Origin of the sequence: Nocardioides sp., from assembly GCF_044226305.1 — a bacterium.
Lineage (GTDB): Bacteria > Actinomycetota > Actinomycetes > Propionibacteriales > Nocardioidaceae > Nocardioides.
Window position 1 is genome coordinate 1 of sequence record NZ_JBGAHF010000009.1, and the last position, 56,795, is coordinate 56,795.

The 56,795-nt window shown below is 71.8% G+C and carries 53 protein-coding genes, 2 tRNA genes and 1 pseudogene (1 of these 56 running past the window's edge); 31 read left to right on the plus strand and 25 right to left on the minus strand.

From position 1 onward, the window contains the following. Positions 1 to 57 precede the first annotated feature (57 nt). From rplI to ACILQ5_RS11055, 5 genes are all read right to left on the minus strand, one after another. Positions 58 to 504, minus strand: a complete 447-nt coding sequence (rplI, locus tag ACILQ5_RS11035; RefSeq protein ID WP_395658053.1) for a 50S ribosomal protein L9 — start codon at positions 502 to 504, stop codon at positions 58 to 60. 14 nt (positions 505 to 518) lie between these two features. Further along, a complete protein-coding gene (rpsR, locus tag ACILQ5_RS11040; protein WP_011758085.1) occupies positions 519 to 755 on the minus strand; it encodes a 30S ribosomal protein S18 in 237 nt (78 codons plus the stop codon). Between the two features lie 83 nt (positions 756 to 838). Then, positions 839 to 1,414 (minus strand): single-stranded DNA-binding protein, encoded by a 576-nt coding sequence (locus ACILQ5_RS11045; RefSeq protein ID WP_395658054.1) that lies wholly within the window; start codon positions 1,412 to 1,414, stop codon positions 839 to 841. Positions 1,415 to 1,527: 113 nt separating this feature from the next. Continuing rightward, positions 1,528 to 1,818, minus strand: a complete 291-nt coding sequence (rpsF, locus tag ACILQ5_RS11050) for a 30S ribosomal protein S6 (RefSeq protein WP_395658055.1) — start codon at positions 1,816 to 1,818, stop codon at positions 1,528 to 1,530. A gap of 205 nt (positions 1,819 to 2,023) precedes the next feature. Then, positions 2,024 to 2,779, minus strand: coding sequence for a DeoR/GlpR family DNA-binding transcription regulator (locus ACILQ5_RS11055; protein ID WP_395658056.1), 756 nt, complete (start codon positions 2,777 to 2,779; stop codon positions 2,024 to 2,026). A 68-nt stretch (positions 2,780 to 2,847) separates the two neighbouring features. Here ACILQ5_RS11055 and ACILQ5_RS11060 point away from each other — a divergent pair, with 68 nt between their 5' ends. The 4 genes and pseudogenes from ACILQ5_RS11060 to ACILQ5_RS11075 all read left to right on the plus strand — a co-directional run bounded on the left by ACILQ5_RS11060 (position 2,848) and on the right by ACILQ5_RS11075 (position 7,481). Further along, positions 2,848 to 3,222 (plus strand): DUF4406 domain-containing protein, encoded by a 375-nt coding sequence (locus ACILQ5_RS11060; protein ID WP_395658057.1) that lies wholly within the window; start codon positions 2,848 to 2,850, stop codon positions 3,220 to 3,222. A 16-nt stretch (positions 3,223 to 3,238) separates the two neighbouring features. Continuing rightward, positions 3,239 to 4,029, plus strand: a pseudogene (locus tag ACILQ5_RS11065) (deoxyribonuclease IV). Between the two features lie 162 nt (positions 4,030 to 4,191). Beyond that, positions 4,192 to 6,246, plus strand: a complete 2,055-nt coding sequence (locus tag ACILQ5_RS11070) for an ArnT family glycosyltransferase (RefSeq protein WP_395658058.1) — start codon at positions 4,192 to 4,194, stop codon at positions 6,244 to 6,246. After that, positions 6,243 to 7,481, plus strand: coding sequence for a glycosyltransferase (locus tag ACILQ5_RS11075; RefSeq protein WP_395658059.1), 1,239 nt, complete (start codon positions 6,243 to 6,245; stop codon positions 7,479 to 7,481). The genes ACILQ5_RS11070 and ACILQ5_RS11075 overlap by 4 nt, the downstream gene beginning before the upstream one ends. Here ACILQ5_RS11075 and ACILQ5_RS11080 read toward each other — a convergent pair. The 5 genes from ACILQ5_RS11080 to ACILQ5_RS11100 are packed head-to-tail and all read right to left on the minus strand — an operon-like array spanning position 7,443 to position 12,972. Next, entirely contained in the window at positions 7,443 to 7,745 is a 303-nt protein-coding gene (locus tag ACILQ5_RS11080; RefSeq protein ID WP_395658060.1) for a hypothetical protein, read from the minus strand. The genes ACILQ5_RS11075 and ACILQ5_RS11080 overlap by 39 nt on opposite strands. A 34-nt stretch (positions 7,746 to 7,779) precedes the next feature. Beyond that, on the minus strand, positions 7,780 to 10,200 hold the full coding sequence (locus tag ACILQ5_RS11085; protein WP_395658061.1) for a CHAT domain-containing protein: 2,421 nt from the start codon (positions 10,198 to 10,200) through the stop codon (positions 7,780 to 7,782). 4 nt (positions 10,201 to 10,204) lie between these two features. After that, positions 10,205 to 11,770 carry a S8 family peptidase gene (locus ACILQ5_RS11090; protein WP_395658062.1) on the minus strand — a complete coding sequence of 522 codons (1,566 nt, stop codon included), beginning with the start codon at positions 11,768 to 11,770 and terminating at the stop codon, positions 10,205 to 10,207. Between the two features lie 7 nt (positions 11,771 to 11,777). Then, complete coding sequence (locus tag ACILQ5_RS11095) at positions 11,778 to 12,239, minus strand: hypothetical protein (protein WP_395658063.1); 462 nt, start codon at positions 12,237 to 12,239, stop codon at positions 11,778 to 11,780. 1 nt (position 12,240) lies between these two features. Next, the gene (locus ACILQ5_RS11100; protein ID WP_395658064.1) at positions 12,241 to 12,972 is read right to left on the minus strand and encodes an RNA polymerase sigma factor; all 732 of its coding nucleotides are present in this window, start codon (positions 12,970 to 12,972) and stop codon (positions 12,241 to 12,243) included. Between the two features lie 108 nt (positions 12,973 to 13,080). Here ACILQ5_RS11100 and ACILQ5_RS11105 point away from each other — a divergent pair, with 108 nt between their 5' ends. Beyond that, complete coding sequence (locus ACILQ5_RS11105) at positions 13,081 to 14,217, plus strand: lipid II:glycine glycyltransferase FemX (RefSeq protein ID WP_395658065.1); 1,137 nt, start codon at positions 13,081 to 13,083, stop codon at positions 14,215 to 14,217. Between the two features lie 7 nt (positions 14,218 to 14,224). Beyond that, positions 14,225 to 15,280: an alanine racemase gene (locus ACILQ5_RS11110; RefSeq protein WP_395658066.1), complete on the plus strand. Its 1,056-nt coding sequence runs from the start codon at positions 14,225 to 14,227 to the stop codon at positions 15,278 to 15,280. Here ACILQ5_RS11110 and ACILQ5_RS11115 read toward each other — a convergent pair. Together ACILQ5_RS11115 and ACILQ5_RS11120 are read right to left on the minus strand one after the other, a co-directional pair. After that, positions 15,241 to 16,686, minus strand: coding sequence for a glycosyltransferase family 87 protein (locus ACILQ5_RS11115; RefSeq protein ID WP_395658067.1), 1,446 nt, complete (start codon positions 16,684 to 16,686; stop codon positions 15,241 to 15,243). The two genes, ACILQ5_RS11110 and ACILQ5_RS11115, sit on opposite strands and share 40 nt — an antisense overlap. Next, a complete protein-coding gene (locus tag ACILQ5_RS11120; RefSeq protein ID WP_395658068.1) occupies positions 16,686 to 18,998 on the minus strand; it encodes a transglycosylase domain-containing protein in 2,313 nt (770 codons plus the stop codon). The genes ACILQ5_RS11115 and ACILQ5_RS11120 overlap by 1 nt, the downstream gene beginning before the upstream one ends. A 184-nt stretch (positions 18,999 to 19,182) precedes the next feature. Between ACILQ5_RS11120 and ACILQ5_RS11125 the strand changes: the two genes are divergently transcribed. Together ACILQ5_RS11125 and ACILQ5_RS11130 are read left to right on the plus strand one after the other, a co-directional pair. Next, positions 19,183 to 19,812, plus strand: coding sequence for a PadR family transcriptional regulator (locus ACILQ5_RS11125; protein ID WP_395658069.1), 630 nt, complete (start codon positions 19,183 to 19,185; stop codon positions 19,810 to 19,812). Between the two features lie 18 nt (positions 19,813 to 19,830). Next, on the plus strand, positions 19,831 to 20,916 hold the full coding sequence (locus tag ACILQ5_RS11130) for an inositol-3-phosphate synthase (protein WP_395658070.1): 1,086 nt from the start codon (positions 19,831 to 19,833) through the stop codon (positions 20,914 to 20,916). A 129-nt stretch (positions 20,917 to 21,045) separates the two neighbouring features. Here the strand turns inward: ACILQ5_RS11130 and ACILQ5_RS11135 are convergent, their stop codons facing one another. Both ACILQ5_RS11135 and ACILQ5_RS11140 read right to left on the minus strand, forming a co-directional pair. Beyond that, positions 21,046 to 21,993, minus strand: a complete 948-nt coding sequence (locus ACILQ5_RS11135) for a 1-aminocyclopropane-1-carboxylate deaminase/D-cysteine desulfhydrase (protein WP_395658071.1) — start codon at positions 21,991 to 21,993, stop codon at positions 21,046 to 21,048. After that, positions 21,990 to 23,417, minus strand: coding sequence for a CCA tRNA nucleotidyltransferase (locus tag ACILQ5_RS11140; RefSeq protein ID WP_395658253.1), 1,428 nt, complete (start codon positions 23,415 to 23,417; stop codon positions 21,990 to 21,992). The genes ACILQ5_RS11135 and ACILQ5_RS11140 overlap by 4 nt, the downstream gene beginning before the upstream one ends. Positions 23,418 to 23,518: 101 nt before the next feature. Between ACILQ5_RS11140 and ACILQ5_RS11145 the strand changes: the two genes are divergently transcribed. From ACILQ5_RS11145 to trxA, 7 genes are all read left to right on the plus strand, one after another. Further along, positions 23,519 to 25,645, plus strand: a complete 2,127-nt coding sequence (locus ACILQ5_RS11145) for a DUF6049 family protein (RefSeq protein WP_395658072.1) — start codon at positions 23,519 to 23,521, stop codon at positions 25,643 to 25,645. Continuing rightward, on the plus strand, positions 25,642 to 27,408 hold the full coding sequence (gene murJ / locus ACILQ5_RS11150) for a murein biosynthesis integral membrane protein MurJ (RefSeq protein ID WP_395658073.1): 1,767 nt from the start codon (positions 25,642 to 25,644) through the stop codon (positions 27,406 to 27,408). Before ACILQ5_RS11145 ends, murJ begins: the two co-directional genes overlap by 4 nt. Before the next feature lie 52 nt (positions 27,409 to 27,460). Beyond that, positions 27,461 to 29,473 carry a protein kinase family protein gene (locus ACILQ5_RS11155; RefSeq protein WP_395658074.1) on the plus strand — a complete coding sequence of 671 codons (2,013 nt, stop codon included), beginning with the start codon at positions 27,461 to 27,463 and terminating at the stop codon, positions 29,471 to 29,473. Continuing rightward, positions 29,470 to 30,165, plus strand: a complete 696-nt coding sequence (gene sigM, locus ACILQ5_RS11160) for an RNA polymerase sigma factor SigM (protein WP_395658075.1) — start codon at positions 29,470 to 29,472, stop codon at positions 30,163 to 30,165. Before ACILQ5_RS11155 ends, sigM begins: the two co-directional genes overlap by 4 nt. Positions 30,166 to 30,220: 55 nt before the next feature. After that, positions 30,221 to 30,886 carry a hypothetical protein gene (locus ACILQ5_RS11165; RefSeq protein ID WP_395658076.1) on the plus strand — a complete coding sequence of 222 codons (666 nt, stop codon included), beginning with the start codon at positions 30,221 to 30,223 and terminating at the stop codon, positions 30,884 to 30,886. Between the two features lie 114 nt (positions 30,887 to 31,000). Further along, positions 31,001 to 32,011: a thioredoxin-disulfide reductase gene (trxB, locus tag ACILQ5_RS11170; RefSeq protein WP_395658077.1), complete on the plus strand. Its 1,011-nt coding sequence runs from the start codon at positions 31,001 to 31,003 to the stop codon at positions 32,009 to 32,011. Between the two features lie 194 nt (positions 32,012 to 32,205). Further along, positions 32,206 to 32,532, plus strand: a complete 327-nt coding sequence (gene trxA / locus ACILQ5_RS11175; protein WP_395658078.1) for a thioredoxin — start codon at positions 32,206 to 32,208, stop codon at positions 32,530 to 32,532. A gap of 42 nt (positions 32,533 to 32,574) precedes the next feature. On the opposite strand, the gene ACILQ5_RS11180 is transcribed toward trxA, so the two are convergent. Next, positions 32,575 to 33,225 (minus strand): GNAT family N-acetyltransferase, encoded by a 651-nt coding sequence (locus tag ACILQ5_RS11180; RefSeq protein WP_395658079.1) that lies wholly within the window; start codon positions 33,223 to 33,225, stop codon positions 32,575 to 32,577. A gap of 60 nt (positions 33,226 to 33,285) precedes the next feature. Between ACILQ5_RS11180 and ACILQ5_RS11185 the strand changes: the two genes are divergently transcribed. Then, a complete protein-coding gene (locus ACILQ5_RS11185) occupies positions 33,286 to 34,500 on the plus strand; it encodes a pyridoxal phosphate-dependent aminotransferase (RefSeq protein ID WP_395658080.1) in 1,215 nt (404 codons plus the stop codon). 4 nt (positions 34,501 to 34,504) lie between these two features. After that, positions 34,505 to 35,275, plus strand: coding sequence for a lysophospholipid acyltransferase family protein (locus tag ACILQ5_RS11190; RefSeq protein ID WP_395658081.1), 771 nt, complete (start codon positions 34,505 to 34,507; stop codon positions 35,273 to 35,275). Between the two features lie 63 nt (positions 35,276 to 35,338). Here the strand turns inward: ACILQ5_RS11190 and ACILQ5_RS11195 are convergent, their stop codons facing one another. The 8 genes from ACILQ5_RS11195 to rpmH all read right to left on the minus strand — a co-directional run bounded on the left by ACILQ5_RS11195 (position 35,339) and on the right by rpmH (position 40,609). Further along, a complete protein-coding gene (locus ACILQ5_RS11195) occupies positions 35,339 to 36,304 on the minus strand; it encodes a ParB/RepB/Spo0J family partition protein (protein ID WP_395658082.1) in 966 nt (321 codons plus the stop codon). Beyond that, complete coding sequence (locus ACILQ5_RS11200; RefSeq protein ID WP_395658083.1) at positions 36,301 to 37,398, minus strand: ParA family protein; 1,098 nt, start codon at positions 37,396 to 37,398, stop codon at positions 36,301 to 36,303. The genes ACILQ5_RS11195 and ACILQ5_RS11200 overlap by 4 nt, the downstream gene beginning before the upstream one ends. Then, positions 37,395 to 38,120, minus strand: coding sequence for a 16S rRNA (guanine(527)-N(7))-methyltransferase RsmG (gene rsmG / locus ACILQ5_RS11205; RefSeq protein ID WP_395658084.1), 726 nt, complete (start codon positions 38,118 to 38,120; stop codon positions 37,395 to 37,397). The genes ACILQ5_RS11200 and rsmG overlap by 4 nt, the downstream gene beginning before the upstream one ends. 81 nt (positions 38,121 to 38,201) lie before the next feature. Beyond that, entirely contained in the window at positions 38,202 to 38,672 is a 471-nt protein-coding gene (locus ACILQ5_RS11210) for a protein jag (protein WP_395658254.1), read from the minus strand. Positions 38,673 to 38,758: 86 nt separating this feature from the next. Next, positions 38,759 to 39,748: a membrane protein insertase YidC gene (gene yidC / locus ACILQ5_RS11215; protein WP_395658255.1), complete on the minus strand. Its 990-nt coding sequence runs from the start codon at positions 39,746 to 39,748 to the stop codon at positions 38,759 to 38,761. 36 nt (positions 39,749 to 39,784) lie between these two features. Further along, complete coding sequence (yidD, locus tag ACILQ5_RS11220) at positions 39,785 to 40,075, minus strand: membrane protein insertion efficiency factor YidD (RefSeq protein WP_395658085.1); 291 nt, start codon at positions 40,073 to 40,075, stop codon at positions 39,785 to 39,787. Beyond that, positions 40,072 to 40,443, minus strand: coding sequence for a ribonuclease P protein component (gene rnpA / locus ACILQ5_RS11225; RefSeq protein ID WP_395658086.1), 372 nt, complete (start codon positions 40,441 to 40,443; stop codon positions 40,072 to 40,074). Before rnpA ends, yidD begins: the two co-directional genes overlap by 4 nt. 28 nt (positions 40,444 to 40,471) lie before the next feature. Continuing rightward, positions 40,472 to 40,609: a 50S ribosomal protein L34 gene (gene rpmH, locus ACILQ5_RS11230; RefSeq protein ID WP_056156542.1), complete on the minus strand. Its 138-nt coding sequence runs from the start codon at positions 40,607 to 40,609 to the stop codon at positions 40,472 to 40,474. A 534-nt stretch (positions 40,610 to 41,143) separates the two neighbouring features. Between rpmH and dnaA the strand changes: the two genes are divergently transcribed. From dnaA to ACILQ5_RS11290, 12 genes are all read left to right on the plus strand, one after another. Next, on the plus strand, positions 41,144 to 42,604 hold the full coding sequence (dnaA, locus tag ACILQ5_RS11235; protein ID WP_395658087.1) for a chromosomal replication initiator protein DnaA: 1,461 nt from the start codon (positions 41,144 to 41,146) through the stop codon (positions 42,602 to 42,604). Between the two features lie 375 nt (positions 42,605 to 42,979). Then, the gene (gene dnaN / locus ACILQ5_RS11240) at positions 42,980 to 44,116 is read left to right on the plus strand and encodes a DNA polymerase III subunit beta (protein ID WP_395658088.1); all 1,137 of its coding nucleotides are present in this window, start codon (positions 42,980 to 42,982) and stop codon (positions 44,114 to 44,116) included. A gap of 124 nt (positions 44,117 to 44,240) precedes the next feature. Then, on the plus strand, positions 44,241 to 45,143 hold the full coding sequence (gnd, locus tag ACILQ5_RS11245; protein WP_395658089.1) for a phosphogluconate dehydrogenase (NAD(+)-dependent, decarboxylating): 903 nt from the start codon (positions 44,241 to 44,243) through the stop codon (positions 45,141 to 45,143). Positions 45,144 to 45,157: 14 nt separating this feature from the next. Further along, positions 45,158 to 46,312, plus strand: coding sequence for a DNA replication/repair protein RecF (recF, locus tag ACILQ5_RS11250; protein ID WP_395658090.1), 1,155 nt, complete (start codon positions 45,158 to 45,160; stop codon positions 46,310 to 46,312). Continuing rightward, positions 46,302 to 46,874, plus strand: a complete 573-nt coding sequence (locus ACILQ5_RS11255) for a DUF721 domain-containing protein (protein ID WP_395658091.1) — start codon at positions 46,302 to 46,304, stop codon at positions 46,872 to 46,874. Before recF ends, ACILQ5_RS11255 begins: the two co-directional genes overlap by 11 nt. Positions 46,875 to 47,125: 251 nt before the next feature. Further along, on the plus strand, positions 47,126 to 49,234 hold the full coding sequence (gyrB, locus tag ACILQ5_RS11260) for a DNA topoisomerase (ATP-hydrolyzing) subunit B (protein ID WP_395658092.1): 2,109 nt from the start codon (positions 47,126 to 47,128) through the stop codon (positions 49,232 to 49,234). Between the two features lie 135 nt (positions 49,235 to 49,369). Beyond that, a complete protein-coding gene (gyrA, locus tag ACILQ5_RS11265) occupies positions 49,370 to 52,018 on the plus strand; it encodes a DNA gyrase subunit A (protein WP_395658256.1) in 2,649 nt (882 codons plus the stop codon). Then, a complete protein-coding gene (locus ACILQ5_RS11270; protein WP_395658093.1) occupies positions 52,018 to 52,536 on the plus strand; it encodes a DUF3566 domain-containing protein in 519 nt (172 codons plus the stop codon). The genes gyrA and ACILQ5_RS11270 overlap by 1 nt, the downstream gene beginning before the upstream one ends. Before the next feature lie 71 nt (positions 52,537 to 52,607). Continuing rightward, positions 52,608 to 52,681 (plus strand) — tRNA-Ile (locus tag ACILQ5_RS11275). A 59-nt stretch (positions 52,682 to 52,740) separates the two neighbouring features. Further along, positions 52,741 to 52,866, plus strand: a complete 126-nt coding sequence (locus ACILQ5_RS11280) for a DLW-39 family protein (protein WP_395658094.1) — start codon at positions 52,741 to 52,743, stop codon at positions 52,864 to 52,866. Between the two features lie 39 nt (positions 52,867 to 52,905). Next, positions 52,906 to 52,978 (plus strand) — tRNA-Ala (locus ACILQ5_RS11285). 183 nt (positions 52,979 to 53,161) lie between these two features. Further along, positions 53,162 to 53,359, plus strand: coding sequence for a hypothetical protein (locus tag ACILQ5_RS11290; protein ID WP_395658095.1), 198 nt, complete (start codon positions 53,162 to 53,164; stop codon positions 53,357 to 53,359). Between the two features lie 47 nt (positions 53,360 to 53,406). On the opposite strand, the gene ACILQ5_RS11295 is transcribed toward ACILQ5_RS11290, so the two are convergent. After that, positions 53,407 to 54,723: a hypothetical protein gene (locus ACILQ5_RS11295; RefSeq protein WP_395658096.1), complete on the minus strand. Its 1,317-nt coding sequence runs from the start codon at positions 54,721 to 54,723 to the stop codon at positions 53,407 to 53,409. 130 nt (positions 54,724 to 54,853) lie between these two features. Between ACILQ5_RS11295 and ACILQ5_RS11300 the strand changes: the two genes are divergently transcribed. Both ACILQ5_RS11300 and ACILQ5_RS11305 read left to right on the plus strand, forming a co-directional pair. Then, entirely contained in the window at positions 54,854 to 56,014 is a 1,161-nt protein-coding gene (locus tag ACILQ5_RS11300) for a DNA cytosine methyltransferase (RefSeq protein ID WP_395658097.1), read from the plus strand. A gap of 71 nt (positions 56,015 to 56,085) precedes the next feature. Continuing rightward, positions 56,086 to 56,628, plus strand: a complete 543-nt coding sequence (locus ACILQ5_RS11305; RefSeq protein WP_395658098.1) for a hypothetical protein — start codon at positions 56,086 to 56,088, stop codon at positions 56,626 to 56,628. A 151-nt stretch (positions 56,629 to 56,779) separates the two neighbouring features. Here the strand turns inward: ACILQ5_RS11305 and ACILQ5_RS11310 are convergent, their stop codons facing one another. Beyond that, positions 56,780 to 56,795, minus strand: partial view of a very short patch repair endonuclease gene (locus tag ACILQ5_RS11310; RefSeq protein WP_395658099.1) — the final stretch only. The gene runs 452 nt beyond the window's last position; only the last 16 of its 468 coding nucleotides appear in the window; the start codon falls outside the window, past its right edge; the stop codon is at positions 56,780 to 56,782.

A 56,795-nucleotide genomic window follows, 5' to 3' on the forward strand; every position in this document is an offset into this window, starting at 1 on the left:
GACGGCCCGCCAGCGGGTGCTGGCGGGCCGTCGCGACGTTGCCGCTGCGCTGCTGGGTCAGGCCGGGATGACGTTGAGGGCCACCGTGGCCGACACGTCGTCGTGCAGCTTGACCGACACCTCGTGGGCGCCGAGCGACTTGATCGGGTTGGTCACCACGATCGTGCGCTTGTCGACCTGCTCACCGGAGGCCTCCGCGAGGGCTCCGGCGATCTCCGAGACGGTGACGGCGCCGAAGAGGCGACCGCCGGAACCGGCGCGCACCTTGACGCTGACCGGCTCGGCCTCGAGCTTGGACTTGATCTGGGCGGCGTGGTCGAGGTCGCGCACCGCACGCGTGGCGCGCGCGGCCTTGATCGACTCGACCGTCTTCTCCGCACCGCGCGTCCAGCGCAGCGCGAGGCCACGCGGGACGAGGTAGTTGCGGCCGTAGCCGTCCTTCACCTCGACGACGTCGCCGGGGGCACCGAGACCGGTGACTTCCTGGGTCAGGATGAGCTTCATCTGCGTGCCTCCTCTCAGCGACCGGTCGACGTGTAGGGCAGCAGAGCCACCTCACGGGCGTTCTTGACCGCGATGGCCACGTCGCGCTGGTGCTGGACGCAGTTGCCGGTCACCCGACGGGCACGGATCTTGCCGCGGTCGGAGATGAACTTGCGGAGCAGGGCGGTGTCCTTGTAGTCGACACCGGTCGCCTTCTCCTTGCAGAACTGGCAAACCTTCTTCTTGGGCTTGCGAATCACTGCCTTGGCCATTGTGGTGCTTCCTTCCTAGAAGCCCGGCCCCACGAGTGGGTTGAGTGCCGGAATGGTTGAGGGTGTTCGGGATTTCGGGTGGATCAGAACGGAGGCTCGTCGGAGCCGGCGCCGGGAGCACCCCACGGGTCGTTGGCCGGGGCGGACTGGCCGCCACCGCCGTACGAACCGCCCTGGGCAGGTGCGCCCTGGCCGCCCTGCGGCTGCGCCGGGGTGGCCCACGGGTCGTCCCCGCCGCCGCCCTGCTGGCCGCCGCCACCGCCGCCGCCGGAGTAGCCGCCCCCACCGCCCTGACGGGTGGTGCGGGTGACCTTCGCGGTGGCGTACTTCAGCGACGGGCCGACCTCCTCGACCTCGATCTCGAAGACGGTGCGCTTCTCGCCCTCGCGGGTCTCGTAGGTGCGGGACTTCAGGCGGCCCTGCACGACGACGCGCATGCCGCGCTGCAGGGACTCGGCGACGTTCTCCGCGGCCTGCCGCCAGACCGAGCAGGAGAGGAACAGCGCGTCCCCGTCCTTCCACTCGTTGGTCTGCCGGTCGAAGGTGCGCGGCGTCGACGCGATCCGGAAGTTCGCCACGGCCGCACCCGACGGGGTGAAGCGCAGCTCCGGGTCGTCGACGAGGTTGCCGACCACCGTGATGACGGTCTCGCCTGCCATGAAGGGCTCCCTAAGCGTTGGTTCTGATCAGAGTCGTCCGACCACGTCCGCACATCGTTGCGTCTCGCACCGACAGGCGGAAGTGGTGGTCCACAGGGCGCGTGGCCCGGTGGTCAGCGCGCGTCGGGTCGGATGACCTTGGTGCGCAGGATCGACTCGTTGAGGGTGAGCTGGCGGTCGAGCTCCTTGACCGTGGCCGGCTCGGCGTTCAGCGTGATGACGGCGTAGATGCCCTCGGCGTTCTTCTTGACCTCGTAGGCCAGGCGACGCCGGCCCCACACGTCGACGGACTCGACGCTGCCGCCGTCCTTGCGGACGACGTTGAGGTACTTGTCGAGCGACCCTTCGACGGTCCGCTCTTCGATGCTCGGGTCGAGGATGACCATCACTTCGTAGGCACGCACGGTGGTCCCCACCTCCTCTGGACTCAGGCGGCCACGGACTCTCCGTGGCAGGAGGGCGATGCGTTTCGCCGTCCGGCGGACCGGACGGGCTCCTCACGGGGCACCCGTCGGTGGGTGCCGGGCGCGAGGAACGCCTCAGGCTATCAGCGCCCCCGGAGCCGCGCCGAATCGCAGGGCGGACCCGTGGACGCCCCCGCGGTCGGGCCTACACCCCCAGGATCCGGACCCCGGCCGCGCGCAGCTCCGCCACCCCGCGCTCGGGGGCGCCGGCGTCGGTGATCACCGCCGTCACCCCGGCCAGCGGGACGACCTCGAACGCCGAGGCCGCACCGATCTTCTCGGCGCTGCCGAGGACGTAGGTCTCGGCGGACCGCTCGGTCCAGGCTCGCTTGATCGCGGCCTCGTCGGCGTCGCCGGTGGTCAGTCCCGCGGACGGGTGCACCCCGGTGACCCCGAGGAAGAACAGGTCGGCGCTGACCCGACCGATCGCCTCGTGCGCCAGCGCTCCCCCGGCGATCACCGAGTGCTTGAAGAGCCGTCCGCCCACGATGATCACCTCGACGGTCGGGTGCGTGGCGAGCTCGACCGCGATCGTCGGGCTGTGCGTGATCACGGTCGCCCGGAGGTCGCGCGGGAGCCGGCGGGCGAGCTCGCGGGCCGTCGTACCGCCGTCGATCGCGACCGTCTGCCCCGGCCGCACCAGGGCGGCCGCGGTGCGGGCGACCTCGGCCTTGGCGCCGGTGCCGATGGCGGTGCGCGCGGTGAAGTCGGCGACCGCCGGGGACGCCGGGAGCGCGCCTCCGTGCACGCGGTGGAGCAGCCCCTCCCCGGCGAGCTCTCGGAGGTCGCGGCGGATGGTGTCCTCGGAGAGGTCGAGCTCGGCGGCGAGGTCCTTGGCCACCACCCGGCCCTCGTCGCGGAGGGTGGCGAGGATCAGCTCCCGGCGTTGGGCGGCCAGCATGGCGTCACCCTAGCGGTTCTGCACGAATCGTCTTGATTCTGCACGAATCTGCACGCTACCGTCGTGGCATGACCAAGCCCCTGATGATCCTGATCGCCGGCCCCTACCGGTCCGGCACCGACGACGACCCCGACCGGATGGCGGCCAACCTGGCCGCGCTGGAGACCGCGGCCTGGCCGCTCTTCGCCGCCGGCCACGTCCCGATGATCGGCGAGTGGGTGGCGCTGCCCGTGCTGAGCAGCGCCGGCGCCAGCGGCCCGACCGACCCGCTCGCGGAGCAGGTGATGTACCCGACCGCCGAGCGGCTGCTCCAGCACTGCGACGGCGTGCTGCGGCTGCCCGGCGAGTCGACCGGCGCCGACCAGGACGTGCGCATCGCGGAGGAGCGTGGGCTGCCGGTCTGGCACCGCCTGGAGGACGTGCCGGGGTACGTCGGAGCGTGACCCTAGGGTGGATCCCATGATCGCGATCGGAGCCCACGTCGAGCAGACCGACCCGATCGCCGAGGCGCAGGCGCGCGGCTTCACCCACGTGCAGTTCTTCCTCGGCGACCCGCAGGGCTACCAGGGGCCGGAGGTCCGGTACGCCGGCGGCGCCGACGGCCTGCGCGCCGATGCCGAGGCCGCGGGCGTCGGGCTCTACGTGCACGCGCCGTACATCGTCAACGTCGCGACCACGAACAACCGGATCCGGATCCCGAGCCGCAAGCTGCTCAGCAGCACGTCGACGCCGCGGCCGCGATCGGGGCCCGCGGGCTGATCGTGCACGGCGGCCACGTCAACAAGGCCGACGACCCGGAGAAGGGCTTCGACAACTGGCGCAAGGCGGTCGAGGCGGTCGACCTGAAGCTGCCGCTGCTCATCGAGAACACCGCCGGCGGCGACAACGCGATGACGCGCTACCTCGACCGGATCGGCCGGGTGTGGGACGCGATCTCCTCCACCGAGCAGTTCGACCGGGTCGGCTTCTGCCTCGACACCTGCCACGCCCACGCCGGCGGCAACGCGCTCGAGACCGTCGTCGAGGACGTCCGGAAGATCACCGGCCGCATCGACCTGGTGCACTGCAACGACAGCCGCGACGAGTTCGACTCCGGCGCCGACCGGCACGCCAACCTCGGCGCCGGCAAGGTCGACCCCGACCTGCTGGCCGCGATCGTCCGCGACGCCGGCGCGCCCGTCGTCCTCGAGACCCCCGGCGGCGCCGCCGAGCACACCGCCGACGCCGACTGGCTGCGCGAGCGCCTCTAGTCCCCGCGGGTCGCGCGCGCAACGTCGTCCGGCCCGCCCGCAACGTCGTCCGAACCGGTCGCCCCGCCGCCACCTCGTATGACGTCCCGGGGCCTCGGCCCTCACAGGTGACCCACAGAGCGACCACACCGCGGAGCCAAGGGGCGGAGCGAGCGTGAGGTCATGACCACTGCGACCCTCACCGAGCGCCCAGCCCCCGCGCCACCCGCGACCCCGCCCCCGTCGGGCGCGGAGCGGTGGTACCGCCCGACCCTGGCGGCCCTGCTCGTCGGCACCGCCGTCCTCTACCTGTGGGGGCTCGGCGAGTCCGGGTGGGCGAACAGCTTCTACAGCGCCGCCGCCCAGGCCGGCTCGGAGTCGTGGAAGGCGTTCTTCTTCGGGTCCTCCGACGCCGCCAACAGCATCACCGTCGACAAGACGCCGCTGGCGCTGTGGCCGATGGCGCTCTCGGTGCGGGTCTTCGGGCTCTCGTCCTGGTCGATCCTCGCGCCGCAGGCGGTCGAGGGCGTGCTCGCGGTCTGGCTGCTGGTCGCGACCGTACGGCGCACGACCCGGTCGTCCGCGGCCGGGCTGCTCGCCGGAGCCGTCCTGGCGCTGACGCCGGTCGCCGTCCTCATGTTCCGGTTCGACAACCCCGACGCACTGCTCGTGCTGCTCCTGGTCGGCTCCGTCTACGCGACCCTGCGCGCGATCGAGTCCGGCGTCCGGCACCCTGCCCGGTGGCTCGCGCTGGCCGGCGCGCTGGTCGGGCTGGCCTTCCTCACCAAGATGCTCCAGGCGTTCCTAGTCCTCCCCGCGCTCGCGCTGGTCTACCTCCTCGCCGGCCAGCCCCGGGTGCTGAAGCGGATCGGCCACCTGCTGGTCGCCTTCGGCGCGATGCTCCTGGCCGGTGGCTGGTGGATCGCGATCGTGTCGCTCTGGCCGGCTGCGAGCCGCCCCTACATCGGCGGCTCCCAGGACAACTCGATCCTCGAGCTCACCCTCGGCTACAACGGCTTCGGCCGGCTGACCGGCGACGAGACCGGGTCGGTCGGCGGCGGTGGTCCGGCCGGCGGTGGCGCCGGCGGGTCGATGTGGGGCCAGACCGGCATCACCCGGCTGCTCGACGGTGAGGTCGGCGGCCAGGTCGCCTGGCTGCTGCCCTCCGCCCTGCTGCTCCTCGTCGCCGGCCTCTGGCTGACCCGCCGCGCACCGCGCACCGACCTCGCCCGCGCCGGGCTGGTCGTCTGGGGCGGCTGGCTGCTCGTCACCGGGCTGACCTTCAGCTTCATGGCCGGCATCTTCCACGCCTACTACACCGTCGCCCTGGCCCCCGCGATCGCGGCGCTCGTCGGCATCGGCGCGGCCCTCGTGTGGCAGCAGCGCCGCTCACCGGTCGCGGCCGGTGCCGCGCTCCTCGCCGTCGCCGCGGCCGCCGTCACCGGGTTCGTGCTGCTCAGCCGCAGCCCCGACTTCGTGCCCTGGCTGCGCTGGGTGGTCCTCGTCGCCGGCCTCGGCTCGGCCGTCGTCCTCGCCACCCTGCGGTGGCTGCCGCGCCGGGTCGCGCTCGCCGCGGCCGGGGTCGCGGTCCTCGCGGCGCTGGCCGGCCCCGCGGCGTACGCCGTGCAGACGGCCGCGACGCCGCACACCGGGTCGATCCCCACCGCCGGTCCCGCGGTCAGCTCCGCCACCGGCGGACCCGGTGGCGGACCCGGCGGCATGCCGGGCGGCGGACCGGGCGGCACCCCGCCGCAGGGCATGCCGGGCACGCCTCCGCAGGGGATGACGCCACCTCAGGGGACCACCACCCCGGGGATGCTCCCGGGTGGACCGCAGGGCATGACCGGTGGCATGACCGGTGGCATCGGCGGCCTGCTCCAGGGCAGCGAGCCGAGCGCGGAGCTCACCGCGCTGCTCGAGCAGGACGCGGGCTCCTACACCTGGGTCGCGGCGGCCGTGGGCTCCAACTCCGCGGCGGGCTACCAGCTCGCCACCGAGGACCCGGTGATGGCGATCGGCGGGTTCAACGGCTCCGACCCGAGCCCGACCCTGGCGCAGTTCCAGGAGTACGTCGCGGACGGGCAGATCCACTGGTTCATCGGCGGCGGCGGCTTCGGCCAGTCGATGGGCGGCAGCAGCGCCAGCAGCGCGATCGCGTCGTGGGTCGAGTCCACCTTCGAGGCCACCACGGTCGACGGCGTGACCGTCTACGACCTCTCGACGGGCGCCGCGTCGTGACCGCCGTCCAGCGCGCCGACACCGACGCCGACACCGCCGTGGTCACCCTCGACGTGGTCATCCCGGTCTACAACGAGGAGCGCGACCTGGCCGCGTCCGTCGACCGGGTGCTCGACCACCTCGCGACGATGCCGTGGACCTCCCGGGTCACGATCGCGGACAACGCGAGCACCGACGCCACCGCGATCATCGCCCGCCGGCTGGCGCACACCCGCGCGAACGTCGAGGTCGTGCACCTCGCCGAGAAGGGACGCGGGCGGGCGCTCAAGCGGGTGTGGACCGCGTCGGACGCCACGGTGCTCGTCTACATGGACGTCGACCTGTCGACCGACCTCAACGCGCTGCTCCCGCTGGTGGCGCCGCTGATCAGCGGCCACTCCGACCTGGCGATCGGCACCCGCCTCGGGCACGGGTCGCGGGTCCACCGCGGCCCCAAGCGCGAGCTGATCTCCCGCTGCTACAACCTGCTGCTCCGCGGCACGCTGCGCGCCCGGTTCTCCGACGCGCAGTGCGGATTCAAGGCGATCCGGGCCGACGTCGCCCAGGAGGTGCTCCCGCTCGTCGAGGACGACGCCTGGTTCTTCGACACCGAGCTGCTCGTGCTCGCCGAGCGCGCGGGGCTCCGGATCCACGAGGTGCCGGTGGACTGGGTCGACGACCCGGACAGCCGGGTCGACCTCGTCCGTACGGCGGTCGACGACCTGCGCGGCATCGCACGGCTCGGACGCGGGCTGCTGTCCGGCCGGATCCCGGTCAGCGACGTGGCGCAGCGGCTCGGTCGCGCGTCGGCGGACGCCGGGAGCGGCCGCCTCGGGATGCAGCTGGCGATGTTCGCGCTCGTCGGCATCGGCTCGACCCTCGCGTACGCCGTGCTCTACCTGCTGCTGCGCGGCCCGTTCCCGCCGTTCACGGCGAACCTGCTGGCCCTGCTGCTCACCGCGGTCGCGAACACCGCGGCCAACCGCCGGTTGACCTTCGGGCTGCGCGGCCGGGAGGGAGCCCTGCGGCACCAGCTGCGCGGACTGCTCGTGTTCGCGGTCGGCCTCGGCGTCACCAGCGGGTCGCTGTGGTTGGTGCAGGCCACGGGCTCGAGCACCCGCACCGTCGAGGTGGTGGTGCTGACGGTCGCCAACCTGGTCGTGACCGTGATGCGGTTCGTGGCGATGCGCAGCTGGGTCTTCGTCCGCCGACGGCGCTCAGCCGACCTGCACCAGCAGGTCGCGGACCTCGCCTGAGCCGGGCCGGTCGACTCGACTGCGCACCAGCCGCAACGGCTGCGGGTCGTCGGCAGCGCCGCGGAAGGCGAGGAAGTGGAAGCCGTGGTCGCCGACCTCGAGCGGCACCAGGTGGGCGGGCCGGAGCTCGACCTGCCACCGGCTGAGGCCGAGGCCCCGGCGGCGGAACCGCACCTCCAGCCGGCCGCCCGGCGGGATCCGGACGAGCTCGCCGGGCTTGGGGTCACGCAGGATGCGGTGGGGGGTCGCCGTGGTGGTCGCCATGCCCCCGAGGAGCAGCGTCCGGCGGGCCAGATACCTACCCGAAGCAGACCAGCGGCACGGGGGCGGTGCCGGCCGAGACCGCCGGCACCGCCGCGGCCAGCGCCGCGGCGGGACCGACCCCGGCGGCCAGCTGCTGGTGGACGGCCACGAGGACGTCGTACGCCGCGCGGTCGTTCACCGCGGCCGGCGACGCGATGACGCAGCGGGCACCGGCGTGCAGCCAGGCGGTCGTCATGCCGATCAGCTCGTCGCCCCAGCGCACGGTCGAGCGGCCGACCTCGCACGCCGAGAGCAGGACGACGTCCGGCACCTGCCGGAGCTGGTCGACGTCGTAGCCGAACCACGGGCCGTCGGCGAGCTGGAGGCCGGAGAACATCGCGTTCTCCGCGCTGTGTCGCCCGTGGGCCGCCACGTGCAGCACGTCGACCGAGCCCGCGAGCTCGGAGACCGCGGCGGCGGTCGCGTCGCCGCCGGTCAGCACCCGCGCGGCCGGCCACTCCTTCGCCGCAGCAGTCACCTCGTCCTCGGCGCGGGCGACGCGCGGACCGGCGACGAAGCCGGCGGTGGCCGAGCGCAGCGGCGTCGTCCGGCGGGCACGCCAGCTGGTCGCCGACTGCGCGACGGTGACCGGCCGGCCGGTGAACCCGGGCAGGAGGGTCCAGGGCACACCGGCCAGCACCCCCGACGGCGTGAGCACGACCGCCCGGTCGCCGACCGCGGCCAGGACCGGCGTCACGAGCACGTCCGCGATCGACGCGAGCCGGTCGGCCAGCTCCGCGCGCACGAACCCGGCCATCGGCTCGGCCAGGTCCGACGCGGCGACGTCGAGGTCCGGCAGCAGCCCACCGAGCAGGGCGTCGACCCGGGACCGCTCGCCGAGGTCGACCCAGGTCACGTCCTCGGCGGTGACGACGAGCGCCACCACGTGGCCGGCCGCGACGACGTACGCCGTCAGCGCGGTCCCGTCGTCGAGGGCGGACCGCAGCTCGGGGAGGGTGAGCGGGTCGGCGACCGCGCCGGAGCCGCGGTGCTGCCAGGCCCGCTCGCGCACCCGCTGCCGCAGCTCGGCCTCGCGCGCGGCGTCCCGCATCCCGTCACCGGTGGCCATCCCGCGCAGCTCGGTGAGGTCCGCGACGATCTGCGGGTCCTCCGGCGCCCGGACCGGCTGCACCCGGCTGGCCAGCATCCGGGCCCGCTCGGACCACTCGAACAGCACCTCGGGGTCTCGCGACCCCACGGCGAGCGCGAGACCCGAGGCGGCCAGACGCACCCCTTGGCCGGTGACGCCGGTCTGCAGGTCGAGGGAGCCGAAGGAGCTCTGCCAGGCGTGCAGGTCCGAGAGCCCCGACCGCAGCTCGTCGAGGGCGACGTCGGTCCGGCCCGCGACCGTGGCGACGTCGGCGCGGACGCCGTGGTCGAGCAGCCGGATCTCCAGGGGGGCGTCGGCCGCCACGCGGGGGCCGACCGGTCCGCCTCCCGCCCGGGCGGCGACCAACCGGGCCCCGGCCGCCGGCCAGTCCAGACCCTGCTTCTCCATCTCCTCGGCGAGCCGCTCGCTCTCCGCGCGCAGCCGTCGGGGAGACGCGGTGCCGAGCTCGGCCTCGGCCACGAGGGCGGCGACCTCGGCCCGGCGGCGCATCGCCTCGGCCCCTGCCCGGGCGAAGTGCCGCGCCGCCGACCGGGCCGAGCGGCGCGCCCCCGCCGGGTCGACGTGCAGGGTGGCCCGGGCCAGCGCGAGCTCGGCCTCGGCCTGGCGCCGGCGGAGCCGGCGGGCGCCGTAGGCGCGCGCCGCCCCGTCGAGCGCCTCCCTGCCCTCGCGCACGAGGCCGGCGGCCAGCAGCACCTCCGCCCGGTCCTGGTCGCAGGTGGCGGCGGAGACCGGGCTCAACGGCGCGAGGACCGGTCGAGCCGTGTCCATCAGCCGGAGCGCGTCCGGCAGGTCACCGGCGAGGAAGTGGGTGTAGCCGAGGTTGTGCTCCGCCATGGCCGCCTCGACCGGCAGCCCAGCACCCGCGAGGTGCCCCGCACCCACGGTGAAGTCGTCACGGGCCCGGCCCAGGTCACCGAGCTGGAGCCGCACGTTGCCCCGGTTGACGTGCGCCCTCCCGAGGACGACCGGAGAGCCTTGCAGCAGCCCGATCGCCGTGGCGAACTCGTCGAGCGCCTCGGCGGTCCGACCACCCAGCATCAGCAGCAGCGCGCGCTGGCCGTGGATCGTCCCCCGCGTCACCTCGTCGAGGCCCGGCCGGGCGAGTGCTCGTTGGCACAGCCGCATCGCCTCGTCCCGATCGCCGAGCTCGGCCTCGACGTAGGCCAGGCTCGCCTCGACCGAGCCGAGGAACGCCTCGTCGTCGGTGCGGTCCAGGGCACGTCGCAGCGGCTCGCGCGCCGCGGCCACCCTCCCGGCCTGCATCTGCGCGACCCCGCGCGCGTGGAGCTCCCGGGCAGTCAGCACGGCGTCAGTCTGGCCTGATGCCGGTGACCTTCTCCACCACCTGCCAGCAGCGGGCGACGGCCTGGGCCGGTTCCTCCCCGTCGATGCGCCCGAGCAGGCCGGCGGCGATCCGCCCCGCGACCACCGGGGCGGCGAAGGAGGTGCCGCTCCACACACCGAAGCCGCTGCGGAAGTCGTCCGGGTCGATCGACTCGCGGACCCGGTCGAAGGCCCGGGTCCGGGCGACCGGCTGCAGGCCACCTTGGAACTTCGGCATCGTGCTCACGAGCGCAGCTCCGGGGGCGAAGACCCGCACCCAGGGACCCGCGTTGCTGAACAGCGCGTCGGTCGACCCGTTGGGGTTCTGGGCGCCGACCGACACGATCGGCAGCCGGGCCGGGTCGGGCGGGATCGGACCGGTGCCGTCGGACCACGGGCCGAACGCCGCCGGGAAGCTGGGGCGGCTGGTCGCGTCGTTCCCGGCCGAGCAGACGACGACGGTGCCACCGGCCGTGAGGTCCTCGAGGATCGACGACATCGTCGGGTCGAAGAGGGCATCCTCCGGGGTCTCGTGGTAGTAACCGATCGACAGGCTCAGCACGTCGATGGCGCGGCCACCCTCCTCGCCGGCGCGGTGCCGCCGGGCGAGCTCGGCGACCTGGGCGAGCGCCGCCACGAGGTCGGACTCGACGATCGGCCCCTCGGAGGGGACGATCCGCCACACGAGCAGGTCGGCGTCCGGGCAGCCCTGGTGGACCAGGCCGGCGATGAAGGTGCCGTGGCCGGCCAACGGGTCGATGACGCCGTCGAGCTGGCCCTGCAGGTCGCCGCCGCGGACCTCGGCGTCCGTCAGGGGGTTGGTGTAGCCGATCGGCTCGCCGTCGAGGGTGACACCGGTGGTGACCGCACGGTCGAGCCAGGGGTGCCGTCCGCACCCGGTGTCCAGGATCGCCACGACCGGGCGGCGGCCCTCGACGGCGTCGTGCCGCACGGGCTCCGGACCGACGTACGCCACCGGCTGGCGACCACCGGAGCCCGGCGCCGCGTAGGTGGCGATCGGGGCCGAGGGGGCGCCGCCGGCGCCCGACGGGATGTGGAACGGGCTCGGGATGTGGAAGGGGCTCGGGATGTGGAACGGGTTCGGCTCGATGTCTCCCGGGAAGAGCACGTGGTCGAGACCGACCCCGCGGACCGCCTCGACCCCGAACTGCGCGCGGGTCTGCTGGAGGAGCGTCCAGGCGTCCGGGGCGATCGCGGCCCGGTCGGAGGCCACGCCGATGGTGACCGTGCGCAGGCCGAACCGCAGCCGGGCCGTGCGCCGGTCCTCGGGCTCCAGCGTCACCTTCCAGCCGAGCCGCTCGGCGACGAGACCGAGCACCTCGAGCGCCCCGGCGAGGTCCACGGACTTCGAGATCGTCAGCCGCGGCCCGACATAGACGGTCGGGCGGGGCACCACCCCGTCGACGACGAGCGCCGTCGCGGGGTCCAGCACCCGGCCCTGCACGGGGGCGATGCTGTCCCGCGGTGGCGGCGCTGGGTCCCGGTCGAGCGGCTTGCGGGTGGGGCGCTTCGGGTCGGGCTGCTCCTCCATGGGGACCTCAGATCTCGAAGGTCGGCGTCGCGAACGCCGGGCGGGTGGTGTCGTGGGGCTCGAGCCGCAGGCGCAGCAGCCCGAGCGGCAGGTCGGTGAGCTCGAAGCGGCCGGTGTCGGTCACCACGGCGGCGTACGGCGTGACGTCGTCGCCGGGCAGTGCCCGCACGGTCATCGGCTCGGGCGGCACCACCCAGCCGTCGACGCGGGAGCTGCTGCCGTCGACCGCGACCCGCAGCAGCAGGTCGGTGTCACCGTGCACGAAGCGCAGCGTGTACGACGTCGTGCCGCGCGCGCCGACGAGCGCGGTGGCCTGCTCGACCAGCTCCATCAGCTCGACATCGAGGTCGGAGGCGGCGGCCGCGGCGGCCGCCTGCATCGCGGCGACGAGGTGGTCCGGCACCGGGTCCTGGCGCTCCCACACGTCGCGGACGATGCCCAGGAGCGCGTCCCTGCTCAGCTCGCTCATCTCAGTGCTCCCCCCACTCAGCGGGACCGGTCTGCATCAGGGCGACGCGCAGCTTCGCCAGGCAGCGGCCCCGGGTGGGGCCGATGCTGCCGACCGGCATCCCGAGGTCGCTCGCGAGCTCACGGTAGTCCGGGCGGTTCTCGAAGGCGACGATCCGCAGCAGCCGGCGGCAGCGCTCGGGCAGCCCGTCGACCGCGGCCCACAGCCGGTCGTCCTGGTCGTGCTCCAGGGCGGCCTCCTCGGCCGAGTGCTCCGCCGGGATGCGGGGCTCGAGGTCCTCCACGGCGACCGGGAGCGCGCGGCCGTCGCCCTGCGCGACCCGCCAGGCCTCGCGGCGCGCCGTGGTCGTGAGCCACCCGCCGATGGCCACGGAGTCGAGGATGGCCGCGCGCCGGCGTACCAGCGCCAGCCAGGTGGTCTGGATGACGTCCTCGGCGGCCGACTCCGAGAGCCGGTAGGAGCGCACCACGTGCCACAGCACCGGGGTCATCACCGCCACCAGGTCGTCGAGCCCGGCAGGGTCGCCCGCGGCCCAGCGGTTGAAGCCGGCGGTGGCCTCCGCCCAGACCTCACCGGAGCGTGCCGTGACGCCGCCGGGGTGTCCTCCCCCGGACGGCCGTCCCGAGCCGTGCCCGCTCACTGGTCGCGCCGCTCCCCGGTGTCTCGTGTGTCGCTCGATCAGGATCACGTCCTGCAGGAGTTCGAGGATCGCACCCTGATACGCGACCGTCACGACTATTTCTCCCGCCATCGTCACCCGTCGCCCGCCCGCCGTCCTCGCCCGAGCCGGGTGAGCCCGGGTGACCCGAGCGCCCGTGGAACCGTTCGGTAGCCTCGGACGGTGCCCCCCACAGAGCTGATCGTCCGCGCGATCCCCGCTGACGACCACCTCGGGTTCATCCGCGGTCGCCGCTCGGTGAGCTTCCTGCAGACCCCGGCCTGGGGCCGGGTGAAGGCGGAGTGGCGCCACGAGTCGATCGGCTTCTTCCGCGGCGAGGAGCTCGTCGGTGCCGGGCTGGTCCTCTACCGCCAGCTGCCGCGCCTCAAGCGCTACCTCGCCTACCTGCCCGAGGGCCCCGACCTGGACTGGGCCGACGAGGACCTCGCGTCCTGGCTGACGCCGATGGCCGCCCACCTGCGCGAGCAGGGCGCGTTCGGGGTCCGGATGGGCCCGCCCGTCGTCACCCGGCGCTGGGACGCGGCCACCGTCAAGGCCGGCATCGCCGACGACGCGGTCCGCCGCCTCGGGGACCTCCCGCCCACCGAGCGCACCCACACCGGCGCGCGCGTCGTCTCGCAGCTGACCGAGCTCGGCTGGCGACCGCAGGCCGTCGAGGGCGGGTTCGCCGCCGGGCAGCCGCAGCACGTCTTCCAGGTCCCGCTCGCCGGCCGCACCGAGGACGAGGTGCTGGCCGGCATGAACCAGCTGTGGCGCCGCAACATCAAGAAGGCCGCCAAGGAGGGCGTCGAGACCGCGGCGTACGCCGGCGCGGCGATCGACCCCGAGCTGAAGTCCTTCCACGACCTCTACGTCCACACCGCCGAGCGCGACCACTTCACCCCGCGGCCGCTGTCGTACTTCACGACCATGGTCGACGCCCTCTCGGCCGAGGACCCCGACCGGATCCGGCTGCACACCGCGCGGCACGAGGGGACGCTGGTCGCGGCGACGATCGCGATCCGGGTCGGTGCCCACGCCTGGTACTCCTACGGCGCCTCGTCCACCGAGAAGCGCGAGGTGCGCGGGTCGAACGCCGTGCAGTGGGCGATGATCCGCGACGCGATCGCGGCCGGCGCCGACGTCTACGACCTGCGCGGGATCACCGAGACCCTCGCCTCCGACGACCCCCACCTCGGGCTGATCCAGTTCAAGGTCGGCACCGGCGGCGAGGCCGTCGAGTACGTCGGGGAGTGGGACCTGCCGCTGAGCAAGCCGCTCTACAAGGCCTTCGACGTCTACATGAAGCGGCGCGGGTGAGCGGTCGATGAGCCTCACCCTCACGGTCGACGGCGACCGCTGGCGGGCCCACCTGCGCGCCTTCACCGAGGTCACCCCGGGACTGGTCCCGGTCGCGAAGGGCAACGGCTACGGCTTCACGGTCGGCCGGCTGGCCCGCAAGACCCAGTGGCTGGGGCTCGACACCATCGCCGTCGGCACCTACGACGAGCTGCCCGCGGTCGCGAGCCGGTACGACGGCAGCCTGCTCGTCCTGACGCCGTGGCGGCCCTTCGGCGCCGCCCTCGAGGTCGACCCCGCGCTCGGGAAGCGGGTCGTCCACACCGTCAGCCGCACCGAGGACCTCACCGACCTGCTCGACCGGCAGCCGGACGCGCGGTTCGTGCTCGAGCGGGCGACCAGCATGCTGCGGCACGGGATGACCGCGCGCGGCCTGTGGGCGGCGGCGCGCGAGGTCGCGGCCCGGCCGGGTGCGCGGGTCGAGGGCGTGGCGCTGCACCTCCCGCTCGCCCACGGCGTGCACCTGACCGAGGTGCGCCGGCTCGTCAACGACGTCGTCGCCGCCGAGCTGGAGCTGGGCACGATCTGGGTCAGCCACCTCAGCGCGGACGAGCTGGCCGAGCTGCGCGCGTCGTACCCCGACCTGACCTTCCGGCCGCGGGTCGGCACCGACCTGTGGCTCGGCGACCGGGGCGCCCTGCACGTGACCTCCACGGTGCTCGACGTCCACGAGGTCGAGCGCGGCGACCTCTACGGATACCGGCACCGCACCGCCCCGAAGGCCGGGCACATCCTGGTCGTCAGCGGCGGGACCGCCCACGGCATCGGCCTCGAGGCGCCGACCGGTGACGCCTCGCTCCGGGCGCGGGCGGCGACGCTGGCCCGGGGCGGCCTCGACGCGGCCGGGTTCGTGCGCTCGCCGTTCTCGATCGACGGCAAGCAGCGGCTCTTCGCGGAGCCGCCGCACATGCAGGCGTCGATGCTCTTCCTGCCGCACGGCGCGCGGGTGCCCGACGTGGGCGAGCAGGTCGACGTCCGGGTGCGCTACACCGCGACGGCCTTCGACCGGATCGTCCTGAGCTGAGGTTCCAGCGCCGCGGCCCGCACCGGGTCGTGGCGCGGGAGCAGGATGTCGCGCACCACCATCGCGACCAGCCACAGCTCGGCGGCCATGCGCACCAGGATCGCGACCCAGTAGAAGCCCGAGTCGCCGCCACCGCCGGGGGCGAGGAAGTTGCCGAGGTACCACCAGACCGCGGCGAAGTAGAGGACCTCGCCGGCCTGCCAGATGACCAGGTCGCGCCAGCGGGGCCGGGCCAGCACCGCCAGCGGCAGCAGCCACAGGACGTACTGCGGCGAGTAGACCTTGTTGACGAGCAGGAACCCGGCCACGACCAGGAACCCGAGCTGCGCCAGGCGCGGCGTCGACGGCGAGGCCAGTCCGAGCAGCAGCACCCCCACGCACCACACCCCGAAGAACAGCCACGAGCCGACGTTGATCGTGTGGGGGGCGAACGAGAACGGGTCGCCGGTCCTCTCCAGCGCCTGCTGCACGACCAGCCACACCGACCCGAGGTCGGCGCCGCGCTCGGAGTTGAAGGTCCAGAACACCTTCCACTCCGCGGGTCCCGACAGGTACGCCGGCAGGTTGGCCAGCACCCACGCGCCGGCCGCCCCCAGGGTGACGAGCCCGAGGTCGCGCGGGCGGCGGCGGCGCAGGCAGATGATCAGCACGCCGCCCAGCAGGAAGAGGGGGTAGAGCTTCGCGGCCGTGCCGAGGCCGATCAGCACCCCCGTCAGCAGGGGCCGGCCGCGGGCCCACGCCCACAAGGCACCGGCCACGCAGACGACGGCCACCAGGTCCCAGTTCACCAGCCCGGTCAGCAACAGCGCCGGTGAGAGGGCGAAGGCCGCGGCGTCCCACGGCCGGCGTGGGTTCACCCCGCTGAGGAACCAGGCGGCGAGCAGCGCGAGCACGGCGAAGCCGATCGCGTTGACCGCCACGAAGATCCGCATCTCGCGGTGCACGCTGTCGGTCGCCGACATCTCGCCGACCGACTGGCCGTAGCGCGACTCGAGGTCCGGGGACCCGTTGAGCCAGTGGGTGACCCACGCGGCGCCGTACGCCCAGTAGGCGATGCCGACGGGGTACTCCATGACCTCGTAGCGCGCGCGGGTCTGCGCGTCGTCGCTGTAGGGCCAGCTCAGCTCGGCGAACCCGCGGCCGGTGTAGAGGTAGGGCAGGTCGGAGTAGCACATGTGGCTGTAGCGCGCGTCGCCGTCCTGCCAGGTGTCCTCGTAGCAGTTCGTCTTCTGCCACATGCCGAGCGAGAGGCAGATCGCGGTGAGCGCGAGGACCACGCGGACCGGGGTCCACCACGGGTGCCGGCCGGCGCGGGTGCCGACGGGTCCACCGACCCCCTCGCTGAGCGCGGTGACGACTGGGTCGTCGGTGGTGGGATCGACCCAGTCACCCCGCGCCGGGGGCATCAGGCCGCCCGCTGGCGCCGGCGGCCGCGCCCCTCGCCTCGGCCGCCCGGACCGCCCGGACCGCCGCTCTGGGCGGGCGGCGTGCTGGCCGTGTCGGACGGCGACGGGGTGTCGGAGGGGGTCCCGCAGCCGCCGAGCAGGGTGCAGGTCTCCGACGGCGTGGGCGTCGGGGTGGGCGTCGGGGTCGGCGTCTGGGTCTCCGACGGCGTCTCGGTGGGCGTCGCCGAGGGGGTCTTGCTCGGCTTGGGCGTGGAGGTGCTCGGCGGCGGGGTGTACGGGTCGTGGCCGGTCTCGGGCGCCTCGCCGTCGAGGTTGGCCGGCGGCGGGAACTCCTCGTCCGGCTCGCCCTCCAGCGCAGCGTTCATCACCGCGGTCCACGTGCGGGTCGGGTAGTCGGCACCGAAGTACGACGGCAGCCAGTCGTTGAGCGCGTCGTCGCCGTCACCGCGGACGTACATCACGGCGGTCGCCAGCTGCGGGGTGTAGCCGACGAACCAGGAGGACGAGACGTCGCCGTCGTCGTTGGTCGCGGTACCGGTCTTGCCGGCCGCGTGGCGGCCCAGCGCGAGCGCGTTCTGGCCGGTGCCGTTGAGGACGACCTGCTGCATCGCGTAGGAGGTGTCCGCGGCGATGTCCTCGTTGCGCTGGGAGTCCTCGTCGTCGAAGGCCGGCGTCGTGTGCTGTTTGTACTGGTAGTCGACGGTGCCGTCGGCCAGCGTGACCTTGTCGATGACGTGGACGTCGGCCCGCTCGCCGCCGTTGTCGACGGTGGCGTAGGCGTTGGCCATGTTGACCGCGCTGATCCGGGCCTTGCCGAGCGTCACGAGCGCGTCCGGCTCGAGGTCGCGGCTCGTCGAGGGGATGCCGGGGTACTTCGGGTCGGCCTTCGTCGGCGGGATGCCCGCCTTGTTGGCGGTCTCGACGATCTTCTCGGGGCCGCCCTCCATCGAGTTCGACAGGTCGACGAACGCGGTGTTGATCGACTGCTCGGTGGCGTAGGTGAGGCTGACCGCCGAGCCGTAGGAGATGCCGTCGCCGGGACCCTCGTTGTTGACGGTCAGGCCGTCGGGGAACTCGTAGGGCGAGTTGCCGTCGAAGGTGTCCTTGAGGGAGTAGCCGTTCTCGAGCGCGGTCGCCACGGTCAGCGGCTTGATGGTCGAGCCGACCATGCCGCCGGCGGTGGCCCAGTTGATCTGGGAGTCCAGGAAGTCCTGGCCGCCGTAGAAGCCGCGCAGCGCACCGGTGCCGGGCTCGACGCTGGCGACACCGATGTGCAGCTGCTTGTCCTTGAACCCCTCGGGGCGCTGGGACAGCACGCCCTCCTCGGCCGCCTTCATCACCTTCGGGTCGAAGGTGGTCGTGACCCGGAGGCCGCCGCCGTCGATCTCCTGGTCGCGGTAGTCGAGGGCGTGCAGCTCGTCGCGGACCAGGGTCAGCATGTGGCCGCGCTGGCCGCCGTACCGGCTCTCGGCCTTGATCTCGGGGAAGTCCGGGAGGTGCTTCTTGGCCTTGTCGGCCTCCTCCTGGGTGATGTTGCCCGCCGACGCCATCCCGTCGAGCACGTAGTCGTAGCGCTCGTGCAGGGCGCGCCGCGAGTCGGCACCGTTGGCCGGGTCGAAGTGCGTCGGGTTGTTGAGCACGCTGGCGAGGACCGCGGACTCCTGGAGCGTGAGGTCGGCCGCGTCCTTGTCGAAGAAGGCCTGGGCGGCGGCCTGGACGCCGTACGCACCGCGGCCGAAGTAGATGGTGTTGAGGTAGCCCTCGAGGATCTCGGACTTGCTCTGCGTGCGCTGGATCTTCAGCGACAGGATCGCTTCCTTCACCTTGCGCTGGTAGGAGCGCTCCTGGCTGAGGTAGAGGATCTTCACGTACTGCTGGGTGATCGTCGACGCACCCTGCGTGGCGTTGCCCGAGGCGTTGCTGAACGCGGCGCGGATGATGCCCTTGGGGTCGATGCCCTTGTCGGTCCAGAAGCTCCGGTTCTCCGCGGCGACCACGGCGTCCTGGAGGTTCTCCGGCATCTCCTTGAGCGGGATCGACTCGCGGTTCTGCTTGGCGAAGCTGCCGACCTCGGTCTTGCCGTCGGCGTAGTAGACGAAGGACGTCTGGGTCTGGAAGTCCTTGTTCGGGTCGGGGATGTCGGTCGTCTTGTAGAGGTACACGAACCCCGCGACCGCGACGAGCGAGAGCGCCAGGAATGCGATCCCGAACCACATCAGGACCCGCAGCACCTTCTGCTTCCGGGTGCGGGGTCGCTTCGGCGCGCTCTTCTTCTTGGCGGGGCCGCCAGCGGCCCTGCGCTTACCACTCACGTCGGGGGCTCCGCGGGTCGGGGTCGAGATCCTCGTCAGGGTACGGGGCGGCACCGAGCGGGCCCAAGACGCGGCCGGCGTGCGCTGTGCCACGTCGCCCGCACGACCCCCCTGCGGAGCAACCCCGCACGTCGTGACAGGTCCCGGATTCGCAACGGACGGATATATCGCTACGATAGGTCCCGTGGCACGTCGCGCAGAGACCATCGAGCTGGCAGTCCTCGGGCTGCTGCACGAGGGACCCATGCACGGCTACGAGCTCCGCAAGCGGCTCAACCTCATGCTCGGATGGGGTCGGGTGCTCTCCTACGGATCGCTCTACCCCACCCTGAAGAAGATGCTCCGCTCCTCGCTCATCGAGGAGACGATGTCGACGCGCACCCCGGGGGCCCCGGTCTCCAAGCGGCCCCGCATCACCTACCAGGTGACCGAGGCCGGCACGCGGGAGTTCGAGCGGCTGATGTCGGAGGTCGGTCCCACCGCGTGGGAGGACGACAACTTCGACATCCGCTTCGCGTTCTTCTCGTCGACCGACATGGAGATCCGTCTCCGGGTCCTCGAGGGTCGTCGTACCCGGCTCCAGGAGCGTCTCGAGCGCGTCCAGGGCCAGCTCGACATGACGCAGCAGGAGGTCGACCGCTACGCGGCCGAGCTCCAGCGTCACGGCGTCGAGTCGGTCGAGCGCGAGGTCCGGTGGCTCTCGGACCTCATCAACGCCGAGCGCAGCGGAGAGCAGCACCCGGACAGAGCCGGGACGTCGTCCGACGCCCCCGGCACCACCAGCAGCGGCCACCAGGCCACGCCCCAGAAGTAAGGACAGGAAGGAATCCCCATGGGTTCGGTACGAGTAGCAATCGTGGGAGTCGGCAACTGCGCCTCCTCCCTCGTCCAGGGCGTCCACTTCTACCGGGACGCCGACCCTGCGGGAACGGTGCCCGGCCTGATGCACGTCACGTTCGGCGACTACCACGTCTCCGACGTCGAGTTCGTCGCGGCGTTCGACGTCGACGACATGAAGGTCGGCAAGGACCTGTCCGAGGCCATCAACGCCTCGCAGAACAACACCATCAAGATCTGCGACGTCCCCACGATGGGCATCGACGTCCAGCGCGGCCACACCCTCGACGGCCTGGGCAAGTACTACCGCCAGACCATCGAGGAGTCCGGCGCGGACCCCGTCGACGTCGTGCAGGTGCTGCGTGAGACGCAGGCCGACGTCCTCGTCTCCTACCTCCCGGTGGGCTCGGAGGAGGCCGACAAGTTCTACGCCCAGTGCGCGATCGACGCCGGCGTGGCCTTCGTCAACGCGCTCCCCGTCTTCATCGCCTCCGACCCGGTCTGGGCCAAGAAGTTCGAGGACGCCGGCGTCCCGATCGTCGGCGACGACATCAAGTCCCAGGTCGGCGCCACCATCACCCACCGCGTGATGGCGAAGCTGTTCGAGGACCGTGGCGTGCGGCTGGACCGCACCTACCAGCTCAACGTCGGCGGCAACATGGACTTCAAGAACATGCTCGAGCGCGAGCGCCTGGAGTCCAAGAAGGTCTCCAAGACCCAGGCCGTCACCTCGAACCTGACCGGCCCGCTGGCCGGGCTGAAGGACGACCGCAACGTCCACATCGGCCCGTCCGACTACGTCGCGTGGCTCGACGACCGCAAGTGGGCCTACGTCCGGCTCGAGGGCACGACCTTCGGTGACGTCCCGCTGAACCTGGAGTACAAGCTCGAGGTCTGGGACTCCCCGAACTCGGCCGGCATCATCATCGACGCGATCCGCGCGGCGAAGATCGCCAAGGACCGCGGCATCGGTGGCCCGATCATCTCGGCGTCGTCGTACCTGATGAAGTCCCCGCCGGTGCAGCTCCCCGACGACGAAGGTCGCCGCCGCGTCGAGGCCTTCATCGCCGGCGAGGAGTGACCTCCTTCCCTGCTGACCTCACCTGAGGTGGTCCTCGGCTGACGCCGAGACCGTCGAGACACAGGAAGTGGCCCCGAGGACTGGTTCCTGGGGGCCACTTCTTTCGGTGTCTCGACGGCGAGGAACCCCTCAGCGCGGGCCGTGGGTCGCCAGCCAGAGCACCGGCCCGGCCAGCTCGCCACGGGCGTCCAGCTCCCGTACGGCGGCGAGCGCCTTGCCGGTGTAGACGGGCTCGACCGGGATGCCGGCCTCGGTGGCCCGGGCGACCTCGGCCGACCCGGCCGGGGTCGGCACGCCGTACCCCTCGCCGAGCCAGTCCCGCGGCAGGTCCGCCTCGACCGCCGTCGGCACCCTGGCGAGGCCGGCCCGCGCGAGCAGGGCGCCCGTGCGCCCGGCCAGCCGGGCGATGCTCGGCCGGTCCAGCCGGAGCAGGTCGTTGACGACGACCCCGAGCAGCCGGGTGCGGTCCAAGCCGGCGAGCCGGAGCCCGAGCGCCAGCCCGGCCACGGTGCCCCCCGAGCCGACCGGCACGACCAGCGTGGCCGGCTCGGGCAGCGCGCCGGCCGCGACCTGGTCGGCGATCTCGAGCGCCACGTCGACGTACGCGAGGGCGCCGACCGGGTGGGAGCCGCCGGCGGGGACGTACCAGGGCCGGTACCGCGCCATCAGGTACGGCGCGGCCAGTCGCAGCCGGTTGCTCGAGCGGTAGCGGTGCAGCACCGCGCCGGACGCCTCCAGGCGACGCAGCTGGTCACGGACGTGGTCGTCGAGGGGCTGGTCGACCAGGCCGAGCACGGTGCGCAGCCCGTGCTCCCGGCCGTACAGCGCGCAGGCCAGGCCCCAGTGGGTGCCGATGCCGCCGACCGTCAGCAGCGTCGTCGACCCGCGCCGGTGTGCCTCGGCGATGATCCACTCGAGCTTGCGGACCTTGTTGCCGCCCCAGCCGCCGTCGCCGAAGGCGGACTCGTCCTTCACCCACACCTCCGCGCGGTGGCCGAGCTCGAGCCGCCGGACCGGCGTCGGCACGGCACCCAGGCGGACGTGGGGCAGGTCGACCAGGTCCGCGAGCCGGGTCATCGCTCGTCGCGCTCCGCCCACCACGCCAGCAGCGCGGCGGTGGCGTCCTCCTCGCTCATCGGACCCTGGTCCATCCGCAGCTCGAGCAGGAAGCGGTACGCCGCCCCCACCTCGCGCCCGGGACCGATGCCGAGCGCGGTCATGATCTGGTTCCCGTCGAGGTCGGGCCGGATCGAGGCGAGCTCCTCCTGCTCCGAGAGCCGGGCGATCCGCTCCTCGAGGTCATCGTAGGTGCGCTGGAGCCGCTCGGCCTTGCGCCGGTTCCGGGTCGTCGAGTCGGCGCGGGTGAGCACGTGGAGCCGCTCGAGCTGGTCACCGGCGTCGCGGACGTAGCGCCGCACCGCGGAATCGGTCCACTCGCCGGTGCCGTAGCCGTGGAAGCGCAGGTGCAGCTCGACGAGCTGGCTGACCGCGTCGATCTCGTCGTTGGAGAAGCGCAGCGCCTTCATCCGCTTGCGGGTCATCTTGGCGCCCACCACGTCGTGGTGGTGGAAGGTCACCGTGCCGTCGTCGAGGAACCGCCGGGTGCGCGGCTTCCCGACGTCGTGCATCAGGGCGGCGAAGCGCGACACGAAGTCCGGTCCGCCGCCGGGCAGCCGCGGCTCGAGGTCGATGGCCTGCTCGAGCACCGTCAGCGTGTGCTCGTAGACGTCCTTGTGCCGGTGGTGCTCGTCGCGCTCGAGCTTGAGCGCCGGCAGCTCGGGCAGCACCAGCTCGGCCAGCCCGGTCTCTACCAGCAGGGCCAGCCCCTGGCGGGGGAACGGCGCGCACACCAGCTTCACCAGCTCGTCGCGGACCCGCTCCGCGGAGATGATCTCGATCCGGGCGGCCATGGCGGTCATCGCCGCGACCACCTCGGGCGCGACGGTGAAGCCGAGCTGGGCGGCGAACCGTGCGGCACGCATCATCCGCAGCGGGTCGTCGGAGAAGGAGTCCTCCGGCCGGCCCGGGGTCCGCAGCACCCGGTGCGCGAGGTCGACCACGCCGCCGTACGGGTCCTCGAGCTCGCGGCCGGGGAGCCGGACCGCCATCGCGTTGACCGTGAAGTCGCGGCGGCCGAGGTCGCCGGGGAGGGAGTCGCCGAAGTCGACGTCGGGCTTGCGCGAGGTCGGGTCGTAGGCCTCGGACCGGTACGTCGTGATCTCGACCTGCCACGGCCCGCGGCGGCAGCCGATCGTGCCGAACGCCCGGCCCATGTCCCAGATCGCGTCCGCCCACCCCGCGAGCAGCCGCTCGGTCTCCTCGGGCCGTGCCGAGGTGGTGAGGTCGAGGTCGTTGTGCTGGCGTCCGAGCATCGCGTCCCGCACCGGCCCGCCGACCAGGGCCAGCTCGTGCCCGGCTCCGGCGAAGCGCCGCCCGAGCTCGTCGATCACCGGTGCGATCCGGTCGAGCTCGGCGCCGACGGCCCGCTGGGCGTCGGCCATCTGGAGCGGCGGGAGGGGGGCTTCGGGCACGGGCGAGCAGTCTAGTGGCGGCCGGGGCGGCACCCCGAGCCGGCACAGGTACGGCCAGTAGAGTCGCGGGCGTGCTTCGCCCGGTGTCGCTGCTGCCTGCCCTGCTGGTGGTGGCGACCCTGGTCGGTCTCGGCAGCGGCCCGGCGACGGCGGCCCGCAGCACCGGGAAGGCGGCCGTCGAGCAGACCCCGCTCGCCGTCACCATCGAGACCCTCACGCCCTCGGTGGTCCCGCGGTCCGGCGAGGTCCGGGTGACCGGCTCGGTCACCAACCGCGACGACGAGACGTGGAGCAACGTGAAGCTCTACGCGTTCTCGGGGGCGACCCCGATGACGACCACGGCCGAGCTCGCCGCGGCGGTGGAGGTCCCGGCGGACCAGCCCGTCGGCGACCGGATCCTGACGGAGGGCTACGACTCCGTCGACGAGCTCCAGCCCGGCGAGACGGTGCAGTACTCGGTGACGGTCGCCCGGGACGACCTCCCCGACGAACCCGGCGTCTACTGGTTCGGCGTGCACGCCCTCGGTGAGAACGTCGACGGGGGCGACGACCTCGCCGACGGACGGGCCCGCACCTTCCTCCCCCTCGTCCCGCGGACCCGGCACACCGTCGACACGGCCTTGGTCGTCCCGGTGCGCAACCTGGTCAGCCACGCCCCCGACGGCTCGATCGCCGACATCGCCGACTGGGCCGACGACCTGGCGCCGGGCGGCTCGCTCCGCTCGCTGGTCGAGCTCGGCACCGCGGCCGGCTCCCGGCCGGTCACCTGGCTCGTCGACCCGTCCGTGATCGACGCGGCCCGCCGGCTCGCCGCGGGCAACCCGCCCCGCGACCTCGGGCCGACGGCCGACGGAGGCGACGGCGAGGGAGAGGGCGGTGACGGGGACACCGCTGACGGCAGCAGCGCCTCGCCGAGCCCGACCGCCGACCCCGGCGCCGCCGACGAGCAGACCCCGGACCAGGTCCGGGCGACCGAGGCCGCCACCGCGTGGCTCGACCGGCTGCACGAGGGGCTCGAGGGCAGCGAGATCCTGTCCCTGCCGTACGGCGACGTGGACGTCGCCGCCGCGGCGGCCCACGACCCGGCGGCCTACCGCCAGGCGCGCAAGAGGTCGCTCGGGTCGCTCGAGCCCTGGGGGCTGCCCACCCGGCCCGCGGTGTCCTCGCCGGCCGGCTACCTCGACGCCGAGGGCCTGGCGATGACCGAGCCGGACGCCACCGTGCTCATGACCGACCGGATGTTCGGCGCCAACGCGCCCGCGGTGGTCCACACCGCCGACCGCACCGTCGGCGTGACCTCCTCGAGCGTGACCGTCGGCGGTCCCGGCCCGGGCGAGCGGATGTCGGCGGTCGCCGTGCGGCAGCGCGTCGTCAGCGAGGCAGCGCTCCGCCTGCTGAACCCCGGCCGCAAGCCGCTGATCGCGGTCTTCCCGTCGACCTGGGCGCCGGAGTCGACGATCGACTTCTGGGAGGGGCTCGACCTGCCCTGGCTGCACCTGACCACGGTGTCGGACGCGATGGACCGCGCCGGGGTGGACGTGCCGGTCGACCGGCTCGACTACCCGGAGACCCAGCGCCGCTTCGAGCTCGACCCGTCGGCGTTCGCCGCGGCCGACGCCCTGGCCGGCTCCGGTGAGACGCTCCAGAACCTGCTCACGCGGAACGACACGGTGGCGGCGGACGTCCGCGACGAGTCCTACACCGACCTGTCGTACTCCACCCGGCTGCGGCCCGACAGCGCGCAGGCCTCGGCGGACCAGTCCCGGACCTGGATCGAGACCCAGCTCCGTTCGGTCCGCGTGGACGCCCCGAAGGCGGTCATCCTCTCCAGCGGCAGCGGCCGGTTCGCGGCGACGGTGACCAACGGGCTCGACGAGCCCGTGAGCGTCCGGGTGCAGGCCCTCTCCGACCCGCCGCTGAAGGTGGCGGTGCCCTCGGAGACCATCGAGCTCGGCCCCGACAGCAAGACGACGGTGCTGCTCAACGCGTCCTCGTCGGCCGTCGGCATCCGGAACGTGACCCTGCTGCTCACCGACGTCGACGACGTCCCGATCGGCTCCTCCGACGACGTCCCGATCCGCTCGAACCGGGTCAGCAACGTGATCTGGCTGATCGTCGGCACCGGCGTGGCCCTGCTGTTCGGGGCGATCGTGGTCCGCCTGTTCCGCCGGCTCCGCAGCGCGAGGCGGGCCTCGTGACCGACCAGCACGGCACCGACCGGCCCGCCGCCCAGCCCGGAGCCCAGCCCGGAGCCCAGCCCGGAGCCCAGCCCGCCGACGCCGAACCGGTCACCGGGGAGGTGGACGCCGGCGGCACCGAGCAGCAGCGGGTCCTGGCCAACAGCGCCGTCATGGCGGTCGGCACGGCCATCTCCCGGATGAGCGGGTTCGTCCGCTCGGCCCTGCTGGCCGCCGCCCTGGGCAACGCGCTGCACGCGGACCTGTTCAACATCTCGAACACGATCCCGAACATGCTCTACATCCTGCTGGCCGGCGGCGTCGTGAACGCGGTACTCGTCCCCCAGCTGGTCCGCTCGATCGGGCACGACCCCGACGGCGGCGACGCCTACACCAACCGGATCATCACCCTGGCGGCGCTGTTCCTGGGCGCGGTGACGGTGCTGCTGGTGATCGCGGCACCGTGGGTGATGGACGTCTTCCTCTCCTCGAAGTACGACGCCGCGTCGATGGCCGAGGAGAAGGAATCGGTCATCGCGTTCGCCCGCTTCTGCCTGCCGCAGGTCTTCTTCTACGGCATGTACGTCCTGGTCGGGCAGATCCTCAACGCCCGCGGCCGGTTCGGGCCGATGATGTGGGCGCCGATCGCCAACAACGTCATCTCGGTCGCGGTCCTCGTCGTCTACCTGTTCGTCTTCGGACCGGCCCAGGGCGCCGAGATCACCGGGCCCTACACCCCCAGCCAGGAGCTGCTGCTCGGGCTCGGGTCGACCCTGGGGATCGTGGCCCAGTTCGCGATCCTCGTGCCCTACCTGCGTGCCACGGGCTTCTTCTACCGCCCGCGCTTCGACTTCCTCCACACCGGCCTCGGGCACACGCTCCGGCTCGCCGTCTGGACGGTGCTGTTCGTCATCGTCAACCAGGTCGCCTACACGGTGGTCGTGAAGCTGGCGTCGTCGGGCACCGCCGACGCCGCGGACGGCACGGGCTACTCGGTGTACTCCTCGACCTTCCTCATCATGATGGTGCCGCACTCGATCGTGACGGTGTCCCTCGCGACCGCGATCCTGCCCCGCCTGTCGCGCCGCGCGGCCGAGGACGACCGTGCCGGCGTCGCCGGCTCCCTCAACGAGACGCTGCGCAGCGCGCTGGCCGTCGTCGTCCCGTTCGCGGTGCTGCTGCCGGTGATCGCCGGCGACCTGTCGCGGCTGATGTGGGGGTACGGCGCGGCCGCCGACGCCACCGAGAACTACGTGCCCTCGCTCGCGCTCTTCGGCGCCGGCCTGGTCTTCTTCACGGTGCACTACCTGATGCTCCGCGGCTTCTACGCCTTCGAGCGCACCCGCACGGTGTTCTGGATCCAGTGCGCGGTCGCGGGCACCAACGTCGTCGCGGCCCTGGTGCTGGTCCGTGCCGCGACCGCCCAGCAGACCTCGCCGGCGCTGGTGCTGGCCTACACCTCGTCGTACGTCGTCGGGTCGGTCGTGTCCTACACGGTGCTGCGCCGCTTCCTCGGCGGGCTGCGCACGCCGACGCTCGTGCGCTTCCTGGTCCGCCTGGCGATCGCCACGGTGGTGGCGACGGTGGCGGCCGGCGTGGTGGCCTACCTGCTGCACCAGGTGTCGGCCACGCCCGCCTGGTGGGTCGCCGCCATCTGGCTGCTGCTCATCGGATCGGTCGACCTGCTGGTGCTCGTCGTCATGGCCCGCACCCTCCGCCTGCGCGAGGTGACCGCCGTGGTCGACGCGTTCACCCGCCGCCTGCCCGTCCTGCGTCGTCCCTGATCCGGTGGCGCCCTACGATGGGCCCTGTCCGGGACACGACGAGGGGAGCTGCGTGCCGAGCTCGATCCGGCCCGGCGACGTGCTCGCCGACCGGTACCGCCTGGTCGACCTGCTGACCGAGAGCAGCGGCGGCCGTTTCTGGCGAGCCCACGACAAGGTGCTCGAGCGGTTCGTCGCCCTGCACGTCGTGGCGGCCGACGACGAGCGCGCCGAGCAGATGCTCGAGGCCGCGCGCCGCTCGGCAGCCGCCCACGACCGCCGGCTGCTGCGCGTCCTCGACGCCGACCGCACCGACGGACTCGTCTTCGTCGTCAACGAGTGGGGCTCGGGCGACTCCCTCGACATCATGCTGGCGAACGAGGGACCGCTCTCGCCGCGCCGGGCCGCCTGGCTGGTGTCCGAGGTCGCGGCCGCGATCGCGGTCGGGCACGAGGCGGGGGTCGCCCACGGCCGCCTGGTCCCGGAGAACGTGCTTGTCGACCACGCCGGGTCCGTGCGGGTGATCGGGTTCGCCGTCGACGCCGCGCTCTTCGGCCTCGGCCCGGGCCGGCCGTCCCAGGACGTGACCGACCTTGGCGGGGTCCTGTACGCCGCCCTGACCGGGAAGTGGCCCGGGCCCTCGCCGTCGCAGGTCCCGGCGGCCCCGGTCGTGCAGGGGCGGGTGCTGCGCCCGCGCCAGGTGCGCGCCGGCATCCCGCGCCCGCTGGACCAGCTCTGCGACGAGGTCGTCAACCCCTGGTCCGGGCACGGCTCCCGGCTGCGCGAGGTGCACGACCTCGCGAGCGCCCAGGGCATCGCCGACTACCTCGCGGCGTTCGTCGGCGACCCGACCGGGCTGGCCGCGGCCGAGGCGGCGGCCGGGCACCGCGACACGACCGACACCATCTCGCTGCCGGCGATCCCGGACCCACCGGCGCGCGACGTCGCCCCGGAGCCCGCGCCGGTCCCAGCGCCGGTCCCCGCGCAGCCTCCCCCGCCGGAGCCCGAGCCCGAGGCAGCCCCGGAGCCCGCGCCCGCCCCGGAGCCCGCACGGGAGCCCGAGCCCGCGCCGGACCCCACGCCCGAGCCCGAGGTCGACGCCGACCCCGCGCCCGTGGCCGGACCCGCCACGAAGCCGGTGTCCGGACCGGCCGCAGAACCGGCCGCAGAACCGGCCGTCAAGCCCTCGACCGAGCTGCCGACCGAGGCCGGCCTGCCGATCTTCCACGACGAGCACGACGACGTCTCGTGGCTGTCCGCCCGGTCCGAGCCGCCGCCCCCGCCGCCGGCCTTCGAGGAGCCGCCGGAGCGGCCGCTGTTCGCGCCGGAGCCGGCCCAGGGGCCGGTGCGCCGTCCGCGGCACCCCGTGCCCGCAGCCGCCTCCGCCGGGTACTGGCCATGGGACACCGGGGCCGGCACCGGCGCCGGGCCGATCGTGGAGGACGAGCCCGACGAGGACGAGCCGGTCCCGGGCCGGCGCTGGCTCCGCCTGGCCGCAGCCATCGCCGGCTGCCTGCTGCTGCTGCTCGCGATCGTGGTCGCCTACAACCTCGGCCGCGGACGCACGCCGCTCGCGCTGCCGGGCACCGACAGCGGCGACAAGACCCCCAGTGCCTCCCCGAGCACCCGGCCTCCCGCCCAGCCGATCTCCGGCGTCACCGCCAGCGACCTCGACCCGCAGGGCTCGCCGCCCTACGACGAGCACCCCGAGCTCACCCCGCTCGCCGTCGACGGCAAGCCCGAGACCGCCTGGTCGACGATGACCTACGACCAGAACTTCGGCCCCGGCGGGCTCAAGACCGGCGTCGGGCTGGTCCTCGACCTCGGCCGCTCGTACGACGTGAGCTCGATCGACCTGGCCTTCGTCGGCGCCCCGACCGGCTACTCCCTCTACGTCACCGACACCGCGCCGACGGCCGTCAAGGGACTGACCGCGGTCGCCACCGGTACTGCCGACGGTCCGCGTACCCGGGTCGACCTCGACGCACCGGCCACGGGCCGCTACGTCACCGTGTGGCTGACCTCGATCCCGGCCGTCTCCGACGGGTTCCGCGGCGGGGTGGCCGAGGTGACGGTCCGGGGATGAGCGCCCCGCGCATGACGCCGGAGGACCTCGGGAGCGCAACCGACGCCGAGCTGCTGCGCGCGCACGTCGACGGCGACCCGGACGCGTTCGCGACGCTGTTCCACCGGCACCGCGACCGGTTGTGGGCGGTCGCGCTGCGCACCACCGGCAACCGCGAGGACGCCGCCGACGGCCTGCAGGACGGGCTGGTGGCGGCGTACCGTCGGGCGGGGTCCTTCCGCGGCGACGCCGCGGTCACCACCTGGCTGCACCGGGTCGTGGTCAACGCCTGCCTGGACCGGATGCGGGCCGCGCGGGTGCGCCGGGCCGAGCCGCTGCCCGACGACCTCGAGGAGTACCGCGGTCGTGGCTCCCTCGACACCGCCGGCACCGAGGACCCCGCCGAGCAGTCGGTCAGCGACGAGCGCCGGTCCCAGGTGCTCGCCGCGCTCCGCGAGCTGCCGGAGGAGCAGCGGGCGGCGCTGGTGCTCGTCGACATGGAGGGCTACCCCGTGGCGGAGGCCGCCGCGATCCTGGACTGCGCCGTGGGCACCGTGAAGTCGCGCTGCTCGCGCGGCCGCTCGAGGCTCGCCGTGCTCCTCGCCCCGCTGCTGACGGACCCGCCGGGTGACGACGCCCACCCCCCGGGCCGGAACCACGGCCCGGCCGGGGACGTCGGATCACAGGACGCCCCCCGCGGTCCACCCGCCTGACCGGCGGCCCCCGACGACCCCACGACCCCCACGATCTCCTGAGGAGGTGACACCCGTGTCCGACGACGAGCAGGTCCGCCGGCTGCTGGCCGACGCCCGGCACACCGATCCGATGCCCTCCGACGTCGCCGGTCGGATGGACCGGGTGCTCGCCGACCTCCGGGCCGACCGGCCGGTCCCGGCCCCCGTCGCCGACCTCGCCGCCGCCCGCCGCCGGCGCCGGGTGCGCACCCTGCTCGCGGCGGCGGCCGTGGTGGTCGTGGCCGGGGTCGGCATCGACCAGCTGCGCGGTCTCGGCACCGGCGCCGACGACGGCGCCGGCAGCAGCAGCGCCGACAGCGCCAGCTCCCAGGAGGGGTCGGCCGGCGGCGACAGCGCCCCGCTCGCGGGGCAGTCACCCCAGGACTTCTCCGAGGCCGTCCGGCTCGACCCCGACCGGTTCGCCCAGCAGGTCCGCGGGCTCCGGGCGGACGCCTCCCTGCGCACCACCGAGGACGGCGCCGAGGCCGACGGCCAGCGCAACGACGGCGACAGCCTGGCGGCCCAGCCGCAGGCGCAGGGGTGCACCGCGCCCGGGCGGGGCCGGGTGGTCGCCGTCCGGTACGACGGCAGCCCCGGCCTGCTCGTCTACCGGCCCGTGCGCGGCGACACGCAGGTGGTCGACCTCTACCTGTGCGGTCGCCCGGGGGCGTACCGCTCGATCACCTTGCCGGCCCCGTAGCAGGGCGGCGGTGGCCCCGGGACGGCCCGGGAAGTTTCCTCGCCTACGATCGGTTCTACCGGTCGCCGCGCTGTTCACTGCGCGGCCCCCCACCTGCGAGGAGAACCTGTCGCCATGTCCGACGTCCGCGATGTCATCGTCATCGGGTCCGGTCCCTCCGGCTACACCGCCGCGCTCTACACCGCGCGGGCGAACCTCAAGCCGCTCGTCTTCGAGGGCTCGGTGACCGCGGGCGGCGCCTTGATGAACACCACCGAGGTGGAGAACTTCCCCGGTTTCCGCGACGGCATCATGGGTCCGGCCCTGATGGACGAGATGCGCGCGCAGGCCGAGCGGTTCGGCGCCGAGCTGGTGGCCGACGACGTCGTCGAGGTCGAGCTGACCGGTGACGTGAAGACCGTGAAGACCGCCACCGACACCTTCCACGCGCGCTCGGTGATCCTCGCGATGGGCTCCGGCTACCGCAAGCTCGGCCTGCCTCGTGAGGACGAGCTCTCCGGCCGCGGCGTGTCCTGGTGCGCCACCTGCGACGGGTTCTTCTTCCGCGACCAGCACATCGCGGTCGTCGGCGGCGGCGACTCGGCCATCGAGGAGGCGACGTTCCTGACCCGGTTCGGGTCGAAGGTCTCGCTCATCGTGCGCCGCGACGAGCTCCGCGCCTCCAAGATCATGCAGGAGCGGGCGTTCGCCGACCCGAAGCTGGAGATCGAGTGGAACTCGGTCGTCGAGGAGATCAACGGCGCGGACCGGCTCGAGTCGGTCACCCTCAAGGACACCGTCACCGGCGAGACCCGGAACCTGCCGGCGACCGGGCTGTTCATCGCGATCGGCCACGACCCCCGCTCGGAGCTGCTGCCCGGCCAGGTCGACCTCGACGAGAACGGCTACGTCATCGCCAGCCACCCCTCGACCGGCACCAACCTGCCGGGCGTCTTCGCCGCCGGCGACCTGGTCGACCACCACTACCGGCAGGCGATCACCGCGGCCGGGACCGGCTGCGCCGCGGCGCTGGACGCCGAGCGCTACCTCGCCGAGCTCGACCACGTCGCCAAGGACGGCCGGGACGCGCAGAGCCGGGCGGACGCCGAGATGCTCACCGGCACCGCCCCGGCCGCCGGCGCCTAGTCAGGACGCGGCAGCGGACCGACTGATGGTGGTCGAGCGAGCCGCGCGGCTGGGGCACGAAGCCGCGACCGGCGTGTCGAGACCCGGTCGTGCTCGGTCGACCTCGGCGTGACCGCGCGCCGCGGAACAACGGTCGGGACGTCGGTGTTGACTGTGATCAGACCTCTGTGTTCATCCGAAGAAGGGATTCCCCTGTGGGCAACATCAACGCCGTGACCGACGCCGAGTTCGACGCCACGGTCCTCAAGTCCGACAAGCCGGTCCTCGTGGACTTCTGGGCGGAGTGGTGCGGCCCGTGCCGCCAGGTCGCCCCGATCCTCGACGAGATCGCGACCACGCACGGCGACAAGATCACGTTCCTGAAGATGAACGTCGACGAGAACCCGGTCACCCCCTCGAACTACCGGGTCACGGGCATCCCCACGATCAACGTCTACCAGGGTGGTGAGGTCGTCAAGAGCATCGTCGGCGCCCGCCCGAAGGCCGCGATCCTCAACGAGCTCTCGGAGTTCATCGCCTAGGTCCGTCGCCCGTCCGGACGCGCCAGCGGCACGACCGCTCCGTCACCGGGCTCCTCGCGAGGCCCGCGTCGCCTTCGGCGCCGGGCCTCGCGCCGACTTCGGGGCCGGACGCATCGCGCCCACCAGCCGCTCGATCGCGGCCTCGACCTCGTCGCGCCAGGTCACCGCCGTGCGCAGGTCCATCCGCATCCGCGGGCTGGTCGGGTGCGGGCGGTGGGTCTTGAACCCGACGCCGCCGAGGAAGTCGACCGGCACCACGCACCGGCCCGCCCGGCCCCGCGGGTCACCGAAGGCCTCGACCGCGCCGACCCCGCCGCGCCGGATCAGGTCGCGCGCCATCCCCTGCACCAGCATCCGGCCCAGCCCGCCACCGCGGTACGCCGGCTCGACGTACGCCATGGTCAGCAGCACCGCGTCCGGGGAGATGGGCGCGGTCGGGAAGCCGGCGGCGCCCGGGACGAACGCCTCGGGGGCATAGACGAGGTAGCCGACCGGCCGGTCGTCGACGAGCGCCACGCGACCGCACGAGCCCCACTCGCGCAGCACCTCCGAGACCCAGGCGTCCTTCTCGGCGGCGGCGTCCTCGACCCGCTCGCGGCGGACCGGGTCGAGCTCCCAGAACAGGCAGGTGCGGCACGGCGCCCGGAACATGTCGAGGTGGTCCAGGGTGAGCCGGACGATCTTGCGCGACATCACACCTCCGTCGGTGATACCCCGGGGCCATCCTAGGGCTGCGCCTGTCAGGATGGCCGCGTGCGCAAGATCCGGCAGAGCCGCAAGCTCCAGAACGTCCGCTACGACGTACGCGGACCGATCCTGGTCGAGGCCCAGCGCCTCGAGGCCGAGGGCCACCACATCCTCAAGCTCAACATCGGCAACACCGCCCCGTTCGGCTTCGAGGCCCCCGAGGCGATCGTGGCCGACATGGTGCACCACCTACCCGACTCCCAGGGCTACAGCGACAGCCAGGGCATCTACTCGGCGCGCACCGCGGTCGCGCAGTACTACCAGAGCCACGGGCTGCGCGACGTCCTGGTCGACGACGTCTACATCGGCAACGGGGTCTCCGAGCTGATCACCATGGTCCTCCAGGCGTTCCTGGACGACGGCAACGAGATCCTGGTGCCGGCGCCGGACTACCCGCTGTGGACCGGCGCGATCACGCTGTCGGGCGGCACCGCGGTGCACTACGAGTGCGACGAGACCAACGGCTGGAACCCCGACCTCGCCGAGGTCGAGTCCAAGGTCACCGAGAACACCCACGGGCTGGTGATCATCAACCCCAACAACCCGACCGGTGCGGTCTACAGCGCCGAGACGGTCCGCGGCCTGGTCGACATCGCCCGGCGGCACGACCTCGTGGTCTTCGCCGACGAGATCTACGAGAAGATCATCTTCGACGACGCGGTGCACCACCACGCCGCGACCTACGCCGGCCACGACGTGCTGTGCCTGACCTTCAGCGGCCTGTCCAAGGCGTACCGGGTCTGCGGCTACCGCGCCGGCTGGGTGATGGTCTCCGGGCCCAAGGAGGTCGCCGAGGACTTCCTCGAGGGCCTCACCCTGATCGCCAACATGCGGATGTGCGCCAACGTGCCCGCCCAGCACGCGATCCAGACCGCGCTCGGCGGCTACCAGTCGGTGGAGGAGCTGATCGTCCCCGGCGGCCGGTTCTACGAGCAGAACAAGCTCGCCGACCGGCTGCTCAACGAGATCCCGGGCGTCACGAACGTCGCACCGCGCGGCGCGCTCTACTGCTTCCCGCGGCTGGACCCGGAGGTCTACCCGATCGAGGACGACGAGACGTTCGTCATCGACCTCCTGCGGGCGAAGAAGATCCTGGTCACCCACGGCACGGGCTTCAACTGGCCGCGCCCCGACCACCTGCGCCTGGTCACCCTCCCCGACGTCCAGGTGCTGGAAGAGGCGATCGGGCGGATCGCCGAGTTCCTCGAGACGAGAAGGTGACCGCGTGCGCGACCTGACCTACCCGCCGATCATCGTCACCGCCAAGGTCGCCTTCCGGGCGCTCGGCCAGCGGTTCCTGATGACCGGCACCGAGCACGTGCCGCGGTCCGGGGGTGTGCTGCTGGCCTACAACCACATCGGCTACGTCGACTTCGTCTACGGGGGGCTCGCCGCCAACCCGTCCGGACGGCTGGTGCGCTTCATGTCCAAGCGCGAGCTGTTCACCCACCGGTACGTCGGGCCGCTGATGCGCTCGTTGCACCACATCGAGGTCGACCGCGGAGCCGGCGAGGCCTCGTTCCGGGCTGCCGTCGAGCACCTGCGGGCCGGCGAGGCCGTCGGCATCTTCCCGGAGGCGACCATCTCGCGCGCGATGGAGCTCAAGGAGTTCAAGACGGGTGCCGTCCGGATCGCGGCCGAGGCCGGGGTGCCGCTGGTGCCGGTCATCCTCTGGGGCACCCAGCGGATGATGACCAAGGACCACCCGCGCGACTTCTCCCGGGGCAAGACGATCGCCATCCGCGTCGGGGAGCCGCTGTTCCCCACCGGCGCGGACCCGGCGGCGGAGACCGCCGAGCTCCGGGCCGTGATGGCCGACCTGCTCGACGCCACCATCCGCGAGTACCCCGCCGACGAGCAGCCGCCCGGCTCCTGGTGGCTGCCGGCGTCGTACGGTGGCAGCGCGCCCACCCTCGAGGAGGCGGCCCGCCTCGACGCCGAGGAGAAGGCCGAGCGAGCCCGGCGGAAGGCCGAGAAGGCCCGGAAAGGCAATTAGTCGACAAAGCGACTAATCGCTACCGAGTTGTCGCCCTGTAGATCGGTCGATTGATGCCCCGGGCTAGATCGGCCGGTCGTGCCGGTTGCGCGGGTCCATGATGTCGACGATGCGCTGGAGGTCGTCGAGCGAGGCGAACTCGACGCTGATCCGGCCCTTGGTGCGACCGAGGTCGACCTTGACCCGGGTCTCGAAGCGGTCCGACAGGCGCTCGGCCAGGTCGGCGAGGCCGGGGGCGACGGGCTTGCGTCGGACCACCCGCGCGGAGGGGGCGTCGGTGTCGCGGGTCGCGACGATCTCCTCGAGGCCGCGCACGCTGATCCCCTCGGCGACCACCCGCTGCGCGAGCCGGTCCTGCACCTCGGGGTCCTCGACGGCGAGCAGCGCCCGGGCGTGGCCCGCGGAGAGGACGCCGGCGGCCACGCGGCGCTGGACCGCCGGTGAGAGCCGGAGCAGCCGGAGGGTGTTGCTGATCTGGGGCCGCGACCGCCCGATCCGGGCGGCGAGCTCCTCGTGGGTGCACCCGAAGTCGTCGAGCATCTGCTGGTAGGCCGCCGCCTCCTCCAGCGGGTTGAGCTGCGAACGGTGCAGGTTCTCCAGCAGCGCGTCGCGCAGCATGTCGACGTCGTCGGTCTCCCGGACGATCGCCGGGACCGTGTCGAGGCCGGCCTCCTGGGCGGCGCGCCAGCGCCGCTCGCCCATCACCAGCTCGAAGTCGTCGGGCCCGGACCGGCGGACGACCACGGGCTGGAGCACGCCGATCTCCCGGATCGAGTGCACCAGCTCGGCCATCGCGTCCTCGTCGAAGACCTGGCGCGGCTGGGCGCGGTTCGGCGCGATCTGCCCGACCGGGATCTCGGCGAAATAGGCGCCCGCGACCGGGGCCAGCCCGGAGTCGGCGCCCGCGGTCGGCGGCGCCGACTCCTCGTCGCCCGGGACCGCGGGTTCCGCGCTCGGGGAGGTCGGGATCAGCGAGCCGAGCCCCCGACCGAGACCACGGCGCTGCGGCGGTCGGTTGGTGGTGCTCATGCGTTGGCCCCCTGGGTCGCGATCTCGCGCGCCGCCTCGAGGTAGGAGAGCGCGCCCGGCGATCCCGGATCGTAGGTCATCACGGTCTGGCCGTAGGAGGGCGCCTCCGAGACACGCACCGACCGGGGGATCGTGGTCTTGAGGACCTGGTCGCCGAAGTGCTCCCGCACCTCCTCGGCCACGCCGGCGGCGAGCCGGGTCCGCGCGTCGTACATCGTGACCAGGATGGTGGACACCGACAGCGCGGGGTTGAGGTGGGCCTTGACCATGTCCACGGTCTCCAGCAGCTGACCGAGGCCCTCGAGGGCGTAGTACTCCGCCTGGATCGGGATCAGCATCTCGTTGCCGGCGACCAGCGCGTTGAGGGTGAGCAGGCCCAGGGACGGCGGGCAGTCGATGAGCACGTAGTCCAGCCGCTCGTCGCCGAGCTCGGCCGCGCTGCCCACCTGGGGGTGTCCGAGGATCGCCCGGCGCAGCCGGCCCTCCCGGGCCACGACCGACACCAGCTCGATCTCCGCGCCGGCCAGGTCGATCGTCGCCGGGACCACCTGGAGGTCCTCCACCTCGGGGCTGGTCGCCACCACCTCCGCGAGCGGTACGCCGTCCACGAGCGCGTCGTAGGTCGAGGGCACGCCACGGTGGTGCTCGACCCCGAGCGCGGTCGACGCGTTGCCCTGCGGGTCGAGGTCGACGACCAGGACCCGCTGCCCGAGCTGGGCGAGCGCCGCCGCGATGTTCACGGTCGACGTCGTCTTGCCGACGCCGCCCTTCTGGTTGGCGACCACGAACACCCGGGTCGACGACGGTCGACCGAGGGGCGGGCGCATCCGGGCGCCGTGCCGAGCGAGGACGACGTGCTCGGCGGCGCGGGCCAGCGGCGTCGCGTGGTCGTGGTCGAAGTCGGGCGCCGCGCCGGCGATGTCGGCAGCGGTCCGGACCGCGAAGCCGGACGGCCGTTCCTGGGCCGGCGCCGCCGGTGTTTCACGTGAATCATCGGCCTCGTGCGCCGGAGCGTCACCCTGTGGAGAACTACCGAGTTCCTGTGGAGAACTACGCTCACCGGACGGTGCGTCACCGGTGGAAAACTCACTCACGCCCGACGCCTCCGGTTCGACTGTCCTGGGTTCGACTGGCTGGGGGACCGGCTGCTCCGACGGCCGGAACGCTGGTCTGGTCGTCCGCCGTGCGACGGAGCCACAAGCGGCCAAGATACCCGCCCCGGATCTGCCCAGGCCACCCGGACCGCCAGGGTGGTGGAGAACCCGGGCCCCGCGCCCTCGCGCAGCCCGCCGCCGAGCTCCACGACCTCCGGATCCGAGCAGCCCAGCTCGCTCAGCACCGGTGCTGCCGCCGCGATCTCCTCCACCACGCTGGACCCCTTCATCGCGACCAGCGCGCCCGTGGGCTCGACCAGCGGCATCGACCAGCGCAGGAGCCGGTCCAGCGGGGCGACCGCCCGCGAGGTGACCACGGCGAAGCGGCGCTGCCCGTGCAGCACCTCCGCGCGACCCCGCAGCACCTCGACGTCGGAGAGGCCGAGCCCGGCGACCACCTCCTCCAAGAAGGTGGTCCGCCGCAGGAGCGGCTCGACCAGGGTCACCTTCAGGTCGGGGCGCGCGATCGTGAGCACCAGGCCCGGCAGCCCGGCACCGGACCCGATGTCGCACACCGTGACCCCCTCCGGCAGCAGCTCGGCCAGCAGCGCGCAGTTGACCAGGTGACGGTCCCACAGCCGCGGGACCTCGCGGGGGCCGATCAGGCCACGGACGACACCGTCGGTCGCGAGCAGACCGGCGTAACGCTCGGCCAGCTCCATCCGCCCGGACGGAAACACCCTCCGGGCCACCTCGGGCGCGGAGGGTGTTTCACGTGAAACATCAGGCATGCGGCGCTGCGATCACGCGGGCAGGACCACCACGTAGCGGCGCGGCTCGACGCCCTCGGACTCCGAGGAGAGCCCGGCCGCGGCGACCGTGTCGTGGACGACCTTGCGCTCGAACGGCGTCATCGGGTCGAGCGAGGCGGCCTCCCCGCTCTCCTTGACCCGCGCCACGGTCTCCTCGGCCAGCGCGACCAGCTCGGCGCGCTTCTGGGCGCGGTAGCCGGAGATGTCCAGCATCAGCCGGGACCGCTCGCCGGTCTCCCGGTAGACCGCCAGCCGGGTCAGCTCCTGCAACGCGTCGAGGACCTCCCCGCGGGTGCCGACGAGCTGGGCCAGGTCGGCTCCGACGATCGACACGGCGGCCCGGTCGCCCTCGACGTCCATGTCCAGGTCACCGTCGAGGTCGGCGATGTCCAGCAGCTCCTCGAGGTAGTCGGCGGCGATGTCGCCCTCCTGCTCGAGACGCTCGAGCCGCGAGGCCTCCACGGCTGCGGGGTCGGTGGCCTGGTCGGCCTCCTCCGCGACCTCGGTCACCTCGGTCACCTCGGTCAGGTCGGTCGACGACTGGTCACTCACTGGTTGCCTCCCTCAGGCTTCGGCTTCGGGGACCCGCTGGGGCCGCCGGACTTCTTGCGCTGCTCGCGCGACTGCTTCTTGGGCTGCTGGCGCTGCTGGGGACGACGGTCGACGGTCGGCTCCTCGACCACCGTGGCCTCCAGCGCCGTGCCGCTCGTCGTGCCGTGCTTCTGGTCGTGCTTCTCGGCCTTGATCCGGTCGCGCTCCGCCTTCGCCTTCGCGGCCTCGGTGCCGGGCGCCGGGTTGTTCCGGATCACGTAGAACTGCTGGCCCATCGTCCACAGGTTGGAGGTGGTCCAGTAGAAGAGCACGCCGATCGGGAACGCGATACCACCCACGGCGAAGACGACCGGGAGGACGTAGAGCAGCAGCTTCTGCTGCTGGGCGTAGGGACCGGAGAGCGCGTCCGCCGGCATGTTCTTGCTCATCAGCTGACGCTGCGTGGTGAAGGTCGTCGCCGTCATCGCGATGACCAAGATGGCCGCCACGACCTGCACGGCCAGCGAACCACCGTTGTCGAGGAAGGTCGCCTTGAGCGGGACGACGCCGAACAGCTCGGCGTTGCCGAAGCTCTCCGCGAGCGGCTCGGTGAGGAACGCGATCCCCGATCCGTTCGCCGCGTGGTGGTCGAGCAAACGGAACAGCGCCAGGAAGATCGGCATCTGGATCAGGATCGGCAGGCACGAGGCGAACGGGTTGGTCCCGCTCTCCTTGTACAGCTTCATCGTCTCCTGGGCGAGGCGCTCCCGGTCGTGGCCGTACTTCTTCTGCAGCTCCTTGACCTTGGGCTGGATCAGCTGCATGTTCCGGCTGGAGTTGATCTGCTTGACGAACAGCGGGATCAGCGCGGCCCGGACCGTGACCGTGAGGCCGATGATCGAGAGGACCCAGGTCGCACCGCCGTCCGGGTTCATGTGCAGGACGTTGGTGAACACCCAGTGCCACGCGACCAGGACGGCGGAGATGGCGTAGTACAGCGGCGTCATGATGAAGTGGCCGATGTCGCCGAGGAATCCCACGGATCAGGCTCCTTGCTGGGGTGAGGGAGATGAGCCCGCGCTCAGGCGGGAAGACTCTGGGGACCGGCCGGACGGCACCGGGTCGTAGCCACCGGCGGCCCAGGGGTGGCAGCGCAGCAGCCGGCGCACGGTCAGCCAGCTGCCGATGATGCTCCCGCGCTCGGTCACCGCCTGCAGTGCGTAGGCCGAGCAGGTGGGGTGGTAGCGGCAGACCTGCCCGTAGAGCGGGCTGATGAGCAGTCGGTAGGCGCGCAGGAAGCCGATCAGCAGCCAGCGCAGCGGGTCGTACTTCATGCGCTCACCTCCGGCTCCAGCGCGGTGCGCGCCCGACGGAGGCAACGTACGAGGTCGGCGCCGAGTTCCGCCGAGGAGGCGTCGGCCGCGGCCGGGAGCGCCCGCACCACGAGCACAGCGCTGCCCGGGAGCGAGGTGACGAGCTCCCGGGCGAGGTGGCGGAGTCGGCGCTTCACGCGGTTGCGGACGACGGCGTTGCCCACGGCCTTGCTGACCACGAAGCCCACCCGTGGCCCCGGCACCGCCTGCGTGTCCGGCGCGCCGAGAGCCAGATGCACGACGACGGTGCGCGATCCACTGCGGCGGCCGCTGCGGACCGCCTCGCGGAACGAGGCACCGTCGGTGAGGCGGTGAGCCGAGGACAGCACGCGGCTGCCTGGTCGGGCCGCAGCGCCGTCAGACGGCGAGACTCTTGCGGCCCTTGCGGCGACGCGAGGACAGGATCGAGCGACCGGCGCGGGTACGCATGCGCAGGCGGAACCCGTGCACCTTGTGGCGGCGGCGGTTGTTCGGCTGGTACGTACGCTTGCTCACGAGCTTCTCTCCATCGGTTGGTCAGGGCGGTCACCCCGGGCCGGAGCAGTGCACAGCTCGACGTCCTGGACGTGCTGGGTCGGACGCTCTTCGGCCGGCACCGCGCACCCACGGCGGCCGGCGCAGGTGCGGTCCCAACGGGACCGACCCCGACACCACCGACGTGGACATGCGGCACCCGTCGACACCGGGTGACCGAGCAACGGTACGCGCTCGCAATCCACAGGGTCAAACCGGCGCCGGGCCGGCGCTGGACCGGGGCCGGTCAACCTGTGGATGACGGGTTGCCGCTGCCCGCTGCCGCTTGTTACGTTCGAGAGCAACGAGGTTCCCCGCCACCGGGGGACGGACCGGTTCCAGCCTCCGCGTGACGCACGTCACACGCCCTGCCACACAGCGTCTGACCTGCGAAAACGGCGGAACCGACCGGCCTTGCGGTGGTCTCGCTCCGACCGGCCCCTGCGCGGGGACGTCGGGTTCACAGCCTGTGGACAAAGTTGTGGAAGCAGTCCAGCAGACCAGAAAGCGGGAACGGTGGAGCAGAGCACCTCGGATCTCAGCCCGGACCTCCGGGTGGCCTGGCGCGGCGTCGTCGACGACCTCCAGCCCAACCAGCGCGCCTGGCTCGCCGCGAGCGAGCCGGTCACGCTCCACGAGAGCACCGCGATCGTCGCGGTCCCCAACGACTTCACGCGCAACCAGCTCGAGGGCCGGCTGCGCGCCCAGCTCGAGGACGCGCTCACCCTGCGGTTCGGGCGCGAGATCCGGATCGCGGTGACGGTCAACCCGCAGCTGGAGGACCAGGCCCCGCCGCCGCCCGCCGCCCCGCACGTCATCGACGAACCGACAAGTCGCCCAGTCGATATGTCGACAATCTCCCACGAGCCGGTCGTCAGCGCGCCGCCGACCGGGATCGACCCGCTCTCCGACGGCACGTCCCGGTCGACGACGGCGCTGGAGACCCGGCTCAACCCGAAGTACACGTTCGAGACCTTCGTCATCGGCTCCTCGAACCGGTTCCCCCACGCCGCCGCGGTCGCGGTCGCGGAGGCACCCGGCCGCGCCTACAACCCGCTGCTGGTCTACGGCGACTCCGGACTGGGCAAGACCCACCTGCTGCATGCGATCGGCCACTACGTCCGCTCCCTCTACACCGGCGCCAAGGTGCGCTACGTGTCGAGCGAGGAGTTCACCAACGAGTTCATCAACGCGATCCGTGACGACCGCCAGGACCGGTTCAAGCGCCGCTACCGCGACGTCGACGTGCTCCTCATCGACGACATCCAGTTCCTGGAGGGCAAGACCCAGACCCAGGAGGAGTTCTTCCACACGTTCAACACGCTGCACAACGCGAACAAGCAGATCGTGCTGACCTCCGACCGGGCACCGAAGCGGCTCGAGGCGCTCGAGGACCGGCTGCGGAACCGGTTCGAGTGGGGCCTGATCACCGACGTCCAGCCGCCGGACCTCGAGACCCGCATCGCCATCTTGCGCAAGAAGGCGGCGATGGACCGGCTCACGGCGCCCCCGGACGTCCTCGAGTTCATCGCCAGCAAGATCCAGACCAACATCCGCGAGCTCGAGGGTGCCCTGATCCGGGTCACGGCGTTCGCCAACCTCAACCGCCAGGAGGTCGACATGACCCTGGCCGAGATCGTGCTCAAGGACCTGATCCCCGAGGGCGGCGAGCCCGAGATCACCGCGGCCCTCATCATCGCCCAGACCGCGGCCTACTTCGGTCTGTCGATCGAGGAGCTCACCGGTCCCAGCCGGGGCCGGCACCTGGTGATGGCTCGCCAGATCGCCATGTACCTCTGCCGCGAGCTCACCGACTTGTCGCTGCCCAAGATCGGCGCGCAGTTCGGCAACCGCGACCACACCACGGTCATGTACGCCGACCGGAAGATCAACCAGCTCCTCGCCGAGCGCCGGGCGGTCTTCAACCAGGTCTCCGAGCTCACCAACCGGATCAAGATGCAGGCCCGCCAGGCCTGAGAGCCGGGCCGTCGCCACCTGTGGACGACATGTGTGCCGCGGTCGCCGGCGACGGGACGACCTGTGGACGACCCTCCCCAGGTCACCGACGGGGTCGCGCCGCTCCACACCACCCGCCGAGAACCTCATTTGTCGTTCCACAGGGCCTGTGCACGACCATCCAGCGCGGTGACCTGCGGAAACACTGTTCCTCCACAGTTTCCACCGACGCTATGACTACTCCGTACCTCCAGACATCACGACCACCCGTCAACGTCCACCCGGGCCCCTTCCTGGGGACAACGCCCACGTGTGGGCGCTGCATGGCAGGATTCGCATCCCAGAACTCGTGTCATCCCGGCCCGATCCCCATCCAGCCGACCCGAAGGAACCACCGTGAAGTTCCGCGTCGAGCGTGACGTGCTTGCCGATGCCGTCGCGTGGGCTGCCCGCAGCCTCCCGGTCCGACCCAGCGTCCCGGTCCTCGCCGGACTGCTCATCGAGGCCACCGACGACGGCCTGGTCCTCTCGACCTTCGACTACGAGACGTCGGCCCGGGCCACCTTGAGCGCCGAGGTCAGCGACGAGGGCCGCGCGCTGGTCAGCGGCCGCCTGCTCGCCGACATCTGCCGCAGCCTCCCGGCCAAGCCGGTCGACATGGTGCTCGACGGGTCCCGCGTCTCGCTGACGTGCGGCTCCGCGCGCTTCAGCCTCCAGACGATGCCGGTCGAGGACTACCCGTCGCTGCCCGAGATGCCAGCTGCCACCGGCACCGTCGACGCGGAGGCGTTCGCCCACGCCGTCGCCCAGGCGGTCACCGCCGCCGGCCGTGACGACATGCTGCCCGTCCTCACCGGCGTCCGCATCGAGATCGACGGCAGCACGATCTCGCTGCTAGCCACCGACCGGTTCCGGCTCTCCCACCGCGAGCTCGCCTGGTCGCCGCGCACGCCCGACGAGTCGGCGGCCGCGCTCGTCCCGGCCCGGGTGCTCGGCGACACCGCGAAGTCCCTCACCGCCGGCAGCGAGGTGACGATCGCCCTCGCGACCACCGGGTCCGGCGAGGGGATCATCGGCTTCGAGGGCCAGGCCCCCGGCGGCGTGCGCCGGACCACCACCCGGCTGCTCGACGGCGAGTTCCCGAAGGTCCGCAGCCTGTTCCCGAACGAGCACCAGACCACCGCGCTGGTGGACAAGGCCGCCCTCGTCGAGTCGGTGAAGCGGGTCTCGCTCGTCGCCGAGCGCAACACGGCCGTCCAGCTCGCCTTCGGCGACGGCGTCCTGACCCTCGACGCGGGCTCCGGTGACGAGGCCCAGGCGTCGGAGTCGATCGAGGCGACCGTGGACGGCGCGGACATCACCACCGGGTTCAACCCGCAGTTCCTCCTCGACGGCCTGACCGCGATCGACCAGCCCACGGTCGAGCTCGCCTTCACCCTGGCCTCCAAGCCGGTGGTGATCAGCGGTCGTGCCGACGGCGAGGACGACCCGTCGTTCCGCTACCTGCTGATGCCGCGCCGCCTGCTCTCGTAGCACTCGTTCGCGGCTCGACCGGGTCTCGACGCGCGGTTGCGACCTCGCAGGCCCGGTCGCACGCCTGCTCGACCTCCCGCCACAGGCGGTACGCGACTCCGTCGCGTCCCGCTAGTGTCGTGACATGGACATCGGACTGGTGGGACTGGGCAAGATGGGCGGCAACATGCGCACCCGGCTGCGCGACGCCGGGCACACGGTCGTCGGCTACGACCGCGACCCCGACCTCGCCGACGCGGACAGCCTGGCCGCGATGGTGGAGCAGCTCCCCTCCCCCAAGGTGGTGTGGGTGATGGTGCCGGCCGGCGAGCCGACCCGGGCGACCATCCACGAGCTCGGCGACCTGCTCGGTCCGGGCGACCTGGTGGTCGACGGCGGCAACTCCAAGTGGACCGACGACCAGCAGAACGCCGCGATGCTCGCCGAGAAGGGCATCGGCTTCGTCGACTGCGGCGTCTCCGGCGGCGTCTGGGGCCTCAAGAACGGCTACGCCCTGATGTGTGGCGGGACCGACGAGGAGGTGGCCAAGGTCCAGCCGGCCTTCGACGCGCTCAAGCCCGAGGAGGGCGGGTTCGTCCACGCCGGCCAGACGCCGGGGGCGGGCCACTTCGCGAAGATGGTCCACAACGGCATCGAGTACGCCGTGATGCAGGCGTACGCCGAGGGGTGGGAGCTGCTGGAGAAGGTCGACCTCGTCGACAACGTGACCGAGGTCTTCGACTCCTGGCGCTCGGGCACCGTGATCCGCTCCTGGCTCCTCGACCTGCTGGTCGCCGCGCTCGAGGCCGACACCCACCTCGACAAGATCGCGGGCTACGCCGACGACTCCGGCGAGGGACGCTGGACCGTCGAGGCCGCGATCGACAACGCGGTGCCAATGAACGTCATCGCCGCCTCGCTGTTCGCCCGGTTCGCCTCCCGCCAGGACGACAGCCCGGCGATGAAGGCGATCGCCGCGATGCGCAACCAGTTCGGCGGCCACGCCATCCACACCGAGCCGCCCAAGGGCGGCGACGCCGCGCCGTAGGCGGCGCCGGTCCCGTGCACGTCTCCCACCTGACCCTCCACGACTTCCGCTCCTACGCGTCGGTCGAGGTCGCGCTCGAACCGGGGGCCACCGCCTTCATCGGGCGCAACGGGCAGGGCAAGACCAACCTGGTCGAGGCGATCGACTACCTCTCCCGGCTCTCCTCGCACCGGGTGGCCAGCGACGCCCCGCTGGTCCGCAGCGGCGCCGACCGCGCGGTCGTCCGCGCCGCGGTCGTCCGCGACGGGCGCACCGCCGTGCTCGAGGTCGAGGTCAACCCGGGCCGGTCGAACCGGGCCCGGGTCAACGGGTCGCCCCTCCCCCGGGCCCGCGAGCTGGTCGGCCTGGTCCGCACGGTCGTCTTCTCCCCCGAGGACCTCACGCTGGTCAAGGGCGACCCGAGCGACCGACGCAAGCTCCTCGACGACCTGCTGGTGCTCCGCGCGCCCCGGCTGGCCGGGGTCCGCTCCGACTACGACCGGATCCTGCGGCAGCGCAACTCCCTCCTGAAGACCGCCGGCGCGGCGCGGCGCGGCAGCTCCTCCCAGGAGTCGGCCCTGTCGACGCTGGGGGTCTGGGACGCCCACCTGGCGCGGACCGGCGCCGAGCTGCTGGCCGAGCGGCTCGCGCTGGTCGACGCGCTGCGCCCCTACGTCGGCAAGGCCTACGAGACCGTGGCGCGCGGCGCGACCCGCGACGACGCCGACATCGAGTACCGCCCGTCGTTCGACCTCGAGGGCCGCACCCAGCGTGACGACATCACCGAGGCGCTGCTCGCCGAGGTGGAGCGCCGGCGCGGTGAGGAGCTCGACCGCGGGCTCTCGCTGGTCGGGCCGCACCGCGACGAGCTGCTGCTCAGCCTGGGCCACGGACCGGCCGAGCAGCGGTTGCCGGTGAAGGGCTACGCCTCGCACGGGGAGTCGTGGTCCTTCGCGCTCGCGCTGCGCCTGGCCTCCTACGACCTGCTGCGCGCCGACGGCGACGACCCGATCCTCATCCTCGACGACGTCTTCGCCGAGCTCGACACGGAGCGTCGCGCCCAGCTCGCCGACCTGGTCGCCGGCGCCGAGCAGGTGCTCGTGACCGCCGCGGTGGCGGCGGACGTGCCCGCCGCGCTGGCCGGCGTCCGGTACGCCGTCGGGAACGGCGAGGTCGTCCGTGAGCAGTGACGGGCAGGCCCCCGACCCGGCCGGTGCCGCCCCGGCCCCGGAGGTCCCGGAGGTCCCGGAGGAGACCGAGCACCACGACGACGGCCTGGACCTGGCCCGGGCACTGACCCGGGCCACCGCCCGCTCCACGCCGGCGGCGCGGACCAAGCGCCGTCGTACCGACCCACCGCGCCGCGGTCGGGTGTCGGGCGCCCACCCCGACGACCGTGACCCCCAGCTCCTGGACACCACGCTCAGCCGTCTGGTCGACGACCACGGGTGGGAGCTCGACCTGCGCGTGCACGGCGTCTTCGGCCGGTGGGTGGAGTTGGTCGGCGCCGAGGTCGCCCAGCACACGACGCCGGAGTCCTTCGCCGAGGGCCGGCTCGTGGTCCGCACCGACTCCACCGCCTGGGCCACCCAGCTGCGGCTGCTCGCCCCCACCGTGGTCCGGCGGCTCAACGAGGAGCTGGGGCACGGGACGGTGACCGTGATCGAGGTCGTCGGCCCGCACCTGCCGTCCTGGTCGAAGGGCCGGCGGTCGGTCCGGGACGGCCGCGGACCCCGCGACACCTACGGCTGAGGGGCCCGGCGTCCGGTGCCCGCCGCTGGCGATCTGACGGGCTCCCCGACGTACAGGGCCCTGTCCGACCCCCTGCGAGGCCCGTCGATCGGCGCCCCCGGGGCGCTCAGGGCCGGTTTTCGTCCACAGACACCCCTCCGGCGGGGGTCGACACGTGGAATACGGGCCTCAGACGGCTATCATGGGAGTCGGTCGCGGTGCCCCAGGCGCGCGGCCGTCTCCATGTCAGGACAGCCGAAGAAGAGGTGCGCGTGAGCGACGTCAACCCCGTCGAGCCGGACGAGACCCCCGTTGCCCCGCCGGCACCGAGCGACCGGGTCGAGACCACGTACGACGCCTCCGCGATCCAGGTCCTCGAGGGCCTCGAGGCGGTCCGCAAGCGGCCCGGCATGTACATCGGGTCGACCGGCGAGCGCGGCCTCCACCACCTGATCTGGGAGATCATCGACAACGCCGTGGACGAGGCCCTCGCCGGCTTCTGCGACCGGATCGTCGTGACCCTCACCGACGACGGCGCGATCCGGGTCGAGGACAACGGCCGTGGCATCCCGACCGACACCGCGCCCGGCCAGGACATGCCGGCGGTGACGATGGCGCTCACGATGCTGCACGCCGGCGGCAAGTTCGGCGGCGGCGGCTACAAGGTCTCCGGTGGTCTGCACGGCGTGGGCGTCTCGGTCGTCAACGCGCTGTCGAGCCACCTCGTCGTCGAGGTGAAGAACCGCGGTCACCTCTGGCGCCAGTCCTTCAGCCTCGGCGTCCCCGACGGCGAGCTCGAGCAGGTCCGGCCGATGGAGCCGGGCGAGCAGACCGGCACCACGGTCACCTACTGGGCCTCCTCCGACATCTTCGAGACCACGTCGTACTCCCTGGAGACGATCACCTCGCGGATCCGCGAGATGGCGTTCCTCAACAAGGGCCTCGAGATCGTCGTGCGCGACGAGCGGCCCACCGCCTCCGAGCTGGTCGACGCGGTCGAGGACGACACCGTCGACAACCAGATCGACGACGCCGGCCACGACGCGATCAAGCGGGGCGAGCGTGGCGGCCTCGAGCAGGTCTTCAAGTACGAGCGGGGGCTCGTCGACTACGTCGAGCACCTCAACCGGCGCAAGCAGGCGGCGAACCCGACGGTCATCGCGTTCGAGGCCGAGACCCCGACGACGGTCGAGAGCCACATGAGCCTCGAGGTCGCGATGCAGTGGAACACCTCGTTCTCGGAGTCGGTGCACACCTTCGCCAACACGATCAACACCCACGAGGGCGGCACCCACGAGGAGGGCTTCCGTGCGGCGCTGACCTCGCTGGTCAACAACTGGGGCTTCGAGTGGGGCCTGATGAAGAAGCCGGAGGACCGGGTGTCGGGCGACGACATCCGGGAGGGGCTCACCGCGATCATCTCGATCAAGATGGGCGAGCCCCAGTTCGAGGGCCAGACCAAGACCAAGCTCGGCAACACCGAGGCCAAGGGCTTCGTGCAGCGCGTGGTCAACGACCAGCTCGGCGCCTGGCTGGAGCAGAACCCCGCCGAGGGCAAGGACATCGTCCGCAAGGCCCAGGCCGCCGCGTCCGCCCGGCTCGCCGCGCGCAAGGCGCGCGACCTGGCCCGCAGCCGCAAGGGTCTGCTCGGCAGCGGCAGCCTCCCGGGCAAGCTCTCGGACTGCCAGTCGACCAACCCCGCGGAGTGCGAGGTCTTCATCGTGGAGGGCGACTCGGCGGGCGGCTCGGCCCGCCAGGGCCGCGACCCGCGGATCCAGGCGATCCTGCCGATCCGCGGCAAGATCCTCAACGTCGAGAAGGCGCGCATCGACAAGGTCCTGGGCAACCAGGAGGTCCAGTCGATCATCTCCGCCCTGGGCACCGGCATCCAGGAGGAGTTCGACATCGACAAGCTGCGCTACCACAAGGTGGTGCTGATGGCCGACGCCGACGTCGACGGCCACCACATCAACACCTTGCTGCTGACGCTGCTGTTCCGCTTCATGAAGCCGCTGATCGAGGGCGGCTACGTCTACATGGCCCAGCCGCCGCTGTACCGGCTGCGTTGGAACAAGCCCGCCGAGCACGAGTTCGTGTACTCCGACTTCGAGCGCGACGCCCTGCTGCGCGCCGGCCAGGAGGCCGGCAAGAAGCTGCCCAAGGAGAACCCCGTCCAGCGCTACAAGGGTCTGGGCGAGATGAACGCCAAGGAGCTGTGGGAGACCACGATGGATCCCGACCAGCGGCTGATGCTGCAGGTCACCCTCGACGACGCCGCGCATGCGGACGAGATCTTCTCGATCCTCATGGGCGAGGACGTCGAGCAGCGCCGCTCCTTCATCCAGCGCAACGCCAAGGACGTCCGATTCCTGGATATCTAGATCTCTAGCGAGATCACTAGATTCCAGTAGAGCCGACGAGAGAGACGAAGACCTGTGACTGAGACCCCCACCGACGGTGGCACTCCTCCCCTGGGCCCGGGCGGCCGGATCGAGCCCGTCGAGCTGCAGACCTCGATGCAGCGCGCGTACATCGACTACGCGATGGCCGTCATCGTCGGCCGGGCGCTGCCCGACGTCCGCGACGGGCTGAAGCCGGTGCACCGCCGGGTGCTCTACGCGATGTACGACGGCGGCTACCGCCCCGACCGCGGGTTCTCGAAGTGCTCGCGCGTCGTCGGCGACGTCATGGGTCAGTACCACCCGCACGGCGACACCGCGATCTACGACACCCTGGTCCGGCTCGCCCAGCCCTGGGTGATGCGGGCGCCGCTGGTCAACGGGCAGGGCAACTTCGGCTCGCCGGGCAACGACTCGGCCGCGGCGATGCGGTACACCGAGTGCCGGATGGCGCCGCTGGCCATGGAGATGGTCCGCGACATCGAGCAGGAGACCGTCGACTTCCAGCCCAACTACGACGGTCGCTCCGAGGAGCCGGTCGTGCTCCCCTCGCGGTTCCCGAACCTGCTGGTCAACGGCTCCGCGGGCATTGCGGTCGGCATGGCCACCAACATCCCGCCGCACAACCTCGGCGAGGTCGCCGCCGGCGCGAAGTGGGCGCTCGAGCACCCCGACGCCACCCGCGAGGAGCTGCAGGACGCGCTGCTCGAGCGGATCAAGGGCCCCGACTTCCCCAACGGTGCGCTGATCGTGGGCCACCAGGGCATCGAGCAGGCCTACCGCACCGGCCGCGGCTCGGTCACCCAGCGCGCGGTGATCGAGGTCGACGAGGACACCAAGGGCCGCACCTGCCTGGTGATCACCGAGCTGCCCTACATGGTCAACCCCGACAACCTGGCGCTCAAGATCGCCGAGCTCGCCGACTCCGGCAAGGTCCAGGGCATCGCCGACGTCCGCGACGACACCTCCGACCGCACCGGCCAGCGCCTGGTGGTCGTCCTCAAGCGGGACGCCGTCGCCCGGGTGGTGCTCAACAACCTGCTCAAGCACACCGAGCTGCAGACCAACTTCAGCGCCAACATGCTGGCGCTCGTCGACGGTGTGCCGCGCACCCTGTCGATCGACCAGTTCATCAGCAACTGGGTCAACCACCAGGTCGAGGTGATCCGCAGGCGCACCGAGTTCCGGCTCCGCGAGGCGGAGAAGCGGGCCCACGTGCTGCGTGGCCTGGTGAAGGCGCTCGACCAGCTCGACGAGGTGATCGCCCTGATCCGGCGTTCGCCCGAGGTCGACGACGCCCGCCAGGGCCTGATCGCGCTGCTCGAGATCGACGAGATCCAGGCCAACGCGATCCTGGACATGCAGCTGCGCCGCCTCGCCGCGCTGGAGCGGCAGCGGATCATCGACGACCTCGCGAAGATCGAGATCGAGATCGCCGACCTCGAGGACATCCTCGCGAACGTCGCGCGGCAGCGGCAGATCGTCGCCGACGAGCTCACCGAGATCGTCGAGAAGTACGGCAACGAGCGCCGCACCCAGATCATCGCGGCCGACGGCGACCTCTCGATGGAGGACCTGATCCCCGACGAGGACCTCGTCGTCTCGATCACCCGCGGCGGCTACGCCAAGCGCACCCGTGCGGACCAGTACCGCACCCAGAAGCGCGGCGGCAAGGGCGTGCGCGGCGCGACCCTGCGCGGCGACGACGTCGTCGAGCACTTCATCGCGACCACCAACCACCACTGGCTGCTGTTCTTCACCACCGCCGGCCGGGTCTACCGCACCAAGGCCTACAACCTGCCCGAGGCGCTGCGCGACGCGAAGGGCGGACACGTCGCCGGGCTGCTGTCCTTCCAGCCCGACGAGAGCATCGCCCAGGTGCTGGCGATCCGGGACTACGAGCAGGCGCCGTACCTCGTGCTCGCCACCCGCAACGGCCTCGTGAAGAAGACCCGGCTCGGGGACTACAACAGCCCGCGCCAGGCCGGCGTCATCGCGATCAACTTCCGTGAGGACGACGACGAGCTGATCGGTGCCGAGCTGGTCAACGCCGAGGACGACATCCTGCTCGTCTCCCGCAAGGGCTCGGCGATCCGGTTCCGTGCCGAGGACGACCAGCTGCGTCCGATGGGCCGGGCCACGTCCGGCGTGACCGGCATGAAGTTCCGGACGCCCGACGACAAGGTGCTCTCGATGTCGGTGATCCGCGCCGAGCAGGTGGCGGCCGAGCAGGCCGCCGAGGCCCGCGCCGAGGCGGCCGGCGCGTCAACCGCGGCCGGGGACCTCCCGGACGTGAAGGAGCAGTACGTCTTCACGATCACCGACGGCGGGTTCGCCAAGCGCAGCCGGATCTCGGAGTACCGCACCACCAACCGGGGCGGCCTCGGGATCAAGGCGATGGCGCTCGCCAACGAGGAGCGCGGCCAGCTGGTCGGCGCCTTCATCGTCGAGGAGGGCGACGAGATCCTCTCGATCACCCAGAACGGCCAGGTCGTGCGCAGCCCGATCAACGCCGACTTCCGGCCGACCGGCCGCTCCACCATGGGCGTGCGTTTCGTGACCCCCAAGTCCGGCGACGCCGTGGCCGTGGTGGCCAGGTCCGTGGAGGCCCGGGAGGACGACGAGGCGGCGGACGAGGCTGCCGTCGAGGTCACCGGAGAACCTGCCGACGAGGCAACCGAAGTGGTCGTGAAATCGTCTGACGAGGGTACGGATGCAACAATCGACGTGATCGACGCCGACCCCGACGGAGAAAGTGACGGCTGATGACCGACCGCCAGGACACCGCCGTACGTGCGCCCCTGGGCGAGCGGATCTCGGCCAAGCTGAGCAAGGCCGCCGACGAACACCGCGCGAACGCCCAGCCGGAGTCGACCAAGGCGACCAAGAAGGTGGCGGCGGGCGCACGCCCGCCCCGCCGCGCCCGGCTCCGCCTGACCCGCATCGACCCGTGGTCGGTGATGAAGACCTCGTTCCTGCTGGCGGTCGCCTTCGGGGTGGTCACCGTGGTCTCGGTCTTCATCATCTGGTCGGTGCTCGCCGCCGCCGGGGTGTGGGACTCGATCAACCAGACCGTCCAGGACGTCGTGGGGGGCCAGGACGCCGAGGGCTTCGACGTCGAGACCTACGTCGGCATGTCCCGGGTCATGGGCTTCACGATCCTGGTGGCCGTCGTCGACGTCGTCCTGATCACCGCGATCGCGACGCTCGGTGCGTTCCTCTACAACATGGCCGCCGCGCTGCTCGGGGGCGTCGAGCTGACGCTGGCCGAGGACGAGCGCTGACGTAGCCTCGACCACGGGGTCCCGTTTTGTCGCCCTCTCCGGGCATCCGGTAGTCTCCCCTCTCGGTTCACGGGCCTATAGCTCAGACGGTTAGAGCGCTTCCCTGATAAGGAAGAGGTCACAGGTTCAAGTCCTGTTAGGCCCACCGCAAGGGAGGCTCCGCCCCCCTTGGACGCCCCCGCCCCTACCTCTGTGGGAGTCCGCATGAAGAAGGTCCTGCTCCTCGCCCTCATCGCCGGTGCCGCCGTCGTCGTCAAGCGCAAGCTCGACGAGGGCAAGAAGGAGCAGGCGCTCTGGGCCGAGGCCACCGACCCGGTCGAGCGGGCCTGACCGACTCCGCTCCCACGCCGGCCGGGCCCGGCGTACCCAGGGGCCTTGGCGCAATTGGTAGCGCACCTGCTTTGCAAGCAGGGGGTTAGGGGTTCGAGTCCCCTAGGCTCCACTCGGAGAAACCGCAGGTCATCCTGCGGTTTCTGTCATTTCGACGACCATCCCATGGTCCAGGGATCCGCCCTGTGGGGGACTGATGGGGGGAATGCCCGGGCAGTACTGGGTCAGGTACACGCGGATCAATGTCGGTGGCGCGGTGCAGTCTTTGAACTCCAAGTAGCCCCGGGAGGCACACGTGACGCTTCACGTCAACGGCAGTTGGAGTGGATGGTCCGGCGAAACTATCGTCGAGCTGACCGATGGATCCGTTTGGAAGCAGGTCGAATACCGGTACGAGTACCGCTATTTCTATCGGCCGAAGGTCGAGGTCAGCAGCAACAAGATGCTGGTTGCAGGATTGAGTCGACCTGTCGGCGTTCGACGACTTGCCTGATCACGGGGCATCGCGTGCCTGGGTAGGGGTCGTTCGCGGCGTGCCGACTAGGTCGGCGATCCGGACCGGGTGACTGGATCCTGGGTCGCCTCGGCCGACGCATCGTCGAGTATCGGGTCTGCGAAGGCTGCCGCCGATTCCGGAAAGACCACGTCGGTCTTGGGCACGTCCTGATGTTCACCGCCCGAATCGGTAGCGCCGGGATCGAGGCTCGGGGTCCAGGTGCCGTCAACGACCTGAATCGGCGCCAATCGATCGGGAAAGCTGCCGTGCCGCGGCATTCCGGCGGTGCGACCGAACCAGAAGTCCCATTGCCCGGTCGCAGAGAACACACAGGCGGCAACCACGTCGAAGGCATCGACTGGGTAGAAGCGTGAGGCGGGGTCAGACCTCGATGAACGGGTCTTCTGCACCTCGACTCGGAACTCGCCTGCGGCGTTCAGCTTGGGGCTGGCGTTCTTGCACTCGACTCGCAAGACCTCGCCCGCGACGGTGGTGACATCGAAGTCGTGCATGGCATCAACGTCCAGCCGGCGTACCTCTGCGACGCCGGGATCCTCGCGCAGCCGGCTCTCCAGGTGATGTTCGGCGACTCCGCCGCGCACGGCAACGGATAGGCGATTCCGTCCGCCGATGATGTCCAGGATCTGCTCGCTCGTCAGTGCGAACTGCTGCTCGAGGACATGACGTCGTTCGGGCGCACCGGGTGCTTCGTGGACGATGGCTTCTGCTGCAGAGAACCTCAGCGCAGGATCCAGTCGCAACGAAGACGAGCGGCGCTCCAGGCGGAGATAGTCGATGAACCGATGCGGCTGGAATGCGACGACAGTCTCCAGACTCGACGGTGACCTCGGCGCTTGTCGTCGTGTGCCGCTTCGGTTGACCTTCTCCCACACGTGCCAGGACTGTGTCTGGGCGAGTTCGATCTCGGCTGCCTTGGCGTAGAAGGAGATCCCCATGGGCAGCGGGTCCCAGAGCTGGGCGTCGAGCCCGACGAACACCTCGTCCTCAAGGTCGATTCCTACGATGAGACTGACGTCCACTCCGGCGATGTCTCGCGCGATGGGGTGAGGGCGCTCCCAGCTGGTTTCGGAGCCGTAGCGTAGCTGACCACGAACTTCATCGGCGGGACGGTTCCGAATGGTGTTTCTGGTGATCCTGAATGGATAGACAAGCACACCGATGCGCTCGTCGGAGCTTGCCTGGATACCCAGGTAAACGGGAGCTCGGTTCGGATCACTCGCGTAGAGCACCCGCCCGCCTGACGAACCCACCGCATCAAGCAGGAATGTGTGGAGATCGCGGCGGCCAGTCACGCGATAGACCTCGCCGACGTCTCGGCCCGCGACCAGATGCTCGCTCACCGCGGTGCTCCCTTCGGGACTGCCGTACGGCATGTCGGTGGCTACGGGAAGAGTGGTGGCGACGATACTGATTCGGTAGCTCGTTCGTAGGACGACGGGCGGCCTGGCATGCGGGGTAACGAGGTAGTGGATGCGTGAGGAACGACCTGTACTGAGCCTGTTCTCCGGCGCGGGCGGCTTGGACCTCGCCGTTGAGCGCGCCGATGCAGAGCCGCTCGACACCTTTGATCGCGGTCGGGGGCTCCTGTCGGTGGCCGTGGCAACTGACTACAACGAGCCAGCGCTCGCGACGCTTGCCAAGAACTTCCCCCACACCCCGACTGTGGTCGGCGACATTCGTGACATGTCGACTGCCAGACTCCTGGACCAAGCAGGAGTTTCGGCAGGCGAACCCGCCCTCGTGGTCGGCGGCCCTCCCTGCACTCCCTTCAGCAAGTCGGGCTTCTGGCTCGAGCAGAAGCGCACCAGCAGCGATCCGAACGCATCGCTGCTCGACGAGTACGTCCGCGTCGTCCGCGAGGCACGACCACAAGCGTTTGTTCTCGAGAACGTTCAAGGACTGACCTACAAGACACACCGTGCGCAGTTCGAGCGACTTCTCCGCGGCCTTGGTGAGCTGGGCTACAACCCCCAGTGGAAGGTGCTGCTTGCCGCCGACTACGGAGTCCCGCAGTTGCGTCGCCGGGTGTTCGTGGTCGGCCGCCGAGATGGCGAGAAGTTCCGGTTCCCGGATCCGACCCACTCAGGATGGAGCGAGCGTGATCGCAAGGTCGATCACTCAAAGCTTCCGCACGTCACTGCCGGCGAGGCGTTCGCTGATCTCCCGACGCTCGCGATCGCTTCTGACGATGAGATCGTCGATGGTCAGTACGGATCGCTCGCAGCCGAGATCCCACCCGGTCAGAATTACCTCTGGCACACCGACCGTTACGGCGGTCGCAACGTCTTCGAGTGGCGCAGTCGGTACTGGACCTTCCTGCTTAGACTCGATCCCAACCGTCCGGCGTCGACGCTGCAGGCCCAGCCCGGACCGTGGGTCGGTCCGTTCCATTGGGAGAACGTTCCTACCTCTCGCGGCGCCGACCGCGCCCGTCGCCTGCGAGTCAACGAGATGCTTCGCCTGATGTCTTTCCCAGACGACTTTGCAATCGACGGGACGCGGGCAGACGTCCAGCGCCAACTTGGAAACGCCGTTCCAGTGGAACTTGGGAAGGCTGTCGTGCGCTCGCTGGTGGCTCAGCTGGGAATCCTCAAGCCGGAGAGCAGGGCTCGCGCCATCGCACTCGGATAGCGCCCGCGACCTTCCGCAGTGGCGTGTGGTGAAGTCGAGCGGAGCACAAAGTGGTCTGACAAGCTGCGAGCATGCCCTACCCGAGCTGGCGCTACTTTCCATCGAACTCTGCGCCACCCGAGTGGGTCGGCCCGCTCATCGGGGCCATCGGCTCCGCTGAGTCCACAATCTCCACGGAGACAGCCCGCACGGGGTTAAGCAGCGATGAGGTACTCGCGGTCCTCGCCCCCGGTCTCGTCGGGCTCGGCTACCAAGTCGAGGACGGCAAGGGACGTTTGGGGAAGGTTCGCCGCCCCGTCCTGTTCGGTGAGAACGGCGTCCCAACCCTCACATACGAGGTCGATGCCGCTCACCAAGAGCACGGAATCGTCGTGGAGATCGAAGCGGGTAGAGGAGCGCGAGGAAACGCCGAGTACCGCGACCTCGTGAGGACGAGCCTGATCCTGGACGCGAACTTTCTTGTTCTTGCGCAGCCGCTCGCGTATCGATTCAAGTCCGGCACTCGGGAAGGCACGGAGCACGCCTACGTGAACACGGTCAATCTGCTCGAAGCGATCTACGCCAGCCAGCGTCTGCCCCTCCCGTTTGAGGGCCTGCTCCTCGTTGGCTACTGACTAATCCGCATACCGATCGTTGTCCGGCGTGGTACTCAACATGGCGGAACCGACCGTCACGATGTCCACCTTAGGTATGCCGCACTCGCTGGTCTTTCGATGTCTGCCGGGCTGGTCGGTAGCTCCGCCCGCTCGACAGGCGGCGACGCAGCTACCGTGGGTACTGC

Bases quoted from the DNA above. Each gene is read 5' to 3' on its own strand.
- rplI (WP_395658053.1), bottom strand. From the start codon at position 504: ATGAAGCTCATCCTGACCCAGGAAGTCACCGGTCTCGGTGCCCCCGGC.
- rpsR (WP_011758085.1), bottom strand. From the start codon at position 755: ATGGCCAAGGCAGTGATTCGCAAGCCCAAGAAGAAGGTTTGCCAGTTC.
- ACILQ5_RS11045 (WP_395658054.1), bottom strand. From the start codon at position 1,414: ATGGCAGGCGAGACCGTCATCACGGTGGTCGGCAACCTCGTCGACGAC.
- ACILQ5_RS11055 (WP_395658056.1), bottom strand. From the start codon at position 2,779: ATGCTGGCCGCCCAACGCCGGGAGCTGATCCTCGCCACCCTCCGCGAC.
- ACILQ5_RS11060 (WP_395658057.1), top strand. From the start codon at position 2,848: ATGACCAAGCCCCTGATGATCCTGATCGCCGGCCCCTACCGGTCCGGC.
- ACILQ5_RS11070 (WP_395658058.1), top strand. From the start codon at position 4,192: ATGACCACTGCGACCCTCACCGAGCGCCCAGCCCCCGCGCCACCCGCG.
- ACILQ5_RS11080 (WP_395658060.1), bottom strand. From the start codon at position 7,745: ATGGCGACCACCACGGCGACCCCCCACCGCATCCTGCGTGACCCCAAG.
- ACILQ5_RS11090 (WP_395658062.1), bottom strand. From the start codon at position 11,770: ATGGAGGAGCAGCCCGACCCGAAGCGCCCCACCCGCAAGCCGCTCGAC.
- ACILQ5_RS11095 (WP_395658063.1), bottom strand. From the start codon at position 12,239: ATGAGCGAGCTGAGCAGGGACGCGCTCCTGGGCATCGTCCGCGACGTG.
- ACILQ5_RS11110 (WP_395658066.1), top strand. From the start codon at position 14,225: ATGAGCCTCACCCTCACGGTCGACGGCGACCGCTGGCGGGCCCACCTG.
- ACILQ5_RS11115 (WP_395658067.1), bottom strand. From the start codon at position 16,686: ATGCCCCCGGCGCGGGGTGACTGGGTCGATCCCACCACCGACGACCCA.
- ACILQ5_RS11130 (WP_395658070.1), top strand. From the start codon at position 19,831: ATGGGTTCGGTACGAGTAGCAATCGTGGGAGTCGGCAACTGCGCCTCC.
- ACILQ5_RS11135 (WP_395658071.1), bottom strand. From the start codon at position 21,993: ATGACCCGGCTCGCGGACCTGGTCGACCTGCCCCACGTCCGCCTGGGT.
- ACILQ5_RS11140 (WP_395658253.1), bottom strand. From the start codon at position 23,417: ATGGCCGACGCCCAGCGGGCCGTCGGCGCCGAGCTCGACCGGATCGCA.
- sigM (WP_395658075.1), top strand. From the start codon at position 29,470: ATGAGCGCCCCGCGCATGACGCCGGAGGACCTCGGGAGCGCAACCGAC.
- trxB (WP_395658077.1), top strand. From the start codon at position 31,001: ATGTCCGACGTCCGCGATGTCATCGTCATCGGGTCCGGTCCCTCCGGC.
- ACILQ5_RS11180 (WP_395658079.1), bottom strand. From the start codon at position 33,225: ATGTCGCGCAAGATCGTCCGGCTCACCCTGGACCACCTCGACATGTTC.
- ACILQ5_RS11195 (WP_395658082.1), bottom strand. From the start codon at position 36,304: ATGAGCACCACCAACCGACCGCCGCAGCGCCGTGGTCTCGGTCGGGGG.
- rsmG (WP_395658084.1), bottom strand. From the start codon at position 38,120: ATGGAGCTGGCCGAGCGTTACGCCGGTCTGCTCGCGACCGACGGTGTC.
- yidC (WP_395658255.1), bottom strand. From the start codon at position 39,748: ATGACGCCGCTGTACTACGCCATCTCCGCCGTCCTGGTCGCGTGGCAC.
- yidD (WP_395658085.1), bottom strand. From the start codon at position 40,075: ATGAAGTACGACCCGCTGCGCTGGCTGCTGATCGGCTTCCTGCGCGCC.
- gnd (WP_395658089.1), top strand. From the start codon at position 44,241: ATGGACATCGGACTGGTGGGACTGGGCAAGATGGGCGGCAACATGCGC.
- gyrA (WP_395658256.1), top strand. From the start codon at position 49,370: ATGCAGCGCGCGTACATCGACTACGCGATGGCCGTCATCGTCGGCCGG.
- ACILQ5_RS11270 (WP_395658093.1), top strand. From the start codon at position 52,018: ATGACCGACCGCCAGGACACCGCCGTACGTGCGCCCCTGGGCGAGCGG.
- ACILQ5_RS11280 (WP_395658094.1), top strand. From the start codon at position 52,741: ATGAAGAAGGTCCTGCTCCTCGCCCTCATCGCCGGTGCCGCCGTCGTC.
- ACILQ5_RS11300 (WP_395658097.1), top strand. From the start codon at position 54,854: ATGCGTGAGGAACGACCTGTACTGAGCCTGTTCTCCGGCGCGGGCGGC.
- ACILQ5_RS11305 (WP_395658098.1), top strand. From the start codon at position 56,086: ATGCCCTACCCGAGCTGGCGCTACTTTCCATCGAACTCTGCGCCACCC.